Below are 44,087 nucleotides of genomic sequence, written 5' to 3'. Positions count from 1 at the left end.
AACGCCGCTCAAGCCGCTGTCCGTGCGGCGCGAAACGTTGCTATTCCAACGATTCGCGAACCGGTTCCGGGGCGCTGACGGGGCGTTTGTCATCAATTTGGACACTTCGCGCCGTACTCGCGAACCGTCGAGCGAAGGCACATACCGGCCGAGGCGCAACCGTCAGTCAATGTCCCGAGCAGACAGGCCCGTCTGCCGCGCCAAGGCTGTCATCTCGTCTTAATGCACCTGGAGGTGCGAGGCGCTTCCTGACCCCTATCCCTGGAAACCGCGTCATTCCGCGACTTTCAGAGTCGAGATCGCCACCGACCCCGCAAGCACCCCACAGGACCGACTGGCACCACCCCGAAACAACCACCTTTCGTTGCAAACAAGCCAAGCGCCACCGACACCCCTACAAGCCCCTCCAGCCACCAACTTTCAACGAAGTCATGCGGAAAAGTCGGGGTCAAAATGCACCTATCTCTGCACCTTAGACCAAATCGCAATCTCAACACAATGACCCACAACACCCCACCCGCCACAGACATCTCACCAACACCACCAACGACACCCGGCACCACCACCTGAACCCACCTGACAACCGCCGCGCCTACCACCAATCTAACGCTCCCAGCCGCACCCACTGGGAGGCGCCCCGCCTCCGGCGCATCTACTTCTCCGCGCCCTTGGCCTCCTGCGTCTCCTTGGCCGCTTTCGCATCCTTGACCGTCTGCGTCTCCACGGCCTGCAGCAATTCGTTGAAGCCGGAGAACCAGGACGCGTTCAAGTCGATCCCCTTGATCCCGGACTCGGCGGATCCGTCACGCACCAATCGCTCAATGAGCTTATCCAGCAAGTCGACGCAGGTGAATTCATCACGCACTTCCACCCACAACTCATCCAAAGCGCGCTCCAACGCCTCCTGAACGGTGGACTCCCCATGAGTAATCACGAGCCTGTCGCGCACCTCACAGGGAAAGCGCAGCAGGTCGCCGCGTTTCAACGCGGACAGATCGACCGTCGTACCGGCCTTCCTGCGCTCATGCAGTTTGTTCTTCAGACACGTATCGGGCTCATGCAGCAGACTCATGCCCTTCTTGGCCGGTTTCCGCGCATGCACTGCCTCGGCCGCCACCACCACCAGCCGCGCCTGCGTCAGCCAATCGGCGCGACTGAACAGAAAATGCACCGTGCGCAGCACATCCACAATGACGCCGGCATGGTCGTCGAGCCTTTCCGCCTGCCGCGCCTGCACGTATTCCTGGCGCAGCTCCTCACAGCGTCCGGCGAGGACGTCCATGTCCCGATCACCGGCGGCCAACACCCGCACGGCGCTGAGCAAATTGAGACTGCGCAGGCTGATCGCGGCGGCACGCCGCAGCGCGTCCTCGGCGTCGTTGTGCAAGGCGATCCGGTGAAACTGGGAGGCCGGTTCCTTGATGCCCCGGCCCGCGTCGACGAAGGTCTGGACGAACAGCGGCACGGCATTGAGTGCGCACTACTCCTGCGCCCCCTCGAGCGCGCCGTAGACCGCAGACTTCTCCCCGGTTCCCACGACCACTACCGCGACGGCATCCGCTGCGCCAGAACCGCGCCCACACCCTCGCGAACCCTCCACATCGCCTCGGGCACCGCCCGAGCCTCGTAATCCCCCGCACCGTAGTCCAGAAGGCTACAGCCCGGTTCGGGCAGTTCCCACTCCCGGTGCACGCCGTCGGCGACGACGGTCTGCGCGTTGAGCCCGGCCGTCTTCCTGGACTCCGGATGCGCCGAGTGCAGAATGACGAACTCGACCGGCAGGGCGGGGTGTTCGTCCGGTCCCGCAGCGGCCGCGCCCCGCTCCAGCAAGGCGCCGGGAACCGCCCGCCGCAGCTCGCGCTTGGGCTCGGCACGCAGCACCCGCTCCGGGATGGTAGGCCGCAGGAAAGTCCTGCCACAACTGAAGACGTACAAGACCGGACGCGGACTCGGCCGCGTCACCCACTTCGGCAACGCCTCAGCAAGATCAGGCTCCCCCGCGGCTACCGCCCAGTCCTCGGCGTGGGGCGCCTCACCATCGTGAACGGTACGCTTGGCCAAGTCATTCAGCGGCCCGGTCGGCGACACACTTTAGTTCGAAGAGGTCGCCATGGAGGTAGGCCTCGACCTGTAGCGTCAGCCCGACGTGCTCCTCAAGCCCGGCCTTCACGTCCGGGCGGTTGCAGGCCTGCTCCAGCAGCGTGGCGACGGCGTCGGTCTGGGTTCCCTCGCAGCCGTTGGCCGTGCCCAGGAGGATCACCCGCACGACGGCGCCGATGGCCGCGCCTGCGGCCCCATACCGGCTAACGCTTGCACCCCCGCTGAGGCCACAGTCTGACGCCAAAGCACCTTGCCAGCACCCAAGCGACAAGCAAGGCCACAACGAGCAGCCCGAAACCGGCACCCCACCAGGCCGCTCCGCTCAGGAGGGGCCCGCCGTCGTGCAAGTTGGACCAGACCTCCAACGCCACCGACAGCGGCAGACCGACGAAGGCGAGGATGCCCACAGCCCGCTCCATAGCGCGAGCGGATTCCTGACGCTCGCGCTCCAGCGTCTCCCGACGGCGCTCGCGCTCCTGCCGTTCCTTGTCGGCTAGGTGCTCCTGCCGCTCGATCAAGGTCTGCACGCTCTCCTGCAGCAGGCGCGCCTGCTGGACGGTCTGTTCCACCGCCCGATCCAAGCCTCCTGCCTGCTGCATCCAGGCCAACACCATGTCGGCCTGTCGGTGCCGGGTGACATCGATCCACCATTCGGAGGCGAGGAACGAGACCGCCTCACCATCTAGCCGGATCGCTTTGGCTATCACAGGGTCCAGGTACTCCGTCACAGTGTCCAGGTCCCCCGCCTGACCGATCTTCTCGGTCGCCGTCCTCAGCTCCTGAGCGGTGGCCGCGAGACTGTGGGACAGGGTGCGCACGCGCAGCCGGTCCAGGACCACCAGCAGGTACACGTCCAGGTCGGTGGAGCACATCTTGAGCATGGCCTCGAGCAGGAAGACGTCGTCCTGGCGCGGCAGGTAGGCGGCGCCACGCTCCCACACACTCGCCGCCCAGCTCTGGGAGAGCACGTGAATGTTCTCCTTTGCCCGCCCGTAGCGCTCCTCCCCCAGCTCGAAGCCCGTAGGCGATGGCAGGCTCCCCCACTGCCATCCCGCGGCCGTGAGCACCGGCAGCGGCAACCTCGCACTCGGCGAGGTTCCGGCCCGGCGCAGATCGTCGAGCGGCTCGGCGCCCACCGGTACCTCCACCCGACTACCGAGCGTGGCGGGGCTCTCCCCGAACTCCGGAACCCACCGCCGGCTCAGCTCCCGGGGCACCCAGGTCAGAGTGAACAGCGGGGCGGAGAACCAGGACTTCCGCTCGGTGTGCTCCGCCGCCAGCGTCACCCGTGCCGGACCGCACACGTCAGGACGCGCCAGCAGCTCGTTGATCGTCTCACAGATGGCCCTCATCCGGCTCGGGTGGCGGACGGCGTCGTAAAAGCGCTCGTAGGACCGCGCATCGAATGGCTCCGGTAAGTCCTTATCCGCGTGAGCGCCGTCCGCCTGTGCGCCGTCCGAGCGCTCACCATTGGCATGCTCGTCATCCGCCGGTTCGCCGGCCGGCAGCTCGGTCTCCGTCCGCGGGACGACGGCGTGCACCGCCAGGATCGCCGTCCCCGGACCGTCTCCAGTCGATACGCGCAGCACCTCCAGGGCACCGATGCGCAGCACCCGCTTGTCTTCCTTATCGCAGTGATCGAACAGTTCCTTGAGCAGCAGGGAGCGGCGGTTGTCCGCGCCCAGTGGCCGGTTGCGGCAGTCCCTGCCGCCGCCCAGCAGCCGCTCGGCCACCTCCGGGTGGAAGTATGCGGCCCGCATGCCCCGGTAGGCCTGCCTCATGATGCCGCTGCGATCCCGGGCTCTATAGCTCAGGGCCTTGACGTCCCAGTTCCCGAAGGCCTGGTTCCAGCCACGGTGCACCTGGACCTCCCACAATCGTCGGGCCAGACCAGGTCGGTGCGCTGCGGGAAGTGCTCGGCCACCACCCGGCTGGTGACGTAGACCGTGCCGGACCGCGGTTCGGGCAGGGGCGGGTCGATCCCGAGCCAGGTGGCGCCGACGGCGATGGGCACCTGCCGCACACCGGCCGCCTCACCCGGACGCTCGGGGTCGTACACGCTCAGCGTCTCCTGCCGCCCGTCGGATAGCAGCAGCCGGGGCACGACGTCGGATGCCCGCAGCCGCAGCGGCCCGCCCTCCAGGTGCAGGATCACCTCGTGCGGGGTGAGGTTGATCAGGGTGATGGGCGTTGCCGACTTCATCAGCGACCCTCCGCCCATTCCAGCAGCGCCCGAAAACGCTCGGCCCACGCCAGGTCAATATCGATCTGCAAGGACTCGGCGCCTTTTTTCACCGCGGTGATGGCGTGCTTGAGCAGGTCCAGGTAGTCGAAATCGGTGTCGACCGTGATGGACCGCTGACTCATCACCTCCCGCACGGCAGCATCGACCCGACTGTCGCCGTGAGTAAGACTCACTTCATTCCTGACCTCGTAGAGCAGCCGGAGCAGGTCTCCACGACCGCATTCCTCGATCCTGTGCGGCGGACCGCAGTGACTCACCTGGTCCTGCCAGGCATAGCGCTCCCGGAACAGGGTTTCGTCCGCATTCCTGCCCCGCCGGGGGAAGTTGACCGCCTCGGCGGCGACTACCACCAGGTGCGGATCCACGTCCCCTTCTGCTTCCAGGCACAGCGCACGGACGGTTTCCATCACCGACAGCAGCACGCCCGCATGGGCATCGGGGTCCTTGGCGTTGACCGCCTGCAGGTATTCCTCGCGCAACTCATCACACGCCTGGGCGCGCACGTCCATGTCCTGGTCGCCGGCGGCGAGCACCCGCACGGCACTGAGCAGGTTCAGGCCGGACAGGCTCGCCGCGGCAGCGGTTCGCAGCGCCGCCTCGGCGTCGTTGTGCAGGGCAATGCGGTGGAACTGCATCTCCGAGCGCTCGATGTTCTGCCCCTGCTGAACCGAGGTCTGCACGAACAGCGGTACTGCTCGCTTGGCGCACCATGCCTGAGAGGCCTCGAGGGCGCCGATCGCTACCGCCTTCTGCCCCGATGCCACGATGGCGACGGCGGACGGCTGCTTGGCATTGAGTACTTCGCGAACCATCTCGCTCACTTTGCCGGCCAAGTCTTCAACCGGCGCGAAGTCATGGCTGTCAGCTCCTCCGTAGTCGATGATGTCCACCCCGGGCGCGGAGGAGTCCCCTGGCCTCTTTGCCGAATGCGCGGATGCGCGGGTTTTAGCCGCCGTCTCCTTCGATCCCGGATCGGATGAGTGCAGCAGGAGGAAATCGACGTCGCCAACGCCGCCGCCCTCGAGCATCCCGCCGGGCACGGCACGCTTGAACTCCTCATCCGGCCCGGCCTCCATGACGCGCTCGATCACCGACCGCGGTCGATACCGTTCGCCCATGCCGCAGATGTAGAGGACTCGTCCGCGTCCGGGCCAGTGCATCCAGGAAGGCACTCGCCCCCACAGGTCGGGAACCTGCTTGACGGTGGCCAAGTCGGACGCCGTCGGCGCCGCTGCATCGTGGACGGCGCGGTTGCCAACCGGCCGCAGGCGATCACCTGTTCCGACAAGCCACTCGGCGGAAGTGGATTCCTCATCCAGATGCTCGTTGCGGACCAGGCCCAGCACCTTGCCCAGTTCCTTGCCCGGCAAGCGTTTGAACACGCTGCCCAGCCGGTCATCCTCTGCGCGCGCCTTGTTCTCCTCGGCCAGCAGGGCCTCGTAGTGCTTCTCCACCCAGGCGCGCACCGCCAGGCCGGCGCCGTTGTCCGCCCGGGTCATCTCCACCGCCACCAGCGCGGCGAACTGCTCATCGGTGGCCGTGGCCGACGCCTCTCCCCTCTCCCGCCCCGCGCCACCGAGCACCGCCTGGAGATCACACAGTAGCCGGGTGTGTTCCTCGTCGATCAGATCCTCTCGGCGGTGCTGCCGGGCCCACTGCGCGGCCTGCTCCAGGTAGCCCAGGGCACGCAGCCAGTAGAAGGGCGCGGCATCGTGGTGGCTGCGGCGGATCAGGCGGGCCGCCGGATCGTTGGGATTCGCGGCGACCGCCAGGCGCCAGTCGTAGCCGAGCTGGTCGACCACGCCCATGGCGCTCAGACACATCATGGTGGCGCCGCCAATCATGGATGCCACCACGGGCTGGTCCGCAGCAGTGCCGTATGCCGCCTCGACCCACCTACTGAGATCGCCACGGCTGACCTGCTCGTTCAGGTTGCCGTCGGCGCGGAGTTCGACGGCGATCTCCAACCCATAGCGGTCACGCAGGGCCGCGCGGATCTCATCTCGGAGCAGAAGCTCGGCGAGCGCCTTGGCGATGTCGTGCGTGGGCCAGCAGCCGGAATCGGTGCCCAGCAGCAGTACACGCACCGGGCCTGCCCCGCCGTCGTCCGCGATCGCCGCCAATTCCAGCGCCAGTGGCGTCCATTTGAACCGGCTTCTCGCCGTGCCGATCACGGTTCCTTGCTGCAGGAGGTTCAGTGCCTGGCCGACAGCACCTTCATCCCCGGCGGCAACATCAGCGGCAGCCCGCCGCAGCGCGTTGATGCCGTTCTCCCTCGTATGCTGGCGTAGCTCCTTGTCATGCAGGGTGTCGCTACCGAGGTCGGCTTCTCCAACAACATGTACGAGCAGAGTCATGTGAGGTCCTCTCTGACCGCCTGATGGGTCGCGTTGCTGCCGGGCGTATCCGCCGCGGGGAGGGCGGGGCACGGCCCACTCGAGTCTGCACCCGACCACCGCCACCCGTCAGCCGAACGAGGGAAGGAAAATCGTCAATTGAGATTCCTCTCCTAAAACCGTGTTGCCACTCACGCGGGCGTGGCAGACTACACGCGTCCCGGCATCCGCCCCGGCCCGTCCGCCCCCGAGAGGATCCCCATGCAGCTGGTCATGATCGAGACCCACGGGAACCAGAACTACATCTTCTCCTCCCCGCGCCTGCGGGAGAACATCGGGGCGTCGGCGCAGCTGGTACGGCTCAAGGAGTGGACAGACAGGGCGCTGACCGCAACCGGGGTCAGGCAGGCCTGGGCAGCCTCCCACGAGTCCCACGAGCAGATCGAGCCGAGGCCTTCGCCTCCCCGGGATGGCACCGGGCCCTCGCGCTTCAGCACTCTGTGGGTCTCCCGCGCCTCGGGCAAGGTCATCTTCATGGTGGATACGTCCCAGCAGGCCAAAGCCGTCATCGGCCACGTCACCCGCACGGCGCTCGCACAGGCGCCGGGCATTGACATATCCGGTGTCTTCATTGACATGGGTCAGGCCGCACACGTGGATGAAGCGCTGTTGAAGACACTTCATGCGGAAGCGAGTCGATACGCGCTTGAGCGTCCCCCGGCGGGCTCCCGCTTCTCCCAGATTCCCTTTCTCGCCCGGGCGCAGGACTCGGCGCTGCCAGCCTCACCGCCCCTGGGCGCGTCCCTTCCAAATGGTCTTGCGGACGAGGCCAAAAGGGACATCGCTAGTGCTTACTCACTGCCCTCCCGGGTCAAGCGCTACGGCGCCTACCGGGCGCGTAAGGCATTGATCGATCGCGCAGTCGGAGCCAAGCCCGGCCTGGAGGAGGACAGGGACGAGAACCGACTCGTCCGTGATCCCACCCAGCTTGAGAACAAGTACAAGGAACTTCAGGAACAGCTCGAGCACGATCTCATGCAGACGTTCCTGACAGGTGAGAACAGCGTCACCGACGATTCCCCCGGCGGTGCAGACGCTGCCGGGGACGCCGCCGATGATTCGCTTCACGCCCTGGAGGAGGTCTTCCAGGACACGCAGGTCACCGACCGCGACATCGAAGCGGAAGACCTAATTAACATCACCAAACTGTCCAAGGTCGCCGTGATCCATATCGACGGCAACGGCATCGGCGCCATCATGCGAAACCTGGAGGTCGCAAAGAAATGTGTCGACGCTGAAGACTTCGAGGACTCAATCGGCTGCCAACCGGACGACGCCGATGCGCTCCGCCGTTTCATACTTGGCGTAAGCACACGGTTGGACGCCGTAGTGACTTCCGCATTCGCCAACGCCTGGTTCGACGTCGCGCGCTGGGCACAGCGTGAAAAACGCACCCAGCAGCTCGACTTCACCGTGGTTCCGGTAGTTCCCGTGATCCTCGGTGGCGACGACGTAACGGTGATCACCAGCGGTGATTACGCAATACCCTTCGCGACTTCATTCCTGAAGCACTTCGAGGAGAGGACAGCCGCCGATCCGCTCCTGAAGTTCCTGCACGGAGTCGACCGGGCCGCCGCTTCAGCCGACAAACAGCCCACGTACATGCCAGGACCCATGACAGCGGCCGCGGGCGTGGCCGTGGTCCGCCGCAACTTCCCCTTCCACATCGCCTACGACCTGGCGGAGCGGCTGGTTGAGGCGGCCAAACGGGTGGGCAAGGCGCAGGTTCCCGCGGTCTCCACCCTGAGCTATCACGTCCTGTTCGACACGACTGTCCTGGACGCCGACGAGGTCCTCAGCGCCTACGCGAGCTTCACCGACCGTCCCTTCCTGCTGAATCCGGACCCTGCCCGACCGGCCAACGGTTCCGAGGCAGAGCACCCGGACTGGGTGGAGGTGTGCAAACGGGTGGACAAGTTCAACCGGCTTACCGAGGAGGACGAAGAGACCGGCGAGACCCGCTTCCCCCGGACCAGGGCCACACGCATACGCAGGTTCCTGTCCGACGCAGCCCAAGCTCAACTCAGGGGCGACACCGCTACGCGGAAGACGATCATGGTTCATGCCGAGAGCGAATGGCGCGCCGCCGAAGACAGCCTGGGGAGCAACGTCGAGGCAATCGGCGGAATCAAGGGACTGTTCGATCTGCTGGAGCTGTCCGACCTGCTGCCCAAGCAGTACCTTTCCGAACAACTACGTAAGACCTCGAGCCACGCCCCGTCATCCGCCGCCCAGCAGTCCGAGGAGACCCAGGCATGAGCACCACGAGCGCTCTCCCGACTCACCACTCACCCGTCAGCTTCCCGCTGCGCGTGATCTTCAAATCCGACTGGGGCGTATCCACCGGCGCCGGGATCGCGGGCGGCGTGGACGCCGTCGTCGAGAAGGATGAGCGGGGCCTGCCGATCGTGCGGGGCACCATCCTGGCCGGCGTGATTCGCGAGCAGGCCTTCGTCGTCGCCGAGGCCCTCGATCGGGACGCGTCAGGTGAGTCCGCCGCATCTTCCGACGATCCCCCCACCTGGCGCGCCTTCGTCACCAAACTGTTCGGTGATGCTGAGCATCCGCGTCTGGTCGGCTTCACCGACGCCCGGCTGCCCGACGGCGTCGCTCCGGAGAGCGCCGTCCACGAGGTGGTGTCGCTCTCGATCGATGAGGATACGGGCACCGCCAAGCAGGACTTCCTCCGTTTCTTCGAGCGGGCCGCCGCCGATGAACTCGGGGGTGAGGTTATGCTCGCAGACTTCAATCCGCGGGGGCGGCCGTTGGTCTGGAAGGACGAGCAGGTGGAGGCGGCACGGCTGGTCCTGAGCCTGGCCGGGCTGTTGGTGCGGGGCATCGGTTCGAACCGCTCCGACGGCGACGGCGTCTGCGACATCCTCATCGGCGATCCGCGCAAGGCCGACTCGTCCGCCGGGCAGCCGACCGTCGAGGCGCTTAAGACGTTGTGCCGCAGCCTGTTGGATGCTTGGAAGGGAACGGCACCCACCATTCCTGAAGCCGACGGCGAGCCTCGGGCACCGGAGGTACCTCACGCTTCCGTATCCGGCGACGAGGCGGCACCCCCTGCTCCCGGCCGTTTCTTCACAGCCACTCTCGACATCCGCCTGCTGACCCCGGTGGTGTCCTATGAGGTGCCCCTGTCCAACGAGGTGCGGTCCCTGGACTTCCTGCGCGGGACCGTGCTGCTGCCGTGGGTGCACCGGCGCCTGCGGGCGGTTGCGGGCAATGACCAGTTGGTGCGTGACGCAGTCGTCGCGGGTGACCTGTTGGTCTCCGACGCCACCGCTGTTGTCCGCAACGACGACGGCGGTGCCTGCCAGGGCATGCCGGTTCCGCTGGTCCTGTCCCGCCCGAAGAACCCACCACAGTCCGGGGCGGCCGCCGCAGACGGCGCACAGCCCACATCCCCCGAGACAATGACCGCCACCAACCGGCTGCTCGCGGGCGAGCCGGAGGATGTGCACAAGCCGCTGCGTGCCGGCTACGTGTTCGTCCCGGGTGCCGGTCCGGACGGCTCCGGCGACGTCGCCGGCGGCATCGGAGCGCCGGCCCTGGTGGGCAGGCAGTCCACCGCGCATGATCCGGACACCGGAGGTGCGCGCAGCGGACAACTGTTCCTGGTCAGGGCCCTGCCCGCCGGATTGAGCATGCGCGCATCCGTGACCGTGTCGGAGAGGCTTCTCGACCGGATCAGGCCGCTGCTGGCTGCGGCATTCCCCCAAGACGTCGAGGCGCGGCTGGGGTCGCGGCGCCTGAGCGGCACCTACGGGCGTGCGCGGTGCGAGCTGTCGGCGTTCACGGAAGCGGACCCGGCCCTGCCGGGCGAAGACCCCGCATTCACGCTTTGGTTCACCTCCGATGTGCTGGTGCGTTCGCCTCGGCTCGGCCCCGGGGGCAGTATTGAGGACCTCCTGCAGGCTTTCAGGCACGCCGGCGCCGCCGTCGTGCTGGTGGGAGAGCGTGATGAGCAGGGGGCCTCGGCATCGTCTTTGGAGGGCGCATTCACCGCCGGAGTCCGGCACAAGCGCGTGGACTCGTGGTCGGCCGCCGAGCATCAGCCGCGCGCTACCCGCACCGCCATCTCCGCCGGCTCGGTGCTGCGGGTTGTGGCCGCGGATAGTGCGGACTCCGCGGCGGTTCTCCGCCGGCTGACCGAGCTGTCTGTCACCGGCGTCGGCGAGTTGACCGCGCAGGGGTATGGGCGGTTCGTCGTCAACCACTGGATGCTGAAGAAAGAGCAGATCCACTTGAAGGAGCTTCACCAAGCGGACTTCCTGAGCTGCATGCGGACACAACCGGAGGACCCTGCCGTGGAGAGCACCTCCGGCGGGCATGAGGAGGAACGGGTATGAGCATCACCCGCTACAAACTGACGATTCGGCTGCAGGCCGCTTCACCGCTGCACTCGGGCGGGATCGACGAGTTCGTCGACCGCACCCGCTCAAAGGAGGAGCGCAAATCCGTACCGCGGCGCTTCGTCCGTGACGGGCATGAACGTCCGATCATCACCGGGCGTTCGGTCAAGGGCGCGGTGTGGGCGGCGTGCCGCAGGTACGTGAAGGACCACAGCGACGCCGGGCTCACGCTTGCCGATCTCGATTTCCTTCAGGGACTGGCCGATGACAACCGGGCAGGGGCCTTGACCTTCCGGTCCATCGACTTGAACAAGGTGGCTGCGCGTGAGCGCAAACCGAAGGAGGGTCAGGCCGCGAAGGACCCGCTGGTAACCCGCACGGGCATCGCCGTCGACCGTTACTGGGGGACGGCAGGGGATACGGCCCTGTTCCAGCACGAGTATGTGCCGGCGGGCGAGTCCCTGGAGCTGGTGATCACCGCGCAGGTCGGCACGCTGGACGGCCCGGGGGACCCCGCTGTGGCGACCGAAGAGGCCCCTTCTGCCGACGGGCGGAAGCTGGCTGATCCAGATGTTCTGGTAGAACGCCTGTTCGCGCTCATCGTTGCCCTGTTCCAGCAGGAGCGCATCGCCTTCGGCGGGCGCAGGAGTGCCGGCTGGGGGCGGGTGCGGCTGGATGAGGCCAAGCCGGCCGAATCGGGGAAGGAAACATTGGGGAGACCGTGGACCCTGGTGAAGACTCCCCTGGCGAGCAAGAACGACCTGTTGGCCTGGCTTGAGCCGTCGGATAAGCCGCGCAGTCAGTTTGAGCCGGCCAACATAGCCGCGTCCGGCCTGACCAGAATCACCATCACCTGGGACAGCCCCACCGGCATCCTTGTGGCTGAGACGCCGTCCGAGGATGACAACGACGAACAACGGAAGAATTTGGCCAAGCCGCTCCGCTCGGGACCGGGAGAAGATTACCCGCTGGTGCTGCCCGGGTCCTCGGTGCGTGGGGCGCTGCGGTCGCGCGCATCACGCATCGCTCGTACGGTGCTTGCCGTCAAGCGGCCGGATCAGATGGAGAGCTGGCAGAACCGCGACGTCCATAAGCAGTTGGCTGACGATCCGACCCTGGTGCGCGACCTGTTCGGCACCACGGAGCATCGAGGTGCACTGACCGTGCTGGACACCGTTGCCTCCAGTGACGGGACGGAACGCGAGGTGACGCACAACGCCGGAGACCGCTGGACCGGTGGCGCCGCGGATAGCGCACTGTTCAGCGAGATGGTGTTCGACAATGCCAAGTGGAATGACATCGTGCTGGAGCTCGACGCCGATGCCCTGCCGGGAAACGATGATCGCCGGAAGGCGGCCTGGTGCCTGCTGGGACTGGTACTCGCTGAGCTGACTACCGGGACCCTGCCGCTGGGCAGCCGCGGCACCCGCGGCATGGGTCAGGTCAACGTATCAGCGGTGCGCGTGGAGACGGACGGCGCGTTCGTTCCCGGCTGGGAACTGACCGCCAAGCCCGGTGATGTCGGTGCCCTTGCGCGGGGCATTCTCGCAGAGTTGCGGAAAATCAATATCGCCGCCAATCCAAAGGCGGAGGAGGGCTGGGAGGGCTGGTCCAGCTACCTGGTGGCTACCGAGGGGGCAACCAATGTCTGAGGGAACACGCTACGACGCACCGCTGCGACGCGGAAGACTCGCAGAGACATCGTGCGGCGACGGGACCCTGGCCGGTGTTCTGGCGAAGGCAACTGCCGGCAGCTGGCAGGGCATCGCTTACACGACCGCGGGCGCCTGCTCGCTACGCGAGGTGCATGGCGAGGCGGCGAATGCACGGCTCCGGAACACCGACGGTAGCGACGTTGACCTCGGCACCATCTATGAACTGCGCCTGTGGTATGTGGGCACCGGCAGCGACGATTCGCTTCTGGCCCGTGAACTGCGCTGGCTGAACGGAACCGGCGGAGTAGAAGTAACCGTGCGCCGTGAAGCCGGGGACGTCGACGACGGCCGAGCAGCACACGGCGAATCCGGCCGCCCGTGCTGGTATCGGCACAACAGCTACCTGCAGCACGGGGCGAGCGCGCCCTTCAAGGGCTCGGACACCATGACCAGCATCGAGGTCTTCATCGAGGAGGCCGCCTACGGGAACACGGTGTTCGTTGATGAGTTCATGACCGGAAGGTGGAACTGACATGGCCGAGTTTGGGGATTTCCATTCCGCAGTCAACCGCATCCCGGTGCCGCGCAGATCGGCGGCAAACCTTGCTAGCAAAGGCCTTTTGTCCGCTGATCTCTTCAGGGACCGGGCCGCCCGCGGGCACGACCGTCTTGAGCCCGATCGCTGGTCCGGGTCGATCGACCTGGAGATGACGGTACGCACGCCGTTGGTGTTCGGGGAGCAAAGCACCAAGGAAATCGTGCTTCCGGGCGGCAGGAAAGACAAGCGCTCCTTCGTGGATCTTCCCCAGAACGGAGATGGCACGGTGTGTGTTCCTCCCACCATGGTCAAGGGCATGATCTCCCGCGCCTACGAGACCCTCACCTGCTCGCGCTTCCGCGTGTTCAACGACCTCCCCAATGAAGTAAACAGCAAGCCGGGCCGCGAAGCGGACACCTCCCCGTTGACCTATCGGGGTGACGCCGCCAGCGCACTCGGCCTGGTACCCATCCGCATCTGCGAGGAGCGGGGCGACGGCCTGGTGGGTGAGCTGTTCTACGGGGACACGCTTGTCACCAACGGCTATCGCGACGACCGGGACCGATCCTATCCCAAAATGCGTGCGGCCTCGCTCCAATGTGGTCCGGTTGGGCCGGCATACCTGCGTGTAGACACTCAGCAACTGACGAAGATGACGCCGCACGGCGCACATATCCGCTGTCATCTCTCACTCTGCTTGCACGGGGACCGCGGTAGGGGTGCGCGCTACGCCTACTGGCAGGTGACGCACGTCATTACCGACGCTGGCGAGAAACCGTTGTTCAAAATCCCGAATTCGGTGAGAGTCGTCGACCAACTTAGGGACGTCGAGGGCTATGTATGCCGCACGGCGCCGGACGGCGTGAGGCCGAACCAGCTGTTCCCCGGAAAACATGGGAAACATGACGAACGTTTCTTCTTTGACGTTTCGCGTCAGGGACCGAAGAAGGTAACCATCGAGTCCGAGGTCTGCAAGGCGTACGCGACCGTGGTACGCAGCTACGTTTACCAAAGGAAGCAGGACCCCCCGCGGAAACGCCACGAGGCGAACCGGGCAACCCGTACCGCTCAGCAGGACCCATCCGCGGCGAGGCTCAAGGTCGGCGACCTCGCTTTCGCGGTTGTGGACAACACCGGCGCCGAACCGGTCGTGCTCGAGGTAGTCCCAACAATGATTGGCCGTCACGCCTATAGCGCCAGCCCATACCGGCTCGCGGTAGAACAACTTGTTGTTCCGCTGTCGAACGCGGAGGAGGCTTCCTCCGCCGACCGGCTCTTCGGGTACGTCGTACCCGATCCGGCGCCACAGGCTGCACGCGGAGACGTGGCCGCACGTGGGCGTATCACCGTAGGAAAGGTCGACGGGTCCGGGGCGCGGATCAGCCGCGATCGCAAGACACTGACGCCCCTGCTTGAACCCAAGCCCGGATCGGCTCGCCGCTTCCTGACCGCTCGCGACTGCGGCACACCCACAGCCAACGACGGCAAGACCGCAATCAAGAGGTCGGAGTACTTCTCCCCCGGGCAGCTGCTGGGGGCAGCTGCGTATCCGGTCCACCGCAGTGCGCTCGACTCGCGGAAGTTCCCCAAGCAGGCCACAGCGCCGGCGGTGATGAACGGCCACGAGCAGCACAACGCGAATGTGCAGCTCACCGCGAAGTCGTGGGTTGAAGTCGGCAGCGTGCTGCGGTGCACCGTGTCCTTCACCAACCTGAGCCACGATGAGCTCGCCGCCCTCATCTGGATCCTCACCCCGGAGAACCTAGTTCCCTCCTCCGAGCAGGACTCTGACCGCTCCAAGTGTGGCTACCTACGAATGGGGCTTGCCAAACCTTTCGGTCTTGGGGTGTTGGAGGTACGTATCGCCTGCGGCGGCCTGCGTGCGCGTCGAGGCGTCGAACTAAACTGTTGTTACACCGAACTCAACGGATGCCTGGGGCTCAGTGAGCCGGATGTCGATCCGGGTGACTTCGCGCTTCCCCACACATCCGTATTGGTGCAGACACCGTGGGTGCAGGCGATGCAACGTGCCGCATTCGGCTACGCCGACGGCGTCGAGGTCAGACATATGACTCTCGAGGAGAACAAGGAGAACAACAAGATAGACGGTGCCACCGGCGTACCGCGCCAGGGCAAGGGAGTCGGGCCTCGTGACATGTTCGGCCCGCACTCGGCCTTGCCGCTCCACATTGACAGGCGCCCGCCGAACGGCGACCGCCCACCGCACCCGGGAAGCAACCATGGCCGGCGGCGCTGACGAGGAGAGCAGTATGAATTGGCACCACGCCTACAACGGCATCCCCACGGTCCGTAACACGGGCGGGAAGACCGGCAGGGGGTTTGCCGGCGACTATGCGCCGTCTGGGCAGGATCGGCTTGCACCGGACACCGTGTCAGGCGAGTTGGACCTCACCATCACCGTCGCGTCGCCCACGATTCCGGGGCAGAGCACGAAGGACCGACGCGTGGTGGTGGCCTCGCGCACTGGGGCCCCGGAGGGTGCACGCACCTGGGAGGACGCCGCCATTCCTGTCACGACGCTCAAAGGGGTTCTCTCCTCCGCGTACGAGGCGGTCACCGCTTCGCGCATGCGCGTATTCACGGACCACGACCATGTGCTCACCCATCGCCGCACCACCCAGGAGGCCGCTACGCTCTACCCGGTTCTCCTGGTGTGCGGCGGGCCGGACCGTGATTCCGAGACGGGCTTGAGCGCGCGGATCATGCTCGGCAAGAACAACCCGAAAAGCCGAGGATGGAACTGGCGCCGCCCGCAGTATGTATGCGCTGCCGTACTGCCCGACAGTCAGAAGTCTGTCACCGCGTTCTACAGCTCAAAGCCTGCCAAGAAGTACAGCAGATCGAGAAAGCATAGCAAACAAAAGCACAAGCACGGCGTCTCGACGGCCGACGTCGACGCACGGCTGGAGCAGTTGCGCAAGTCCAGTCGACACCTCGACCCCGTCACCTTCACCGTAAAGCTCGAGAATTTCTATAATACTAAGCGGGCAATAGTTGTCGGAATTGGAAATAAATATTTCCTCGACTCACGACCCAAGCGCAAGAAGCACAACACTGAGACCCATAGGGGTGTCATCGTGAGGCTCACGCCGCCTCATTCTGATCCGCTTACTGAGACCAAGTACAATGAATTCGTCTTCTTCGACACCGAGACGAATCGTACGTACCTCCCTGTGCGCACTGACGTCCTTGAACAATTGGTTGAGGTTATTCACAGCTACCTGGAGAACATACGCCAACTCGTAGAACGCGAAAAGGCGGGCACGCCCGGTAATTCGAAGTCTCGCAAGTCGACGGACCCGAAGACATGGCTTATCCATGAGATCGCCAACGGCAAGATCGACGACAACGGCCAGATCCTCGGAGCCTCCGATCCCAAGATCGCCAAGGGTAAGGACTCCGCTGTCATGGCCGACCGCGCACAGATCAAACAGTTCCTGCTCAAGCTTGCATCAACGGACCCCGGCATCCCTCTGTTCGCCTCGATCTCGAACAAGGGCAACATCACCGGGCTCACACCGTCTCAAGTTGGTCGGCGCACGGCGCCCGGATCACTGGCTCCGGTCAAGTTGGCAGAGAAATCAGGAGTTGCCCCCGCACGTACCTTCGCCCAGGCTTCGGCCGGTGACCGCATGTGGGGCTTTGTGGCCGATGAGAAAGAAGAGGGCGCTGGCCAGGCCGCCGCCGTGCGCGGACGCATCACCATCCGGCCCATTACACCCGTACTTCCCGGGCAGGACAGTTGGCTCCGGTCCCCCGAGCCCACCGCCCGAGGCTGGTTTCTTCCTACGTTGGCGAGCCCCAAGCCCGCAACCGGTGCACCATACCTCCGAGATAAGTCCGGAAGGGCACTGCCGGAAACAACCACTCGAGCCCGCACGTATCAGCCAGAACAGACCCTGATACGCAAGGTGTACCCCACCCACCGCAAGCTACTCGGCCGAAAGGACTTGCCGAACAGCACGCCCCTCGAAGGCGACATCGGCCCTCACGACACCGTCGTCGGCTCATTTCTGGCACCGGGAGCCAAGTTCACGACCACACTCGCATTTGATGGGCTGACGCCGCAGGAACTTGCCGTGCTGGTCTGGTTGCTTACCCCTGAGAGCCTGGTACCACCGAAAGCGTCCCCCGAGGATGAATCGATGCGCCGTGGCTTTCACCGGCTCGGATTCGGCAAGCCCCTCGGTCTCGGCGCAGTCGAGATCAGGGCCACCGACGTACACATGCACACCGGTAAGAGTTTAGCTGGCATGTACATGCAGCTCGACGGATGCCTCGGTTGTACGCCGCTCGACGCAACGACGGCGGCGGCGGCGGACAGACTGGCCGACGCGCTCAGCGCACTGCCCAAGGGCTTCGAGAAGAGGCTTCCGGTGCGCGCATTCGTACGTGCGGCCTACGGCTGGGACGACGAGGCCGAAGTCCAGTACCCCGACGCCCACAAGCCCGCTGACAGTAAAACTGGCGTGTCCGCCACCACCGTCTGGTTTAAGAACCGGGAGGAGGATCGCGTCAAGCACCGCATCAACCCCAACGAATACCGCCTTAACCGCAAATACAACCTCCCGGGCTTAGCATTCCCTTAGCAAACGTATAGAATAACCACAGCGCTAACGTATATCTTGCTAGTTAAGTCAGGTTCGACTTGCCCGAACCACGACCGCCCCAATTCGCGCCCCGTAATGGCGTGCCGCCTACCTGAAGGACGGTGTCGTATGAGTCGTAACGACGCACTCGCTCACGTATCGAAACCCAACTCCACCACCGGCAGTGCTACCACGGCGCTACGGATTTCATCCGTTACGGCTATCGTGCTGCTGATCGCGGGCCCGGGCGTGATGCTTGTGTTCTGGGCGAACTACTCCGGCTCAAATCCGAGAGGCTATCCGTACTATCTCGCCTCCACCTGGGGCGACGGGCTCTTTCTGACCACCGCGGCTGCATCCCTGGTCGCACACGCCGTAATGATCATGGAGCGGGCCCACACACCTTTACGCGCGCTCATTCGATCGCTATGCATCGCCTCTCTTGGCGCATGGCTTGGAATGGTCGGGGGCGCCCTGACCCAGTTCGAATGGCTTATGAACAGCGACATCCGCACGAACTGGACCTTGCCGTCGCCTCACACTTTCAATGCTGCAGGCCTCTACCATGCCGCGTATCTAATGAGCATGTGTGGCCTATTCGCGGGACTAGGCCTACTGACATTGCAACGCGCGCTTCTGGCACGAGGAACCGACGCCACCAGTACGCCGGGGGCCAGGCTCTCATACCAAATCGCATGGTTCGGCCTGTCGGGGTACGGATGCCTTCATGCGTACGATAACTCATACCTCGACCTGCACACCTGGTCAGGCGTCGCATGGCTATGCGCCATCCTGACCGCCATCAGCACGTTATTCACAATCGCGTGCCGGCTTCTCAACCTCAGACGACGCTCACACGACACCACCCGTGGTCTCCCACTCACCTCCGACGTTGTTGACGCCGGATCCGGCGTACTCTTGGGTATCTTCACGTCGATATGCATAGTCGCTATAATCGACCGACAGGCGCAAGAGTTCCCGTACGATGCGGTTCTCTATGCCTTAGTGCTGATCGGACTCAAGAAATACAACGCGAAGGGGAATACCGCCCTCATTCGGGAGCTTGTCACCTCGTTCTCCTTCGGCGCACTAATCGGCGCATTGTTCGGCTTTGCGGACTCATTCATTTCAACCTGCATTACTGCATTTGCTCTTATAGGCATTCCTGTCGCCCTGCGGCCACACATCTACGGCGACAAGCATGCGGAGTCACGATCGGCGTACGGTCTTCTCCCGACATTCGCGTTCCATCAACTGTTCGGCTACTGTCGTCAGTATGGCATCGACTACGGCGAGTTGCTGACGATGTTCGACGATTTCATCGCGGCTCCCATCATCTTCCTATTAACCTCTCATCTCACATCCATATTTCGGAACAATGTAATATCCGCAGACGAGCGCGGCACGGAGATGCCGCCCCCAGATGAGATGCACCGAATCAAGAACCGGTTCTGGATTTCTTTCGTCGCAGGAATACTCTCGGTTATCGCTATGCTTCTCCGATTCCAACTCATTCGAGTTTCCTTCACAATTCCCGCGCTTGCCGACCTCGGCCTGCCATACCTGCTGCTATTTTGCGGTTGCCTCATTACGGTGCGTGCCGTACTAATGCACCTCGGGGGTAAAGCGCGCATCATTCTCGGGACACTGTTCATTATAGCTCTGTACTGCCTGGGTGCTATGTTCATCTCCGATCTTCGCTCCCCACTGCTCCGGGACTGGCGCACCTGGCTCGCTCTGCTACCGGTGCTCGGCTCCGGGGCGTTCGTTGCAAACGGCGTTGGTTCAAACGCAGTTCTTCTGGCAGGTGGAGTTCGCACGCGCCTGTGGTGGGTGGTCACGGCTGTTACTTTTTTGGGGTCCTGCCTGCTGTTTATGTGCACTTGCGTGCCAACAGTCGCCGATGGCGTCGAGTACGCGCCGTCATTCCTGTCGCCATTATCCGGCCTAATCGGAGGATACGCACTGGTTCTAGTCATCGCCAGAATCTCCGGACAACTGCTGGTAATAGCCTATTCCATGTCGCCAGCTTCACCCGAGGAAATTGTGCTACGGGATTCCGGAAGAACCGGCATTAATCAGGACTCGCTACTGGCGTCGAGCATGGTCCTTACGTTGGCATTATTGCCAATGCATATCTTGACAGACATAGACTACTTACCGCGCACCATCGTCGGTTTGATAGTGATCTTTGCCATCATACTACGCGCTTTTAATGCGATAGATTTCGCACTTCGGAATAACTATATGCACTTGTTGGGCGACAACGCCACCAAGGAACTCTTCGATTCTGCAAAGTCTAGTTCCGTTTCACCGAACTCCACCGAGTCGGCAAACAGCCAACAGCGCGCACTTAAAGCACATCTGGAACGTCAAGCGTGGTTAACCTGGTTTACCTGCTTCCCTTGGCTCGCTATCATCTTGTGCCTGCCCTACATTAAGGAGTATATGGAATCATCCCCGTCTGACCACGGTGACAACAAGTCATCTCAACGCAAGCGGACGACTTTCGCGCAGAACATGTACAACCGGTACTTGCTAGAATTCAGCGTATTCAAAGGCGAACACTCGCTAAGTGCTGATAGAGATCTTGGGCTTACCTCCGCCCGGCGTCAACATCCTTGGATTGTGGACCTGATGTTGTACAGGTGAGCTGCGTCAACATGAGCTGCCGGTGCACGTTCAGTTGCGCAACACGTCTGGCGCGATACGATGCACGTATACGCACTGCAGGCGATCTACCCGACGGCACTCGGCGGAAAGCGGAGCCTAGGAAGGCTGTGCCGGACGAGGCCATGCCCGCAACCTCGTTGAAGTCGACTACAGCGCCGCTCGACCAGGCCAAGCCGACTGCCACTCTTGAGGTGGACGATGAGACCGGCCTGCACCTGCTGCGCATCGGCCGCCCAATCACCACGGAGGAGATCGCAACATTCTTCTCGGAGGACGATTGACGCTGCCTCGTCGCGGCACCTTGCCGACGGCAGCGGTATCTCACCACGCCCCGCGGTTCAGGCCGCCGTCGTCGAGGGCCGGGGCAGTGCCGTGCACCTCGGCCCGTCCCAGGCAGTTCGTACGCAGCGGGAATATGTGGACCACGTCGTCGCGCGAGTCGATGATGTCCTTGAAGCGTTCGCGCGCCTCATCGAACTCTTCCTCTTCCAGCTGCCGCTGGAACACTGACTCCTGAATCCGTAAGCCCCAGCTCTCCAGGACCGCGGCTAGGCGGGTACGGCGCGAGTCGGCCGATACGTCGTAGGCGAGGATGACGATCATCGCCACGCCGCCCCGCTCCACTCGTAGCCGGGCAACGCGCCCTTGAGATGCCACTGCATAGTCGCCTCATAACCGTCCACCGGCAGTGGGCGGAACTCCTCCATCAGGTGCAGGGACAGGCTGGGGCGCTTGTCGGTGGAGGCGTGCGGCACGCCGAGCGAGGGCTCGAGCCCGGCGGCGATGAGCGCGTCCGTGCATTCCGACAGCAGGATCGCATACGCGTCGGAGAAGGCAGCGTTGACCAGGTCCTTGGGCGGGCGCCGACTGCGGCCCTGGAAGGAGACGTTCTCGGGCACGAGTCGGGACAGTGCTTCGAAGTACGCGATCGACGCCGCCCCTTCCAGGCCCAAGTGCTCGTCGGTGCCGGTGCCATGGGCGGCGTCCTCAGACAGGCCCCGGATGGTGTTGCAGCTAGCCTCAGTATCTGCCCCACTGTCGCGTCGGCCTATACGGTGCAGGACGCCCATCTGGTGGCGCAGCCTGGCCCACACAATGGCGCGGGCGAGCGGTAGGCGGGCGACGCCGTCGGCGGCGAAGGCGGCCTGGGTGAGCAGACGCCGCGCATTGGCGGTATCGGGCAGACCGGAGGACTGCCCCAGGTAGCTGCCGCGGCGGGAGAGGAAGCGCCGTCGACAATCAGCCTGCCCTTGGTCACGTGCAGCCGCGCGCCGTCACGACCCACGTATACAACCTTGTCCAGATTGGGCCGGCCCTTGATGTCGTGGTGCGGATCAACCGCCGGACGGGTGCGAGAGAAGTCGACTCCGAGGTAGCACAAGCCCTCGTCGAAAGTGGTCATGGTGGTCTTCTCCTCGTTCAGGCTCAGCCCGTGGGCGGAGACCCTGGCGCTGAGCAGGTCGTAGGCGGACAGCAGGTCATCCTCGGTGGGGGCGCATACGACGATGTCGTCGGCGAAGCGGGCGTAACCGTAGCCGGCATCGCACAGCGAGGGCGACTATGCGCTCGCGGATGGAGGGAATGTGCAGTGCGCGAGTCTCACCGGGCTCGCGCTTGGGGATATCCAGGCGCATGAACGGGTCCGGAACGTAGATGCCTTCACGCAGGGAGGCCGAGAGTTCGTCGAGGAGCCTATCGAGGTCGCCGACGATGGCGGGGGTCTGCTTCTGGAGCACCCCGTCGCGGAGCATGAAAATCGTCATTGCGGCGGCGCCTGCGCCGTTGCCGATAGCTCCTGGAACCTCGCTCACTTCGGTCATACCCGTTATACTTAGCACGTGAAGACAGCAGTATCCATTCCAGACCCGGTGTTCCAGGAAGCCGAGGAAGTTGCGCGGCGCCTCGGATGGAGTCGGTCGCAGTTGTACACGAAGGCTGTCCACGACCTGGTAGTTCGTTACAGCGATGACCCTGTGACTGAGGCACTCAATTCCCTTGAAGACGTCGATGAAGCACAGGCGCCGTTGACACCTGCCAGAAGACTCATTGAGTCGGGAGCATGGCCGTGGTAGCCCGAGGGGAGGTCTGGTGGCTGGACTTCGGCGATCCCATCGGCTCGGAACCCGGCTACCTCAGACCCGCCTTGATCGTCTCCTCCGACCGGTTCAACCGATCCCGTATAGCCACCGTCATCGTGTCAGCGATAACCAGCAACCTGCGCCTGGCGGCTGCGCCGGGCAACGTCATGCTGGAGCGCGGCGAGGCGGGTCTGCCCAAGCAGTGCGTTGTTAATGTCTCGCAAACTCTTGTTGTCGACCGTTCCAGGTTGAACAACCGCATTGGCGCTGTTCCCATGCACATTCTCGCCCGCATCGACGATGGACTTCGGCTGGTGCTGGACCTTTGAGAACGCAGGCCGGCGAGGCGGACCCCGCCATAACGGGCTCTTCCTACGTGAGGGTGTGTTGTCCGGCGCGCGTATGGCTCGAGTGCTGCTCTGCTCACCTGCGGGCACGCCGACCGGCAGAGGCAATCGCTGCCGCACATCCCGGTGGACGGAGGCCTGAGAAGTGTACGAATTCGGGACAAACGATGCAGGCAACATCCCAGGTCACGCCTAAAACGTTGGAATCATGCGGGCACCAGAACAACTCACGCCCACATGGATGCCTGTGCGGGCTCTTCCGGTTTGGGGGTGTGACGGCGGGTGTTGGAGGGGCGATCTCGGGTGTGTGGAACAGGGGGCGCCGATGTTGGCGATGACGATTCTGGTATTCACGTGATCTCTGGATGGGGGCTTGTCTGGGTGGCCTGTCGTTGGCGCCAAGTGGCGTGGGTGGCGGCTCGAAGTGTCCAAATTGATGACAAACGCCGCTCAAGCCGCTGTCCGTGCGGCGCGAAACGTTGCTATTCCAACGATTCGCGAAGAGGTTCCGGGACGCTGACGGGGCGTTTGTCATCCATTTGGACATTCACCACCACACACTCCTGACGCCAGCGGTCCGCGCCTATCCACCTGGGCTCGACTGGAGGCGCGCGTTGCTTCCTGACCGACGCATCGGTGGTACTCGGGCGATCCTGATGGAGTCTTAATGCACCTTAAGGTGCGACGTGCTTCCTGCCCCCTACCCCTGGAAACCGCGTCATTCCGCCACTTCCAGAGGCGAGATTGCCACCAACTGCACCCGCACCGCCACCAGAGCCCACCTGGCAACCGCCGCGCTCAGCCGCTAGTTCAACGGCCATATCCGCTGAAGTGTGCGTAAGGCACCCACGACAATGGATCCACCGCGCACCGAGGGTCCAAACGCAACTCATCGACCGCGTCAGCCACGGCCCGCGCCACGGCCGACGCAAAGTCCCCATCCATCGGTTCCGCGGCGACGGCCGCATATAGGCGCGTCACGAAGGGCACGACTGAGGAGTCTCGCACCGGCAAAGTGGCGGCCACGACCTCCGCGAAGCCGGCCTGCTGCGCCGCCCCGGCCGCATGCAGGGCCTCATCGGGAGCCTCGAAGTCACCCGACGCGGATTCGCAGGTCAGGAGCACCGCCAGTCGCCCCGTGGCCGTGCGACTAGCCGCCAGGTCGCGGAGCGTGAATCGGCCGTCGGCCAACTCGATCCCGGCCTCGAACGTATCGTCCGGATCGAGTCGACCGTGCGCGCTGACGTGCAGCAGCGTGCATTTCAGCAGCTCAGCGCGGAAGGCGGCGACTGTGGCGGCATCGTCGAAGAGGCGGGTCATGTGCACACCCTGCATCGCTTCGTTGACCGCTTGGCGTTCGGCCTCCAGTGACCCAAGCCGGCCATCCACGTCGACCGACACATGGAGCACAGCGTCCAAAGCTCTGCCCGTCGTGCCGGGCCGCGGACCAACCCTGCGGACCGTCGGCAGATACGATGAGACCACCCGGTCCTGCACACTGGGCCACCCCGCCGGATTCTCGAGTCGGCGAGCCGCCTGAGGCCTCTTGCGCGGGTGGATCCCGGCGGCATGGACGGGCAGTAAGGCGAACTCCCCGACCGGCGACCACCACACATGCGGCCGCTCTCCCGTGGTCGCGATCCGGTCCAGAATGGGGGCCGCCACGCTTCCCCAGAGCCACTCCAGGCACTCGAAAATCACATGTGACGTCGAGTGAAAGGTGCCCATACCGTTGGCCATCTCGGTGCGAAGTTTGTCGCCCCACTTGCGCAGCAGCCCCGCCGAGGCTTCAGGGAGGCGGATCTCCAGCGGTTCATCAAGCCCTTGCAGGACCAGTGCCAGCGATTCCTCATCCCCGGGGACTAGCAGGACAACCGGGCCTTCGGCCCCGAGGCCCCGGTACGCGTCGGGGTCAGGCACCGTCTGGCCGAGTGCCGCCGCCCCCTCGTGCGCCCTCAGCCGGAGTTGCTCGTCCGGACGCGCGCTCGGTCGCCGCCCGTCGGTCTGCACGTGCCGAACAAAGCCGGACAATGACGCCCAATGTTCGTCCCCACTCTCCGCCGCCAGCGAAAGAGCCTGGAGGCCCTGCCGCCACAGAACCGACCGGACATGGTCCGCCCATGCGAAGGCCTCGAGACGTCGCTGTCCGGCTGCGTGCGTGACAGCGCGGTCCAGCACTTCCCGCATGTAGGTCAGCAGCTCGCGACGCTCCCTGAGGGTTAGCCCGATCCACGCCACCTGCGTGGTCAGGGAAACAGCTCGACCAAACGCCGAGAACGCCTCCTCGCGATCCCCCAGCGCCTCCGCGTCGCGGGCCCAGCGGACGGATTGGCCGAACTTTTCCGCGGGAGTGATCTCCTCAAGCAAAGCAGCGCGACGCTGAATCTCGAGCACTTCCCGGGGAGGGGGTTCGCCCGGAGCCAGGCGCTCGCGCCATCGTAGAGCCTCGGCGAGGTTCGATAAGGCGGGCAGAAGGCGAGCGTCGCTGGAACCCGCGGCCTCAACTGCCTCCCAACCGGTCGTCACCGCGCGGCTCGCATCCTCGAGTGCCAAGGCGCGGTTTCCGCCCTCCATGAGTATCACCGACCGCTGCCGGTACACGTCGGACAAGTTCGAGATTCGGTGGGCGCGCGCCTGGTGGGACGTCGGCAGGAGGTCGATGGAGCGCTCCAGATTGAGCAGGGCCTGATCCATGTCATCCATCGACCCCGTGTTCTGGGCGCGCGCAGCCAACGAGAGCCCGAGATTCGTCGCATATCCGGAGGCCTCGACCGGCCGGTTCGCTGCCGCCGCTAGCGCATCGCCGAACCGTTCGATCGCGGCGACCAGGTCCTCCGGATCACCATCACGCTCGTATCGCTCGGACAGCGCATTGCCCAGGTTGTTCACATAGCCGGCGTAAGTCAGTTCATCAGTGTTTGAGTCCTCCGCAGCCTGCCGGGCGAGGTCGACTGCCTCGTTGAGATCCTGAGAGTTCTCGGTATCCCGGTACCGATCCCGCAGCGCGAGCGCCAGGTCGTTCATCCGCTCGACGACGCGGCTCGCCACGGGTTCACGCAGCTCCAGAGCCTGGCGGTAAAGCTGGATGGCACGATCTAGGCGGCTCCTGTCGGCGCGCTCAGTGAAGTCATCCGACAGGATCACGGCGAGGTTAGTCAAGCGCGCGGCTCGCTCCGGGTGCTGCTCCGGCGTCAGGACAAGCGCTTCCTCGGCGCGGCTGCGCGCTTCGTCCAAGTCATCCAGAGAGCCGGTCTCGAGGTAGCGGTCACGCTGGGCATTGCTCACGGCGGTGAGCGCCGCCGCTCGATACAGGCCGGGGGCTGAGAACAGCTTCAGCGCCTCGTCACCCCACGCGAGGGCTTCACCAAGCAGCGCGGGGTCGGGATGCCGCTCGTTCGCATCTCGATACGCCGACACCAGGTTGACCATGGCCACACCCCGGTCCTGCGACCCCTCGGGCGTGATCTCGATGGCCGTCCGGTAGAGGTCGAGGGCCTCGCAGAGCACTTCCAGATCCGTGTCGCTTCTGACAGCCTCACATAGCGCTGAGGCAGTGGCCGTAAGGACGAGCGGACGATCCGAGTCGCCGTCGGGGATCCGCCGCAGCGCCGCGCGGCCCAGGTCGACTGCCTCATTTATGAGCGCAGGGTCCCCACTCTCCCGCGAGAGTCGTCGAAGCAGATTGACAAGGTTAGCCGTGTATCCGGGGTGGTCACGGTGGTCGGCCCCGAGAAGGTCAAGCCCAACCCGCACATACTCAATGGCCTCCTCCAGGAGTCCATCGTCTGCCACGATGTCGTGCAGACTCTCCAGGGCCACGGCGAGGTTGAAGTGGGCGATGGCCGCGTCCTCCGGGTCCGCGGTCGCCGCCGCGGCCCGGCGCCCCCAGTCCACGACGCGCCGGAGATCCGTCTCCGACGCCCCAGCATGGCTGAGGGCCAGCATGAGGTTACCCTCGATCCAGCGTTCGGTGTCCTCGTCCAACTCGCCGGACGCAAGGGCTGCTTCCCAGAGGCTCACAGCGCGCGCACGCACCGGCTCCGGAACGTCGGCGGCGGTGCCCTCCATCAGTCCCACTGCAAGGTTGTTCTGGCACTCGGCGACCAGCTCCAAGTCCGTTCCGTCCGCCTCCGCCCTCGCGAGGGCAGTCTCAAGCAGCTCCACGAAGCGGGCGCGATCCTCCGGATCGTCGCGTTCAACGTACCGGTCCCATAGCATGAGGGCCACGTCATGCAGATGGGCGGCCGACGATCGGCCTTCCCGCTCCACGACCGACGCACCGCGCCGGATCGCGTCATCCAGGTCGTCGGGATCGTTCTCGTCCAGAAATCGCTTGTACAGCGCATACGCCACATGCCAGTGGAGATCGATCCAGTCCGAATCGTCATCGGGCAGGCCATCCACGGCCACCATCACCTCATCCAACGAAGGATCATTATCCATCGACGGCTCGTCGTCCACGGCGCTAGTATGTCAAATGCCTTGCCCCGGCACGGCCCACTTCGCGAGGAGGACCAGTGAGACTGTTCGACTCTTTCCGCCACCGCTTGGACGCACCCGAGGAACTCCCATATCTCGAATTAGCCTCGCCCGAACTCGACAGCCAAGCCGCCTCCCTCGTCAGAGACTCGGTCTTACGCTTCACTTGTCACGCCACCTCTGCCACAATCCAGGGGCCTTGTCCGCGTTGCAAACACGTGTTCAGCCAGACCCAACAGCTTGACCTCTCGACCCTGGCGGTCCGCCGCACCGACACCAAACCAGGCGAGACCGCCCGGTGGGCCGATTTCCTTTGCGAATGCAGGGTCGCCCACCCGGGCGCATCGGACAAACTCGGATGTGGGGCAAGCTTCACGCTCGTCGTCCCCAAACCGGAGACCTGAGATGGGCTTGCCGGTGCCGCCCGAGGAGCGCAGGCGTCCCTCCCACAGAGACCTGCGGGCGATCCAGGAACTACAACGAACATTGCTCGAGCAGACCTTGGCGGACGCACGCGTCTGGCGCAACGGCTACACCCTTCTCCTAACAGGGACCGGTGCTGTCCTGACATTGGCCGCCTCTCGTCTCGGGGACGCCTCTTGGAAGTGGCGTCTGGCCTTGACACTCGCCTTGGGTGGGGGGATTCTGCTGCTGACCATGGCGTTATGGCTCGTTCTCACCGCAGAGGGCGGGAAACATGGGCCCCCACGCGGACTCAGCCTCGATTCGATCCTGAAGACGCACGGCTCCGTTGAGGCGTACCGCGTGGATCAGGCCACCCAGGCTCAAGAGCGCATCCGAAGTTCCCAACGCTGGGCTTGGTTGGGCGCCTTGGCCGTCTTCGTGGGCCTCATACTGACGCTGTGGCTCCCCTCTTAACGACCCCACCATCACAGTTCGCGACGTCGGAATACGGGACGGCGAGGGCTAGGGCGGCGGCGAGCAACACGAGGGCGAGCACCCGCCACGCCGACGTCGTTGCCACGAACGGAGTCACAGGGGTTGTCTGGGAGCAGCAGCCGGCCCACCGCGAAGTCGATGACCTCGCGCCCAGCGTGGTCACGGCGAGGCACCCCTAGACACCGATCATCATCGCGACATCGTAGCGCGCGAGAACGGCTAGGTGAGGATCAACGCCTGGATGCCCTGCCGATCTTCCCTGCCAACGACAGGTCTTGGAGCCAGGGGTTCGACAAAGTCAGCGTCTGGGTTCTGGATTGTTAGAGGGTTTCGGTGTGTTTACGGGGGGTGCCCCTATGTGGTTTGTCAAGCGGCGGCGGGTACAGCACACCATCAAAGGACGGGCCTGCACCTGGTTCGTTTTGGCCGGCCGATCACCGGCGAGGAGATCAGCTCGTTCCTTGATGAGGCCGAGTGGCACCGTTCTGGTCGTGTAGGCAGGGATTCGAGGTGCCTTTCAGGTACAGCGTGCGCCCGCGGTGGCACTTCACCACAGCCCGCGGTACAGGCCGACGTCATCAAGCGCAGCGGCGGTTCCGTAAACCTCTGAGCGCTCTTGGCAGGATGCGCACAGGGGGTAGATGTGCACCACGTCCTGGGTGTCATTGATGATGCCGAACACGTGCTCGCGCACCTCGGCCAGGTCGGCGGCACCCAGCCGCAGCTGGAAGACCGATTCCTGGATCCGGTACCCCCAGCCCTGGAGGTACTTCGCGAGCCGGTTGCGACGCCGGTCGGAGGCGACGTCGTAGGCGACGATCACCACTACCGCCATGACACGCCGGCCCACTCGTAGTCCGGCTCCACGATGGCACGCGCCAGTAATTGTGCCTCGTGGTGGATGTGGCGCCGCCACGTGCCCGCGAATCCGGGTAGTGCGCCCTTGACGTGTCGCTGCAGAGTTTCCTCGTAACCGTCGACCAGGATCTTCTTGCCCTCGCCGCTGAGCCATACGCCGTCGTTGTGCACGGCGGCGTGCTCCGGACGCAGGCGCCGGGTGCGCAGCAGGGCGACGACGGTGCGATCTACCAGCAGGGGCCGGAACTCCTCCATGAGATCCAGAGCGAGACTGGGCCGCTTGTCGGTGGAGGCGTGCAGGATTCCGAGTGACGGCTCCAGGCCGGCACCGTGCAGGGCGCCTAGGGTCTCACCCTGAAGGATTGCGTAGCCGTAGGAGAAGGCGGCGTTCGCCAGGTCCCGGGGCGGGCGGCGGCTGCGGGAGGGGAAGTAGACGTCGTCGGGAACCAGTCTGGCGAGGCAGCTGAAGTATTCGTTGGAGGCGGTGCCCTCGAGTCCCATGAGTTCATCGGTGGTCAGTACGTAGCTGATCTCCTTGACTATGGTGCGCAGGCTCCGGCAGACGGCGGCCACATGAGCATCGCCGGCGCGCGTGCCGGTGCGGTGCAGGACGTGAATCTGGTTGCGGATCTTCGCACTTACGATGGCTCGCGCCAGCGGTAGGCGCCGGCGCTCGTCTTGGGCGAGGGCCGCTTGAGTGAGCAGTCGTCGGGCGTTGGCGGCTGAGTGTGATCCCGCCAGTTGCCCCAGGTAGCCTCCTCGCCAGGATAGGAAGACCACGTCTACCGCATTGGCCAGAGCCCATGACCTCGCGCCTGCTGACAGGCCCACGTTGCCGTTGAGCACCATGCGGCTGACTGCCCGCTGCGGAATGGACATCTGGGGGATTCCGCCGGAGCCATCAACAACTACTCTCCCGTCGCGAACGTGCACCCGGGAGCCGTTGCGTCCCACATATACGACTCGGTCCGGTTCGGGATCGTGTCTTCGACACCGTGACCCGGCCTCGGGCGTGTGGGCGGTGAAGTCGGTTCCGAGGTAGCAGAAGCCCTCGTCGAAGGTGGCCATGGCGATACTGTCCTGTTCGATCTGATGTCCCTGTTCGGCGAGTAAACGCTTCAGTTGGACCGTGGTCTCGCGTAGTTCGGTTTCATCTGCGCCGCAGATGGCGATGCTGCGTGCGTACCTGACGTAGCCAACGCCGGCGTCGCACATGCCCCGATCCACCGGTGTGAGGGCGAGGTTTTCAAGCAACTGCGTAAGGTGGGGGCGTGTCGGTGCTCCCATAGTGTTCTGTGCGTGTCCGGGCGGCGGGTGGGTCGCCGCAGACAGTTCCCGGATCAGGGCGTGCGTGCGCGGGCTGGAGATTATCTCGGTTAGCACCGCCAGGGCGGAGTGTGTCAGTTCATTGGCGGTGGGCGGATTGATGCTGGCCACCATGGCGTACTCCGCCCCCGCATCCCGTAGGGCTATGAGGTGTTCTACCGCGTCGTCTGGTCCGAGCCCGGGCCGGTGAGCGAATGAGCACGACGCCTGTATCACGTCGATACGATGCGCGATGGCGTTGACGAGTGACCGTTCCACGGTGCGGTCAAGTAGGTGAGCGTGAGGTGGATCGTGCTCACCTGGCTGGCTAGATTCGCCCTCTGTGCTCGAGTGAGCGCGGTACTTTCCGGACAGCAGTCTGGCGCGTAGTGCCTTGGCCACATCGTCGGCGTAGTAGCCGAGTTCTTCTTGCACCGCCGAAGGTGTATCGCCGTCACGTGAGTCCTGGACTGCCTCCCATGCGGAGCGGAGAGCCTCAACCGAAGCAATTGAATCGAACACGTCGGGATCGCCGGGCCTGCCGGTGTTTTTGATTGGCGACGGCTCCGAGACCGGGTGCGGGAAGTTTTCAGACTGGACGGCCATCGTGAACCTCTCTGTAGTAATGGCGCCGATCCCGAGTATGCCGACGGGTGAGGCGGAGCGCAAGATAATCTGCCCGGTAGGCAGATTTGTTCCCAGTATCTGCCAGAACGGCAGTTCAAGCTGCATGCTCACCGCACAGCAGGGTCCCGTCGAAAGGGCACCCCCGCTCATCTGCCCCAGGAGCCGAGCAGCCGGCGCGAGCTTGACTGAGCCTGAGCGGGGTATGTCAGCGGCCAAGACGGTGGCGCCAAGGCGCGCCGACAGCACCCTGACGCCACGGCTGCGTGCGAGCCCCCGGCGCCCTCGCGTTGTAGTGCACCTGAAGGGGTTGTTCGTGTTTGAGGGTGTGGTGGTGGACGGGTGGGGTTGGCGCGTCGGGCGGTAGATCACCGTGGGTCTCGGTGGGCCGCGGCGGATCGCGTTGGATTGGGGTGCTTCTGGTGCGGCGGTATCGCGCCATGGTCGGTGCGCTCGAACCCGAGCCTGGAGATCTCACTAGCCATCCGGGCCGGCGCGCCTCCGGGGCACACTCGGCAGCCCGACCGGCCCGCTCCCGCCGGCACGGGCCCGCGCCTGGCGACGCCGAGCCTGGCACCAGGGCCGCCATGTCGATTCACGACCCCGGGATGCGCCATACGACCTCGGGGTGCAATCCACGACCACCCCCCGGGGTCGTAAACCACACCCCAAGGCCGTAAACCAGCACCTCATGAACGAGAGCGCGCTCGCTCGGACCACAACAGCGACGCCAAGACCGCACCTGAGCACGCGATGCCGCCCTCGGGCACGGAAAGAATCGTTCGACCACGGCAGGACACGCTCGGGCGCGGAAGAGGCCCCCGGGCAGACCAGAACACACCACCAGCCACACCCCCAAACACGAAAAGCAGCTTAAGGTGTGAGGCGCTTCCTGACCGTTGAAGCACCTGGCGGGCCGGGCGGGCCTGGTTGTGTCTTAATGCACCTTAAGGTGCGAGGTGCTTCCTGACCCGCCGCCTGGGTCATCGAAGCAGCCATGGCCAAGTCTTAATGCACCTTAAGGTGCGAGGTGCTTCCTGACGAGGCCGGTATGCGGGCGGTCAGTCACCTGATCGTCGGGTCTTAATGCACCTTAAGGTGCGAGGTGCTTCCTGACCCTGGTCGACGGCTTCGACGGGGACGACTCGTTGTCTTAATGCACCTTAAGGTGCGAGGTGCTTCCTGACCTACCGCCGCCGCCACGCGCACTCACAGTATCACCCGTCTTAATGCACCTTAAGGTGCGAGGTGCTTCCTGACCTGACGGCCAGGGACTGGAAACAGCCGACACGGTCCGTCTTAATGCACCTTAAGGTGCGAGGTGCTTCCTGACCCTGCGTCTTGGACATCGGCCCAGGTCTTGAACGTCTTAATGCACCTTAAGGTGCGAGGTGCTTCCTGACGAGAACGGTATCACCCTGAAGCGGGCGTACACCCTGTCTTAATGCACCTTAAGGTGCGAGGTGCTTCCTGACTGTGAACGGGACCGATGAGTGCGTCGCGTCATATGTCTTAATGCACCTTAAGGTACGAGGTGCTTCCTGACCGGTATGAGGCGTACCTGACTGAGCATTCTCCCGTAACGTCTTAATGCACCTTAAGGTGCGAGGTGCTTCCTGACGACGAGGCCTTCTGGCTCACCGCCGCATACCGCGAGTCTTAATGCACCTTAAGGTGCGAGGTGCTTCCTGACTCTGTGATTGCGCGTTTGTGCGGGTGACGTTCCGTGTCTTAATGCACCTTAAGGTGCGAGGTGCTTCCTGACGGATGAGAGGTTCGCCAAGTCGTTCTGTTATAGTCTTAATGCACCTTAAGGTGCGAGGTGCTTCCTGACGCGGAGCCTACGCGCGCACGAACGCCCGCTTGCAGGTCTTAATGCACCTTAAGGTGCGAGGTGCTTCCTGACTACCAAAACAAAATCAGGGCACTCTTCAAACAAGTCTTAATGCACCTTAAGGTGCGAGGTGCTTCCTGACTCTTGGCAGCGATCCTTTGGCAGTTCTGCAAGACGTCTTAATGCACCTTAAGGTGCGAGGTGCTTCCTGACGGGGATACCTGGACTGAGGCGCTGCACAATTTGCGTCTTAATGCACCTTAAGGTGCGAGGTGCTTCCTGACTTAAGGGAACGATCACTGCGTACACGTTCCCGGTCTTAATGCACCTTAAGGTGCGAGGTGCTTCCTGACGCTCGAAGCTCGTCGCGAAGCCCGCCGTCTCATGGAGTCTTAATGCACCTTAAGGTGCGAGGTGCTTCCTGACAGAAAAGGGGCCTACCTGTCATGCAGGTTACCGTTGTCTTAATGCACCTTAAGGTGCGAGGTGCTTCCTGACTGTGCTTTTTCTTCTGCTCGCTCAGTCTTGCTCGGTCTTAATGCACCTTAAGGTGCGAGGTGCTTCCTGACTGGGACCTCAACGCCGAGGGAGAGAACTCCCTGTCTTAATGCACCTTAAGGTGCGAGGTGCTTCCTGACCGCACATGGCGTCGGCTGTCAACGGTTCCGGTTTCGTCTTAATGCACCTTAAGGTGCGAGGTGCTTCCTGACGCCGGGTTCGATAATCTGCGCCCCTACCATTTCCGTGTCTTAATGCACCTTAAGGTGCGAGGTGCTTCCTGACGTCAGGTCCACGGCCTGGCCATTGGAGTCCTTTACGTCTTAATGCACCTTAAGGTGCGAGGTGCTTCCTGACTGCCTGAACACGCTGCACCTGCGCCCCATCCCGGAGTCTTAATGCACCTTAAGGTGCGAGGTGCTTCCTGACTGGGTGGTGGGTGCCGCAATCCACGCGGTATAAGAAGTCTTAATGCACCTTAAGGTGCGAGGTGCTTCCTGACTGTGGCCAGACCTTCAAACAGATCACCCTCTGCGTCTTAATGCACCTTAAGGTGCGAGGTGCTTCCTGACGGGAACACATACCCGTCAGCGGCAGTCGCGGTAACAGTCTTAATGCACCTTAAGGTGCGAGGTGCTTCCTGACCCGTCGAGTCGGGAGTGCAGGAGACTGTCAAGGTCGGTCTTAATGCACCTTAAGGTGCGAGGTGCTTCCTGACTTGGGACACGAATATCGACCGGGGATTGTTTTACAGTCTTAATGCACCTTAAGGTGCGAGGTGCTTCCTGACCTGGTGTCGGCGGGGGTGGGGGTGCCGTCTGGCGTCTTAATGCACCTTAAGGTGCGAGGTGCTTCCTGACACGGCAATGACGGAGGCCAAGTGGTGATCGACATGGGTCTTAATGCACCTTAAGGTGCGAGGTGCTTCCTGACGGAGGGTGAGCGCCTGTTCCGCCCAGTGGATGCAGTCTTAATGCACCTTAAGGTGCGAGGTGCTTCCTGACAATCAATGATATCGCCGAGTACCCAAATAGTCTGGTCTTAATGCACCTTAAGGTGCGAGGTGCTTCCTGACGTGTCAGCAGGGGATGGACGGGCGATCATTTGAGTCTTAATGCACCTTAAGGTGCGAGGTGCTTCCTGACCGGATCATGGATCGCGCCGTAGAAAAGAAGCGAAAGGTCTTAATGCACCTTAAGGTGCGAGGTGCTTCCTGACCTCAAAATAGCCCTCCTGGGAGTATCCATACACCGTCTTAATGCACCTTAAGGTGCGAGGTGCTTCCTGACGAGACAACCGCATATCCCGTGCTGACTATCAATCGTCTTAATGCACCTTAAGGTGCGAGGTGCTTCCTGACCCCCTGGTTCTGAGAGCCGCGCAATCGCGCCACTTCCAGGCCCTGGATCGCCACCGGCTCCACAAGCACCCTGCGCAGCCGACTGGCACCGGCAGTAAACTACCACATTCCGGCATGCTGACGCCATTCGCCACCGACGCCCTCGGCGGGCCCGCGCCCGTGCGGCCTCCCACGCACTCATGCCGTTTTCTCACCTAGCCGCAGGTGCGTGTGACACAGTTGTGCCCGCGGGACCGGCACCGGCCCTCCCGCGGGGGTCACCACTCCTCCCGCTGGGTCATCGGCCATCTCGCTGTCACCTCAGTCAACCAGACCCGTACCACGGAGTTAGGCATGCCGAGCACCGTCTTCCTTCAGTTCGACGCCCCCGACGCAGCCGTACTCACTCCGCGCCGCCTCCATGCCGCCTGGGGCCACGTGTTCGAACTTCCCGAGGGGATCTCCCCCGAACGCGCCGCCCGGCTCCCATCCCTTGCGGCCCGCCCCCCACACAACCTGCCCGGCCCCAAGCCCTACAGCGTCGGCCAGATGTCCGGGCAACCGGGCACAATCGGCGCCGAACTGCGCCTACTCGACGACCGGCTGCTGGACAACCTTGACGGCTGGCTCGCCTGGGGTGGTGTGCTCCCCCTCGGCGACGGCAGCCCGGAGGGAACCACGCTAGTGGTCGCCACCGAGGCACAGATACTGGAGCAGTCCTCCTGGGAGCAACTCGCCGCAGACGACGCGGCCACCGCCTGGGAGATCACCCTGCTGAGCCCCACCGTCTTCACCTCCCGGGGCCGCCACATCCCCGGAATCACCCCTGCGCAACTCGCCACCAGCCTGCACGCCCGCTGGCGTGCCTGGTCACCCGCGACGCTGCTTCCCCAACTCCGCCATGACGACCTCAGCGTGCTGACCATGCAGGACCGCACCGAGTCGGTGCGGGTGAGCCTGGGGATGTCCCGCACCGATCAACGCGGCCGCCTGACGCGCCGCGCCATCCCCGCCACCGAGGGCTCGCTACGCATCAGCGGGGTTGCGGGCGCCCCCGCCACCCGCGCCTTCTCGTGCCTGATGTCTCTGGCCCGCTTCACTAACGTCGGCTCCCACACCGCCTACGGCATGGGCACACTCGACGTCGTCGCCGAGTAAAGACCGTCCGGCGCCAAGTGCCCGACTCAGCCCCCGTACACCTCCGGGCGCAGCATGCCGATGAACGACAGGTTGCGGTACTTCTCCGCATAATCCAGCCCGTAACCGACCACGAATTCGGTGGGGATGTCGAAGCCGACGTACTTGACATCCACCTCCACCTTCGCTGCCTCCGGCTTGCGCAGCAGGGTCGCTATCTCCACACTGGCCGCACCCCGGCTGGACAGGTTTCCCAGCAGCCAGGACAGGGTCAGCCCCGAGTCGATGATGTCCTCCACCACCAGCACGTGCCAACCGGTGATATCCGCATCCAGATCCTTCAGAATGCGCACCACGCCGCTGGACTTCGTGCCCGACCCGTAGGAGGACACCGCCATCCAATCCATCGGCACCGAGCGGTGCAGCCGACGCGACAGATCCGCCATCACGTAGACGGCCCCCTTGAGCACCCCCACCAGCAGCAGATCGCGCCCGGCATAGTCGGCGTCGATCCGGGCGGCCATCTCATCGAGCCGCTGGTTGATCTCCTCCTCGGTGATGAGCACCTGCTGCAGGTCGCGTCCCATATCTGCGGCATCCATACGATCCTCCTCGTCCTTCGGTGAGCATCCGGCGAGTACTTCGTGGCGGTCGGGGCGCGTCGGGAGGACGCGCGGACCCCGGCCCCACCCGAATCCTTTCACACCTCCCCCACGCGGCACCGGCGCGTCCGCCGTCGGCCGCCCCAGCACCGCACCCGCGGCCCGGCCTACAGCCCCATCCGCTCGAGCCAGGCCTCCGGCCGGGCGATCTCCTCCGGCCGCGGCAGATTAGCCGCCGCCCGCCACACCACGTTCAGTCCCGCATGCCCCACGCGGCCGACGACGGCGCGCACGAACGCCGCCCCGTCAACATACTGGGCCTGCTTGGCCTCCACTCCCAGCAGCCGCTCCAGGGCCGTGCCCGCGGCACCGCCACGCGAATGCCCCAGCACAGCGCGCAGCCGGTGGACCGAAGGCATCCGGCCCGGCCCGACGGCGTCCAGCACCGCCTCGGCGTGCCCCTCCAACAGCGCCATCACAGCCGTGACGGAGGCCAGCCGTTCACGCTCACCCGCATCAAGGCGATCGACCAGCAGGGGTGAGGCCGCGCCCGGGCCCGCGGCCACCCCCGACCGCAGCGCCCGGGCCAGGCGTCCCGGGCCCCGGTGCCCACCCGCCTTAGGCGCACCCACCAGCGCCACGGCGAGCTCACCGACCTGCGTCGCCAAGTGCCCGGCCAGCCAGGGGGCGGCGGCGAGCTGGAGAACATGAGCGGCCTCGTGCAGCGCCACCCAGGCGGCCAAATCCACCCGGTCCAAGTCCCGTTCCCGCTGGAGGCGCAGCACGTTGGGCGCCACCAGCAGCATCCGGGTCGCAGCCGTATCCACACCCGGTGGAGCCACAGCGGCCACCGCCGCATCGCCGGCCGCCTCGAACCCGGACCCGTCAACAACTCCGGCACCCGGCCCAGCGGGCAGCACCTGCCCGAGCACGCGGGCGGAGACCAGGCCAAGCAGGCCGGCCACCGCCCCCGTCGCCACACTCCGGGAGGCGATCGCCGTCGCCCCGGACCGTGAGCCCGAAGGCTCCGGCACCCGCTCCATGAGGGCACGCGCAAAAGCAGCATTGGCCCGCTGCACACCGACCCGATCCACCACCAGCACCCGGCAGCCGCCCACGGCCCGCCGGGCCGCGAAGCCAAGACCGGTGATCTGTGCCGCCCACGGCAGGGCGTCCTGCGCGCTACGTCGCAACAGGGCCACTACCCCACGGCCCACCGCCCCGGGCACTCGCGGCCCCGCCGGCGTGGCCAGGCGGGCCAGTCGCAGCGCCCCATCCCAGTCGACGCCGTCGGCGGCGCTGCGGCCACCGACCCCACCCCGGGCGCCGGGCCGCTCATCCCCGACCCCGCGGCGGGCGGCGCCGTCCACCAGGTGACCCCGCAGGCCGCTCACCACTCAGCCCTCGCAGCCGCAGGCGGCCAGCGGGGAGACCAGGTCGTCGTCGATCGCCACCCGGGCGGAGTACAGCCCACCCTCCGCGAAACCGTCCACGATCACACTGAAGGCCAGCAGGCGCCCATCGGCGGTGACCACCGTGCCCGTCAAGGAGACGGCCGTGTCCAGGGAACCGGTCTTGGCGCGCACCGTGCCGGCACCGGCCACGCCGATGAAGCGGTCATTAAGCGTGCCGTCCAGGCCGCCCACCGGCAGTGCGGTCATGAGGCTGCGTCCGGTGGTGCCCGCCTCGGCACCCGCCGCACGGGCGATGATCTGGGCCAGTAGTCGTGCGGGCATCTTGTTGCCCAGGGCGAGCCCGCTCGAGTCGCGCAGGGTGACACCGGAGACGTCGAAACCATCGTCCCGCAGCCGCCCCAGCACCGCCCGGGCCGCCCCGGTGAAACTGGCCTCCTCACCGGCGGCGAGGGCCACCAGCCGCCCCTCCACCTCAGTCATGGTGTTATCGGAGGCCTTCAGGGAAACCGACAGGATGTCGGCCAGCGGCGCGGACTCCACGGCCGCCACCTCCGTGGCCCCGGGGCTCGCCGCCGCCCGGGTGACGGTGCCACTCACCTCAATGCCGGCCCGGCGCAGGTGCTCGGCGAAGATCTGCGCGGCCTCCAGGGCCGGGTCGGCCGGATATCCCCCCGACGGGTAGGCGGTCACATCCACCATCAGCGGCTGGATCGGAGCCACCCAGGACTCGTTGCCCTCCTCCCAATCGTCACTCCAGGTGGGGCCGGTGAACAAGGTGTCGTCCAGGGCCACGGATACGCTGGTCACGCCCCGCTCCTGGAGTTGTGCGGCGGCCTGACGGGCCAGATCCCCCAGGCCGGCGCGACCCACCGTCGCACCCGGATCTCCGGCGTCCTCGGCCAGCAGCACATCGCCTCCACCCACCAGGGTGAGTGTGGTGTCGTTCAGCACGGCGGTGGTGCGCAGGGTGTGGTCGGCACCCATGAAAGACAGCGCCGCCCAGGCCACCGGCACCTTGTTGGAGGAGGCGGGGGTCAGCGCGGTCGACGCACCGTGGTCCACCAATTCCCGGCCGCTGGCCACGTCCACGATCGACACGCCGGTGCGCCCCTGCCCGACGCGCTCATCACCGGCCAGCGTGTTCGCCAGGGCGGTCAGCTCGGCCGCCTCGGGCACGGGGGCGTCCGCGGACAGGCCGGAGGCGGCCTCGGGGTCCCGCGCCACGGCGGAGGCGGTGGGGAAGGGCTGGACGCTGTAGTCGGCCGGTGAGGCGGTCAGCACGCCGGGCACCAGATCGAGGGCGTCGGCCAGGCCGTAATAGGCGCCGGCGACGACGAGCGTGGCTGCCGTCAGAGCTGCGATCTGGGCCTTGTGCACGACTCCTCCGGGTTCGGTTGGACAATCCGGCGACCGGGGAGGCGCGGCCGCGTCCACGGCGGGTCGCACGGCCCTCTCCTCCGGATGCGCCGTCATAGTCCACACTAGTGCTATAAGGGCCGGCCCTTCCGGCGCGACGACGTCTCCGTCGTGTCACGGGCCGGTCGGCGACCCGCACACGGGCCCGGCGCCACCGCCGTCGGCCCGGCCGCTCGGCCCCGGGACGTCAACATCAGCCGACAACGCGAGGAACGGAGACAGCCGTGGAATTCGACGTGACGATCGAAATCCCCAAGGGGAACCGCAACAAGTACGAACTCGACCACACCACCGGGCGCATCAAGCTGGACCGGATGCTGTTCACCTCCACCCGCTACCCGGACGACTACGGGTTCATCGACAACACCCTGGGCGAGGACGGAGACCCGCTCGATGCACTGGTGCTGCTGGAGGAACCCACCTTCCCCGGCTGCCTGATCCGCTGCCGCGCCCTGGGCATGTTCCGCATGCGCGACGAGAAGGGCGGGGATGACAAGGTCCTGTGCGTGCCCGCGGGCGACCAGCGCGCCTCCTGGCGCACCGACATTGAGGACGTCTCCGAGTTCCACCGCCTGGAGATCCAGCACTTCTTCGAGGTGTACAAGGACCTCGAACCCGGCAAGAGCGTGGAGGGCGCGCACTGGGTCGGCCGCGAGGAGGCCGAGGCGGAGATCCGCCTGTCATACGAGCGCGAGGCCGCCCGCATCGCCCGCGAGGGGCACTGAACACACGAGCCGCTGAAGAGCCACCGAAGAGCCCTGAATAGCGACGGTGGCCGCCGGTACCGCACAACGGGTACCGACGGCCGCCTATGTCTTACGCCCGGAGGCGCTCAGGGGCGAACCGCGTAGGGCATGGTCCCCGAGTAGCGCATCGCCGTCACACGCACCGTGTAACCGAAGGTCGGCGCCTCGATCATCTGCCCGTCACCCAGATAGATGGCCACGTGGTAGATCCCCGACTGGGTTCCGTTGGAGGACCAGAAGACCAGGTCCCCGGGCTGGGCGCTCCCCAGAGGGATCAGCGTCCCCTCGCCGTACTGCGCCCGGGAGGAGTGGGTCAGGTACACGCCCGCAGCCCGGTAGGCCAGCATCGTCAAGCCCGAGCAGTCGACGCCGCCATAGGACTCCCCGGCCCACACATAGGGCACACCGATGTAGGAGTACGCCGCGGATATGGCCGCCTGCGCCCCGCCCGACGAGCCCGAGCTCGTCTGCTGGGAGACACCCGGCGAGCCCGAAGAGTCCCCGCCGTAGGACTGCGAGGAGTCCTCGTTCTGGACGGGTGCGGGTGCGGCGGGCTGCGCAGAGTCCTCGTCCGGCTCCACGGGCGACTCCGAAGACTCAGCCGGCTCAGGTGAACCAGTGGACTCCTCGGGAGCCTGAGGCTGGGCGGCCTGGGCCGCCTCGGCCGCGGCCTGCTCCGCTGCCGCCTTCTCGGCCGCCTCCTTGGCGGCGGCCTCCTCCCGCGCCTTGCGCTCCGCCTCCAACTGGTTCTGGTAGGCCGTTTCAAGTTCAACGGTGGTGTTGCGCTGCTCAGCGAGCTTGGCAATGAGGTTGGCGCGCTTGGTCTCCGCGGTGGCCTGCGCCGTCTGGGCGGCCGTGGCCGCGGCATCGGCGTCGGCCTTGGCGGTGGCAGCGGCGTCGGCGGCGGTCTGCTTGGCGTCCACCTTGCCGTCGGCGATGGACTGCATCGTGTCGGCAACCGCCTGTAGGGCCTCCACATTCTGCAGCTCGGCGTCGGTGTTCTCCCCGGTGCGCTCCAAGGCCACACTGATATCGGTGGCGTCACCGAGGGACTTGCCCGACAGGTACGGGGCCAGGGCGTCCAGGGAACCGGAGCTGCCCTCCTGATATGCCTCCACGACCACGGCGCCCAGGTCGGCGCGCGCCTTCTCGGTGTCCGCCGCTGCGGCGTCGGCGGCATCCTGGGCCTTGTCCGCCTCGGTGGTGGCGGTGTCGAGTTCCCCGAGCGCAGTCAGATAGTCCTCATTAGCGATCGCCGCCTTGAGTTCGGCGGCAGTGGTGTTCGCAGTCAACTGCGCCAGTTCGGCTTCAAGGCCGGCGATCGAGGTCCGGGTCGTCTGCTCAGCCGTCTTGGACTGGTCGATGTCATCCTGAGTCACCTCGTCGGATGACGCCGCCGGGGCGAGCGTGACGGCGAGAGCGAGTGCCGCGGCTAAGGCACCGACACGCCGGGCGGCACGTGTGCGACGCGTGCGATTGGTCGTGGTCACAAGTTCTCCGTACGTGTTCCGGCGCGCCTCCTTGACCGACGCACCCGTGTATCACCCGAACCTTACCCACCAAAACCCACAGAGAAAACAGGGGCACCAGAAGTCACAGAAGCCACACAAGCATCTCCATTTACCACGATCCCTGAAATGAAGCGGATCTACGACACACAATCAATGCGTGTGACATTGGTCATATATGTAGCTGCGGTAGCGTTCTGCCCACAGGTCCGGCCGGTCACGCGACCTTCCAAGGCCCTCCACCCGAGGCCCTCCGACGACCTCTACAATGACCCGTCGCCGATCCAAGGAGTTCTCATGGCTGACACCCCGTCCGACGCCCCGGCGCACATCCCCTCCGCCGCAGACCCGCGCGGCTGGCACTTCGAGACCATGCAGGTGCAGGCCGGCCACACCCCCGATTCCGACACCGGGGCGCGGGCCATCCCGATCTACCAGTCCACCTCCTTCGTCTTCCCCGATACCCAGGAGGCCGCCGACCGTTTCGCCCTGAAGTCCCTCGGCCCGATCTACACGCGCCTGGACAACCCCACCAACCAGATCGTCGCCCGCCGCATCGCCGCCCTTGAGGGTGGTGTGGGTGCACACCTGGTCTCCTCCGGCATGGCCGCCCAGACCCTCACCTTCGTCACCCTGGGTGGCCAGGGCAGCAACATCGTTGCCTCACCGTCCCTGTACGGCGGCACCGTCAATCAGCTGAATCACACCCTGCCCAAGTTCGGCATCGAGACGCGCTTCGTGTCCGACCCCGCCGATCCGGCGGCCTGGACCGCCTTGGCGGACGAACGCACCATCTGCTTCCTCGGCGAGTCCATCCCCAACCCCAAGGGCGACATCCTCGACATCGAGCCGATCTCCCAGGCCGCGCATGCCCTCGGGATCCCGATGGTGGTGGACAACACCGTCGCCTCCCCCTATCTGATCCGTCCCTTCGAGTGGGGCGCGGACATCGTCGTCCACTCCGCCACCAAATTCCTCGGCGGGCACGGCTCGAGCGTCATGGGCGTCATCGTCGACTCCGGCAACTTCGACTTCGCCGCCCAGCCCGAGCGCTTCCCCGGCTTCAACACCCCCGACCCCTCCTACAACGGGCTCGTTTACGCCCGCGACCTGGGCGTGGGCAGCCCGCTGGGCAACATGGCCTTCATCCTCAAGGCCCACACCGAGGGCCAGCGCGACCTCGGCTTCGCCGCCAGCCCGCTCAACGCCTTCCTTATCGCCCAGGGCGTGGAGACGCTCTCGCTGCGCATGGATCGGCACGTGGACAACGCGCTCGCCGTGGCCCGCTGGCTCCAGGACCGTCCCGAGGTGGCCGAGGTGCGCTACTCCGGGCTGGAGTCGAGCCCCTACTACCAGCTGCACCGCAAGTACTGCCCGCGGGGAGCCGGCAGCGTCTTCGCCTTCGATCTGGCCGGCGGGCGCGAGGCCGGCGCGGCCTTCATCGACGCCCTCGGCCTGTTCTCCAACCTGGCCAACATCGGTGATGTCCGTTCGCTGGCCGTCCACCCGGCCACCACGACGCACTCGCAGCTGACCGACGAGGAACTCGCCCGCGCCGGCATCAGCGCCGGCACCGTGCGCCTGAGCGTCGGCATTGAGCACGTAGACGACATCATCGCCGACCTCGAGCGGGGCCTGGCTGCCGCAGCCGCGCTCTGAAGCCAGCGCCAAGGCCTCGCCCGTCGGCCGTCTCTCCGGCTACCATGACGGCCCTGACCTCGCCGAGTTCGGTAGAACTTACGTGCCGAGTTCGGTCGATATGGGGCTCTTCGTGTTTGAGGGTGTGCTGATGGGTGCTGGCGCGTCTGCCACTGTGAGGGTGCGCGCGGGGTCTGGGTCCGGACTGTATTCAGGCCGAGCCAGTATGCGAGATTGCAGTGGGGTCTGGCGCTCCCGGAGGATGACGGGCAGCGGCGGCGGGCCGACGGCGTCTTCGTGCCCGTAGCCGGGATCGTCTGCTATGCCGGTTCGTGCTCTACTACGCCGGTTAGGTGTTTGTGAAGGGCTATGGACTCTTCAACAGAGGGCTAACCGGCGTAGTAGACACCGAAGGGGCGTCCCCAACACCCCCACGGCTCCGCAGTCCTACCACTTCGGCTCCGCGCTCCCAGCACCTCCAGGTCGCGCCACCGCGGAGGCCCGCACCGCCAACCGGCATACTCTCGAAAACGAAGAACTCGTTTAGGCCGCGTGGCGCCAGGGGCAGGTTCGGGCGTACACCGCCGGGACTCCCCCTGTACCCACGGTGGGCGCGCAGGCCCCTCGACGCGGGATACCAGCGAGCACCTGGCGTAGGACCGCTCGGCGGCTTACCCGCGTACTGGAGCGCGAACCCGCGCGCTCGGTGGCCCCGAGTCCCGAAGCAACCGCCCAGCAGCGGGACCACCACATCTACCGACCTCGGCACGTAACATCAACCGACCTCG

At 65.2% G+C, this 44,087-nt stretch carries 29 protein-coding genes, 1 pseudogene and 1 CRISPR repeat array; of the genes and pseudogenes, 13 read left to right on the top strand and 17 right to left on the bottom strand.

Features of this window, described 5'->3' with window-relative positions; genetic code table 11:
- Positions 1-652 precede the first annotated feature (652 nt).
- From Q4A20_RS07845 to Q4A20_RS07820, 6 genes are all read right to left on the bottom strand, one after another.
- Positions 653-1,465 carry a hypothetical protein gene (locus Q4A20_RS07845; protein ID WP_303122104.1) on the bottom strand — a complete coding sequence of 271 codons (813 nt, stop codon included), beginning with the start codon at positions 1,463-1,465 and terminating at the stop codon, positions 653-655.
- Positions 1,466-1,542: 77 nt separating this feature from the next.
- The gene (locus Q4A20_RS07840) at positions 1,543-2,061 is read right to left on the bottom strand and encodes a hypothetical protein (protein WP_303122102.1); all 519 of its coding nucleotides are present in this window, start codon (positions 2,059-2,061) and stop codon (positions 1,543-1,545) included.
- Between the two features lies 1 nt (position 2,062).
- On the bottom strand, positions 2,063-2,266 hold the full coding sequence (locus Q4A20_RS07835; RefSeq protein ID WP_303122100.1) for a hypothetical protein: 204 nt from the start codon (positions 2,264-2,266) through the stop codon (positions 2,063-2,065).
- A gap of 37 nt (positions 2,267-2,303) precedes the next feature.
- Positions 2,304-3,962: a hypothetical protein gene (locus Q4A20_RS07830; protein ID WP_303122099.1), complete on the bottom strand. Its 1,659-nt coding sequence runs from the start codon at positions 3,960-3,962 to the stop codon at positions 2,304-2,306.
- Entirely contained in the window at positions 3,911-4,303 is a 393-nt protein-coding gene (locus Q4A20_RS07825; RefSeq protein ID WP_303122097.1) for a hypothetical protein, read from the bottom strand. The genes Q4A20_RS07830 and Q4A20_RS07825 overlap by 52 nt, the downstream gene beginning before the upstream one ends.
- Positions 4,303-6,702 carry a hypothetical protein gene (locus Q4A20_RS07820; RefSeq protein ID WP_303122095.1) on the bottom strand — a complete coding sequence of 800 codons (2,400 nt, stop codon included), beginning with the start codon at positions 6,700-6,702 and terminating at the stop codon, positions 4,303-4,305. The genes Q4A20_RS07825 and Q4A20_RS07820 overlap by 1 nt, the downstream gene beginning before the upstream one ends.
- Positions 6,703-6,882: 180 nt before the next feature.
- On the opposite strand from Q4A20_RS07820, the gene Q4A20_RS07815 reads away from it, so the two are divergent.
- The 8 genes from Q4A20_RS07815 to Q4A20_RS07780 all read left to right on the top strand — a co-directional run bounded on the left by Q4A20_RS07815 (position 6,883) and on the right by Q4A20_RS07780 (position 20,856).
- Entirely contained in the window at positions 6,883-9,000 is a 2,118-nt protein-coding gene (locus Q4A20_RS07815) for a hypothetical protein (RefSeq protein ID WP_303122093.1), read from the top strand.
- Positions 8,997-11,096 carry an RAMP superfamily CRISPR-associated protein gene (locus Q4A20_RS07810; RefSeq protein WP_303122092.1) on the top strand — a complete coding sequence of 700 codons (2,100 nt, stop codon included), beginning with the start codon at positions 8,997-8,999 and terminating at the stop codon, positions 11,094-11,096. The genes Q4A20_RS07815 and Q4A20_RS07810 overlap by 4 nt, the downstream gene beginning before the upstream one ends.
- A complete protein-coding gene (locus Q4A20_RS07805; protein WP_303122089.1) occupies positions 11,093-12,751 on the top strand; it encodes an RAMP superfamily CRISPR-associated protein in 1,659 nt (552 codons plus the stop codon). Before Q4A20_RS07810 ends, Q4A20_RS07805 begins: the two co-directional genes overlap by 4 nt.
- Positions 12,744-13,286 carry a hypothetical protein gene (locus Q4A20_RS07800; protein WP_303122087.1) on the top strand — a complete coding sequence of 181 codons (543 nt, stop codon included), beginning with the start codon at positions 12,744-12,746 and terminating at the stop codon, positions 13,284-13,286. Before Q4A20_RS07805 ends, Q4A20_RS07800 begins: the two co-directional genes overlap by 8 nt.
- 88 nt (positions 13,287-13,374) lie before the next feature.
- Positions 13,375-15,549, top strand: coding sequence for a hypothetical protein (locus Q4A20_RS07795; RefSeq protein ID WP_303122086.1), 2,175 nt, complete (start codon positions 13,375-13,377; stop codon positions 15,547-15,549).
- Between the two features lie 13 nt (positions 15,550-15,562).
- Positions 15,563-17,902, top strand: a complete 2,340-nt coding sequence (locus Q4A20_RS07790; protein WP_303122084.1) for a hypothetical protein — start codon at positions 15,563-15,565, stop codon at positions 17,900-17,902.
- 129 nt (positions 17,903-18,031) lie between these two features.
- Positions 18,032-20,554, top strand: a complete 2,523-nt coding sequence (locus tag Q4A20_RS07785) for a hypothetical protein (RefSeq protein ID WP_303122082.1) — start codon at positions 18,032-18,034, stop codon at positions 20,552-20,554.
- A gap of 143 nt (positions 20,555-20,697) precedes the next feature.
- Positions 20,698-20,856: a hypothetical protein gene (locus tag Q4A20_RS07780; RefSeq protein ID WP_303122081.1), complete on the top strand. Its 159-nt coding sequence runs from the start codon at positions 20,698-20,700 to the stop codon at positions 20,854-20,856.
- 40 nt (positions 20,857-20,896) lie between these two features.
- Here the strand turns inward: Q4A20_RS07780 and cas2 (Q4A20_RS07775) are convergent, their stop codons facing one another.
- The 4 genes and pseudogenes from cas2 (Q4A20_RS07775) to Q4A20_RS07765 form a co-directional block, all read right to left on the bottom strand.
- Complete coding sequence (cas2, locus tag Q4A20_RS07775) at positions 20,897-21,178, bottom strand: CRISPR-associated endonuclease Cas2 (RefSeq protein WP_303122110.1); 282 nt, start codon at positions 21,176-21,178, stop codon at positions 20,897-20,899.
- Positions 21,175-21,759: a CRISPR-associated endonuclease Cas1 gene (cas1, locus tag Q4A20_RS07770; RefSeq protein ID WP_303122108.1), complete on the bottom strand. Its 585-nt coding sequence runs from the start codon at positions 21,757-21,759 to the stop codon at positions 21,175-21,177. The genes cas2 (Q4A20_RS07775) and cas1 (Q4A20_RS07770) overlap by 4 nt, the downstream gene beginning before the upstream one ends.
- 236 nt (positions 21,760-21,995) lie before the next feature.
- Positions 21,996-22,049, bottom strand: a pseudogene (locus tag Q4A20_RS15105) (hypothetical protein); the annotation flags it as partial.
- Between the two features lie 4 nt (positions 22,050-22,053).
- Complete coding sequence (locus Q4A20_RS07765) at positions 22,054-22,395, bottom strand: hypothetical protein (protein WP_303122079.1); 342 nt, start codon at positions 22,393-22,395, stop codon at positions 22,054-22,056.
- A gap of 239 nt (positions 22,396-22,634) precedes the next feature.
- Between Q4A20_RS07765 and Q4A20_RS07760 the strand changes: the two genes are divergently transcribed.
- Entirely contained in the window at positions 22,635-22,982 is a 348-nt protein-coding gene (locus Q4A20_RS07760; protein WP_303122077.1) for a type II toxin-antitoxin system PemK/MazF family toxin, read from the top strand.
- 828 nt (positions 22,983-23,810) lie between these two features.
- Here Q4A20_RS07760 and Q4A20_RS07755 read toward each other — a convergent pair.
- The gene (locus tag Q4A20_RS07755; RefSeq protein WP_303122075.1) at positions 23,811-27,461 is read right to left on the bottom strand and encodes a CHAT domain-containing protein; all 3,651 of its coding nucleotides are present in this window, start codon (positions 27,459-27,461) and stop codon (positions 23,811-23,813) included.
- Positions 27,462-27,884: 423 nt separating this feature from the next.
- Between Q4A20_RS07755 and Q4A20_RS07750 the strand changes: the two genes are divergently transcribed.
- Positions 27,885-28,358, top strand: coding sequence for a hypothetical protein (locus Q4A20_RS07750; RefSeq protein WP_303122073.1), 474 nt, complete (start codon positions 27,885-27,887; stop codon positions 28,356-28,358).
- Positions 28,359-28,926: 568 nt separating this feature from the next.
- On the opposite strand, the gene cas2 (Q4A20_RS07745) is transcribed toward Q4A20_RS07750, so the two are convergent.
- Both cas2 (Q4A20_RS07745) and cas1 (Q4A20_RS07740) read right to left on the bottom strand, forming a co-directional pair.
- Positions 28,927-29,214 (bottom strand): CRISPR-associated endonuclease Cas2, encoded by a 288-nt coding sequence (gene cas2 / locus Q4A20_RS07745; RefSeq protein WP_303122071.1) that lies wholly within the window; start codon positions 29,212-29,214, stop codon positions 28,927-28,929.
- Positions 29,205-31,274, bottom strand: coding sequence for a CRISPR-associated endonuclease Cas1 (gene cas1, locus Q4A20_RS07740; RefSeq protein ID WP_303122106.1), 2,070 nt, complete (start codon positions 31,272-31,274; stop codon positions 29,205-29,207). Before cas1 (Q4A20_RS07740) ends, cas2 (Q4A20_RS07745) begins: the two co-directional genes overlap by 10 nt.
- Before the next feature lie 752 nt (positions 31,275-32,026).
- Positions 32,027-34,858: a CRISPR direct-repeat array (repeat unit 37 nt; unit sequence GTCTTAATGCACCTTAAGGTGCGAGGTGCTTCCTGAC).
- A gap of 333 nt (positions 34,859-35,191) precedes the next feature.
- Between cas1 (Q4A20_RS07740) and cas6 the strand changes: the two genes are divergently transcribed.
- On the top strand, positions 35,192-35,995 hold the full coding sequence (gene cas6 / locus Q4A20_RS07735; RefSeq protein ID WP_303122069.1) for a CRISPR system precrRNA processing endoribonuclease RAMP protein Cas6: 804 nt from the start codon (positions 35,192-35,194) through the stop codon (positions 35,993-35,995).
- A gap of 26 nt (positions 35,996-36,021) precedes the next feature.
- On the opposite strand, the gene hpt is transcribed toward cas6, so the two are convergent.
- The 3 genes from hpt to dacB form a co-directional block, all read right to left on the bottom strand.
- The gene (hpt, locus tag Q4A20_RS07730; RefSeq protein WP_303122067.1) at positions 36,022-36,576 is read right to left on the bottom strand and encodes a hypoxanthine phosphoribosyltransferase; all 555 of its coding nucleotides are present in this window, start codon (positions 36,574-36,576) and stop codon (positions 36,022-36,024) included.
- Between the two features lie 167 nt (positions 36,577-36,743).
- On the bottom strand, positions 36,744-37,970 hold the full coding sequence (locus tag Q4A20_RS07725; protein WP_303122065.1) for a zinc-dependent metalloprotease: 1,227 nt from the start codon (positions 37,968-37,970) through the stop codon (positions 36,744-36,746).
- Between the two features lie 3 nt (positions 37,971-37,973).
- Positions 37,974-39,368, bottom strand: a complete 1,395-nt coding sequence (gene dacB, locus Q4A20_RS07720) for a D-alanyl-D-alanine carboxypeptidase/D-alanyl-D-alanine-endopeptidase (protein WP_303122063.1) — start codon at positions 39,366-39,368, stop codon at positions 37,974-37,976.
- A gap of 263 nt (positions 39,369-39,631) precedes the next feature.
- Between dacB and Q4A20_RS07715 the strand changes: the two genes are divergently transcribed.
- Positions 39,632-40,132, top strand: coding sequence for an inorganic diphosphatase (locus Q4A20_RS07715; protein ID WP_086616070.1), 501 nt, complete (start codon positions 39,632-39,634; stop codon positions 40,130-40,132).
- Between the two features lie 107 nt (positions 40,133-40,239).
- Here Q4A20_RS07715 and Q4A20_RS07710 read toward each other — a convergent pair whose 3' ends face one another.
- The gene (locus Q4A20_RS07710) at positions 40,240-41,643 is read right to left on the bottom strand and encodes an NlpC/P60 family protein (protein ID WP_303122058.1); all 1,404 of its coding nucleotides are present in this window, start codon (positions 41,641-41,643) and stop codon (positions 40,240-40,242) included.
- 315 nt (positions 41,644-41,958) lie between these two features.
- On the opposite strand from Q4A20_RS07710, the gene Q4A20_RS07705 reads away from it, so the two are divergent.
- Positions 41,959-43,320 carry an O-acetylhomoserine aminocarboxypropyltransferase/cysteine synthase family protein gene (locus Q4A20_RS07705; RefSeq protein ID WP_303122056.1) on the top strand — a complete coding sequence of 454 codons (1,362 nt, stop codon included), beginning with the start codon at positions 41,959-41,961 and terminating at the stop codon, positions 43,318-43,320.
- The last annotated feature ends 767 nt before the right edge of the window (positions 43,321-44,087 follow it).

Origin of the sequence: Actinomyces sp., assembly GCF_030530635.1 — a bacterium.
Classification (GTDB): Bacteria; Actinomycetota; Actinomycetes; order Actinomycetales; family Actinomycetaceae; genus Actinomyces.
Note: the sequence above shows the minus strand (reverse complement) of the source record. Positions and strands in the feature narration are given on the sequence as shown.

Coding starts and splice junctions, on each gene's coding strand:
- Q4A20_RS07825 (WP_303122097.1), bottom strand. CDS start 4,303: ATGAAGTCGGCAACGCCCATCACCCTGATCAACCTCACCCCGCACGAG.
- Q4A20_RS07820 (WP_303122095.1), bottom strand. CDS start 6,702: ATGACTCTGCTCGTACATGTTGTTGGAGAAGCCGACCTCGGTAGCGAC.
- Q4A20_RS07810 (WP_303122092.1), top strand. CDS start 8,997: ATGAGCACCACGAGCGCTCTCCCGACTCACCACTCACCCGTCAGCTTC.
- Q4A20_RS07805 (WP_303122089.1), top strand. CDS start 11,093: ATGAGCATCACCCGCTACAAACTGACGATTCGGCTGCAGGCCGCTTCA.
- Q4A20_RS07800 (WP_303122087.1), top strand. CDS start 12,744: ATGTCTGAGGGAACACGCTACGACGCACCGCTGCGACGCGGAAGACTC.
- Q4A20_RS07790 (WP_303122084.1), top strand. CDS start 15,563: ATGAATTGGCACCACGCCTACAACGGCATCCCCACGGTCCGTAACACG.
- Q4A20_RS07785 (WP_303122082.1), top strand. CDS start 18,032: ATGAGTCGTAACGACGCACTCGCTCACGTATCGAAACCCAACTCCACC.
- Q4A20_RS07780 (WP_303122081.1), top strand. CDS start 20,698: ATGCCCGCAACCTCGTTGAAGTCGACTACAGCGCCGCTCGACCAGGCC.
- cas2 (WP_303122110.1), bottom strand. CDS start 21,178: ATGATCGTCATCCTCGCCTACGACGTATCGGCCGACTCGCGCCGTACC.
- Q4A20_RS07765 (WP_303122079.1), bottom strand. CDS start 22,395: ATGACCGAAGTGAGCGAGGTTCCAGGAGCTATCGGCAACGGCGCAGGC.
- Q4A20_RS07760 (WP_303122077.1), top strand. CDS start 22,635: ATGGCCGTGGTAGCCCGAGGGGAGGTCTGGTGGCTGGACTTCGGCGAT.
- Q4A20_RS07750 (WP_303122073.1), top strand. CDS start 27,885: ATGGGCTTGCCGGTGCCGCCCGAGGAGCGCAGGCGTCCCTCCCACAGA.
- cas2 (WP_303122071.1), bottom strand. CDS start 29,214: ATGGCGGTAGTGGTGATCGTCGCCTACGACGTCGCCTCCGACCGGCGT.
- cas1 (WP_303122106.1), bottom strand. CDS start 31,274: ATGCAGCTTGAACTGCCGTTCTGGCAGATACTGGGAACAAATCTGCCT.
- cas6 (WP_303122069.1), top strand. CDS start 35,192: ATGCCGAGCACCGTCTTCCTTCAGTTCGACGCCCCCGACGCAGCCGTA.
- hpt (WP_303122067.1), bottom strand. CDS start 36,576: ATGGATGCCGCAGATATGGGACGCGACCTGCAGCAGGTGCTCATCACC.
- Q4A20_RS07705 (WP_303122056.1), top strand. CDS start 41,959: ATGGCTGACACCCCGTCCGACGCCCCGGCGCACATCCCCTCCGCCGCA.